This is a genomic window from Filimonas zeae, from assembly GCF_014641615.1.
GTDB lineage: Bacteria > Bacteroidota > Bacteroidia > Chitinophagales > Chitinophagaceae > Filimonas > Filimonas zeae.
The window spans coordinates 978,890-1,036,560 of sequence record NZ_BMIB01000001.1; the positions used below are offsets into that span (position 1 = coordinate 978,890).

Here is a 57,671-nt window from a genome sequence, read left to right on the forward strand (position 1 = left end):
TTGAAAAAGGGCCTAACAACAAGGTGTTTCTGAAAAGCATCTCTTACATGGAGATGAGTTCAGATTCTTCTAAAAACGGTATGTTCCGTTCTGTATTAAACAGCAACCTGCAACCTATTGCACAGGCATTTGATATTAAAGCGGTAAATAAAGATTCCGCTTCTGACAAAAGCGCCGTGGTAATAGATGTAACAGAATATATAGGCGGCGATAACGATATCCTGTTCTTTGATGCTTCTGTTAAAAAGGGCTTATCACTGGGCATGATGGCTTCTGACCGTTCTTATGTGGAAGACATTAAGGCCTATCCCATGAACGTGGAAATTAAAACCGTAAAAACCTATAACAAGCAGGCGGCTAACCCAATGATGGGTGGTGCTTCAGGCCCGGCTACGTATGAGCTGAACAGCTCTATGGTGCTGTTGCCTAAAGTGCCTATGAAGTCGCGCTACTTTGATAGCCGTGTAGGTTATTTTGCTACCGGTTATACCGATTTTGATGCAAACCCGCAGGGTGTAAAAAGGGTGAGCATGATTACCCGTTTCAGACTGGAGCCTAAAGCAGAAGATGTAGAAAAATACAAGCGTGGCGAACTGGTGGAACCTAAAGAGCCCATTGTATATTATATAGACCCTGCTACGCCTAAAAAGTGGGTGCCTTACCTGATTGCAGGTGTTAACGACTGGCAGGCTGCTTTTGAAAAAGCGGGTTTTAAAAATGCCATCGTTGCCAAAGAAGTGCCTGCAGGTGATTCTACTTTTGGTTTGGAAGATGCGCGTCACAACGTAATCATCTACAAACCTTCTGATATTCCTAATGCCAGCGGTCCGCACGTACACGACCCCCGCAGCGGTGAAATCATGGAAACACACGTAAACTGGTACCACAACGTAATGAGCCTGGTGCACAACTGGTATATGGTACAGGCGGCGGCTATTGATCCTAAAGCCCGTAAAATGCAGTTTGATGATGAACTGATGGGCCAGCTGATCCGCTTCGTGTCTTCTCACGAAATTGGTCACACTTTAGGTCTGCGCCACAACTTTGGTTCTTCTTCTACCGTTCCGGTAGAAAAGCTGCGCGACAAAGCGTTTGTAGAAGCCAACGGCCACACACCTTCTATTATGGACTATGCGCGTTTCAACTACGTGGCACAGCCCGAAGATAACATTACAGAAAAAGGCATCTTCCCCCGTATTGGCGATTACGATATGTGGGCTATTGAGTGGGGTTACAAATGGAAGCCTGAGTTTGCTACCGGTGCTGACGAAAAAGAATGGAGCAACAAATGGATTATCGAGCGTTTAAACGCCAACAAGCGTTTATGGTTTGGTACTGAAATGGACCAGAACGACCCCCGTTGCCAGAACGAAGACCTGGGCGATAATGCTATGAAGGCAAGCGCTTACGGTATTAAAAATCTGCAACGTATTATTCCGCAACTGGAGCAGTGGACAAAACAATCTGCTGAAGGTTATGATGATCTGAAAACAATGTACGGTGAAGTAACCGGACAGTTCAGCCGTTATATGGGCCACGTTGCCAAAAACATTGGCGGTATTTATACTACGCCTAAAAGCGTAGAGCAGGGTGGAGACGTATTTGAGTACGTGCCTAAAGCTACCCAGAAAGAAGCCATGCAGTTTTTACAGCAGCAGCTGTTTACCACGCCTGAGTGGCTGGTTAATAAAAGAATTGCAAGTGTAACCGGTACCAGCGGGCTCAGCTCTATTGCGTCTGTTCAAACCTATACACTGGCACGTATTATGAACACGGCTACGCTGAACAAACTGGTTCAGTTTGAAGCGGCCAGCCCTGCTACAGCGTACAGTGCTTCTGAAATGCTGAACGATCTGAAGAAAGGTATTTTCAGCGAGCTGCCTGCACGTAAAGCTATCAGCATCTATCGCAGAAACCTGCAGAAGATTTATGTGAATGTACTGGCTGATATGGTAGCTCCGGCTCCTGCAACAGCACCTCAATTGCCCATGCAGCGTCCTTCCTTTAACCTGACTCCCATTACAGATGGTTTGTCTGTTGCCAAAGCACAGGCTAAATCTTTACTGTCTGAGATAAAGGCGGCGGCACCTGCAGCAGCTGATGCGGCAACCCGTGCACACTTACAGGATCTGGCTGACCGTTTAACCACGGCGCTGGATAACAAAAAGTAAATCCACCGGATAATAACCGGAAATTGAATAAAAGGGAAAGCGGAATGCTTTCCCTTTTTTAATTTTAAGCATGCAAGTGCAACCAAAACAACGTATTCAGTCCATCGACGTACTGCGGGGAATAGTGATGATTATTATGGCATTAGACCATGTGCGTGACTTTTTCTCCAATGCCCGTTTCGATCCTACGGATCTTTCACAAACAACTATTCCTTATTTCTTTACCCGGTTTATTACCCATTACTGTGCGCCGGTATTTGTATTCCTGTCGGGCATCAGCGCTTTTCTGGGATTATCGAAAGGAAAGACCAAACGGCAGCAATCTGCGTTTTTGTTAACAAGGGGGCTGTGGCTTATTGTGGCCGAAGTACTATTGGTTAACCCCGGATTCAGCTTTAACTGGGAGTTTTATTTTGTGGTAGGGCAGGTAATATGGGCTATTGGCTGGAGTATGATTGTGCTGGCTTGCTTGATCTATGTTAAGCCCGTGTATGCGGGCCTGCTGGGTATTATTATGATTACAGGGCATAATGCACTGGATGGCATACACGCAGCGGACTGGGGCAGCGGTGGCTGGTTATGGAATATACTGCACGAAACAGGTGTATTTAAGCTGCCTGACGGCCGTAAAGTGCTTACGCTATACCCACTGGTGCCCTGGATAGGTGTTATGTCGCTCGGATACTGGAGCGGACAGTTGTATAAAATGGAGGCAGATACACGTGTGAAAATATTGAAATATGCCGGGGTAGGCGCGCTGATATTGTTTGTGGTGCTGCGTTTTATAAACCTGTATGGCGATCTGCATCCGCGGGAAGTGTATGTAGAAAACTGGAAGAATATTTTATCTTTTATTAATGTGACGAAATATCCGCCCTCGCTGGATTATTTACTGGTTACACTGGGCCCTGCATGCCTTGTTTTAGCTGCAATGGACGGGGTGCAGGTGGGAGAGCGGCATCCGGCGCTGGTTTTTGGGCGGGTTCCGTTTTTCTATTATCTGCTGCATTTGTATCTGGCGCATGGGCTGGCCGTGTTAACGGGGTTGCTATTGGGAATGAAAAGTGCGGACGAATGGACGGGCTACAGCCTGCCGGTGGTGTATGGGGTATGGGGGCTGGTGGTGGTATTGCTGTATTTTCCCTGCCGGTGGTATATGGGTGTTAAAGCACGGCGGCGCGATTGGTGGTTAAGTTATCTATAACATTTGTACATACAATAGTCACTATACTACAGGTTACCTGCTGTAAATTATACACCGATATAAATACCTTTGCTTTCCGGAAAATACCCGGAGTAGATAAAAACAAAAACAGACTCAAAAAACACAATTATGAAAAGAATCGCAGTAGTAGCAGCCGGTCTGCTTATGTCAGTTGCTTCCTTTGCTCAAACATGGTCAGTAGACAAAGGACATTCCAGATTAGGTTTTGGTATTACCCACATGGGCATTTCTCTGTTTGAAGGTAACTTCAAAAGCTATGATGCAACCATTACTTCTTCTAAAGAAGATTTTTCTGATGCAGTATTTGAAGTATCTGCTGATGTTGCCAGCATTAACACTGACAACGAAAGAAGAGACGGTCACGTAAAAAGCGCTGACATGCTGGATGCTGAGAAGTTTCCTAAACTGACTTTCAAAAGCACTTCTATTTCTAAAGTTGCTGATAAGAAATACAAAGTAGTTGGTGACCTTACTTTCCACGGTGTAACCAAGCCGGTAACCCTGGAAGTAGTGTACAACGCTACTATCACTAACCCACAGAGCAAAAAGCAGATTGCAGGTTTCCGCATCACCGGTTCTTTCAAGCGTTCTGATTTTGGCATAGCTCCAGGTTTCAATACCTCTATGCTGAGCGATGACGTTCAACTGCTGGCTAACGGCGAGTTTGCTAAAAACTAATTATCTCAGATGTTCTTTCAGGGTGTTTGCCCTGAAAGAACTTTTTGTTTCACTGTAAATAACATCGCATGAAAAAGATCGCTCTTACTGCAGTGGCTGCGCTGGCGCTGGTAGTTACTTTTGCTTTTACCCTGGTACAGGGCTGGAAGATATCTGATAAGTGTAACATTACTTTTTCCGGTACCGGTGTAAACGGTATTTTCAAAAAGTTCTCTGGTTCTATAGCGTTTGATGAAAAGAACCTGGTTCAATCTAAATTTGATGTAGCTATTGATGTGGCTTCTATCAATACCGGTAATGGTTTGATGAACAAACATGCAAAAGATACTGAGTGGTTTGATGCTGCTAAATATCCTGCCATCAAATACACTTCTGCTAAAATTGTAAAAAGCGGCGCTGGTTATACGGCTACCGGTACCCTGGAAGTAAAGGGTGTGAAGAAAGAAGTAAGCCTGCCTTTTACCTTTACAGCAGCTGGCAGCGGTGCTACTTTTGCCGGTACTTTTAATATTAACCGCAACGACTTTAAAGTAGGTAAGCCAGGTGGTGATGTGGCAGATGTTATTAAAGTAGAAGTAAGCATTCCTGTAACAAAGTAGTCTTTACAGTTACCCTCAATTGAAATATATGTTTAAGAAAGCATTGTTACTGGGCATTATTTCCGGCGCGCTGGCAGGCTTAGCTTCGGTAGTATATCAGAATAAGGTATATCTGGAGGCTACCGGCGTTGAGTTTGCTATTGTAAAACCGCTGAACATTTTTGCTGCCAGCATAGCCGGTGGTTTACTGGCCGCTATTGGTTTTACCTTGCTTACCCGCTTTTTAAAAGCAAAGGGTGAAATTGTGTTCAACCTGTTATTTGCTATACTGTCTTTTGCCAGTATTCTGTTGCCCGTGGGGTATAAGCTGCCGCTGGATGCAGAAGCGCCCGAACTGTTTTACGGTCTGGCTATTCCCATGCACTTTTTTCCGGCACTGGGCTGGTTTACGCTAAAGCCGCTTTTCTTTCCTTCAAAGCAGGCGTAAGTACATAGTATATATGCAGTTAAAGTTGACGGTTTACGCTGTGTAACCGGCCAACTTCAACTGCCTCTGTGGCTGCTTACTGTTTTCCCTTCTTTTCTTGCCACAGCCGTTTGCCGGCAACACCGGCCCATAAACCGCGGCATTTTACAGCCGGTTACTGCATTCAACTATTTCCCATAACTTGCGGGTGCTTTAGGGGTGTCCTGGCAGAGGACTGAGATCATACCCTTAGTACCTGATATGGTTGGTACCATCGTAGGGAAAAGCTATGATATATTGTGCTGCTCTGCCTGTATTTCCCCTCATTCATCACTGAGAACCTTCTGTATATTATGGTACAACCTAAGCAACTCTGGCACCGGGTACTTGCTGTGCGCAATGCCGGCCCTTTAGTGCATAACATTACCAACTATGTGGTAATGAACAATACTGCCAATGCATTGCTGGCGGTAGGTGCATCACCGGTTATGGCGCATGCACATGAAGAAATGAATGATATGGTAAGCATTGCCGGTGCGCTGGTTGTGAATATAGGTACGCTGGATGCGTATTGGGTAGAGAGTATGCAAAAGGCAATTCTACAGGCAAAGAACCTGCAAAAGCCCTGGGTGCTGGATCCGGTTGGTGCGGGCGCCAGTGCTTACCGTAATACCGTGCTGATACAATTGCTGCACACACATACCCCTTCTGTAATACGGGGCAATGCTTCTGAAATTATGTCGCTGGCACATACCAGTGCTGCTACCAAAGGTGTGGACAGTGTACATACCAGCGAGCAGGCTTTGCGCGCTGCTGCTGCGGTAAGCAATACGTTTGATTGTGTGGTATGTGTATCTGGCGAAACAGATTTTATTGTTTATAAAGACACTATTACAGGTGTAAGCAACGGCTCGCCACTGATGACGCGCGTAACCGGCCTGGGCTGTACTGCCTCCGCTATTACCGGTGCATTTTGTGCAGTGGCAGAGGGGCATTATACAGAAGCTACCATTGCTGCTATGGCGCTGATGGGTATTGCCGGTGAGCTGGCAGCAGAAAAAGCAGCAGGCCCCGGTACCTTACAGTTGCACTTTCTGGATGCCTTGTATAACATTACCGAAGAAGATTTTGTAGCGCGTATAAAGCTTTCTGCCCATGATGCCGTTTAGTTACAGACTGTATCTGGTAACGGATGAGCAGGCTTGTCTGGGGCGCGATTTGTTTTGGGTGGTAGAAGAAGCCATTAAAGGTGGGGTAGACGTGGTGCAGCTGCGGGAGAAGCAACTGGATACACCTGCTTTTATCCAAAAGGCAGAGCGGCTGAAGCAGTTGCTGGATAAATATCATGTTCCGTTAATTATTAATGATAATGTAGAAGTTGCTAAGGCTGTGCAGGCGTATGGTATTCATGTGGGCAACAGCGATCAGAGCCCGGTTACTGTACGCGCACAATTAGGGGCAGAGGCAGCTATTGGTTATTCAATAGAATATGAAACGCAGCTGTCTACAGCCAATGCTGCAGTAGCAGATTACCTGGCACTCAGCCCCATCTTTGCTACACCCACCAAAACAGATACGGTAACGGAGTGGGGGCTGGAAGGTATTGCCCATATACGCAAACAAACACAGAAGCCACTGGTGGCCATTGGCCATATAGCTGCTGATAACGCAGGTAGTATTATAAAAGCCGGTGCAGATTGTTTGGCGGTAGTATCAGCCATCTGCTCTGCTGAACATCCGGCATATGCAGCAGAAAAAATCAGAATTGAAATTGAAAGGGCTGCCGCAGGCAGCCTGTAATGCAATATTCCAATATTTATGAAACAATACAGGTATGCTGCTGTGCTAACCATTGCCGGCTCTGACAGTGGCGGAGGGGCCGGGATACAGGCGGATATAAAGACCATGTCGGCACTGGGCTGCTACGCTACCTCTGCCATTACTGCTATTACGGTACAGAATACATTAGGTGTTACCGGCATTCACTCCGTGCCTGCAGATATTGTACGCGGGCAGGTAGATGCGGTGATGACAGATATACAACCACAGGCTATTAAAATAGGCATGGTACATAGTGCAGCATTAGCGGTTACACTGGCAGATGCACTGGGTGCTTACCCGGAAGTGCCGGTGGTGCTGGACCCTGTAATGATATCTACCAGCGGGCATAAGCTGATAGAAGACGAAACCATCAACCTGCTGAAAGAACGGTTGTTTCCATTAGCAGCATTAATTACCCCCAACCTGGATGAAGCAGCGGTGCTTTGTGGCAGACCACTGCAATCGGTAGAAGATATGAAGCAGGCAGCAGACCTGCTGCTGCAAACCGGATGCAGTGCCGTACTAATCAAAGGCGGGCATTTGAAGGGAGAAAAGGTGTATGATGTATACAAAAGCTTTGAGGGGGAAGAACTGGTGCTGGAGAGCGACTGGATAGATAGCCGCAATGTACATGGCACGGGCTGCACCTTATCTTCTGCCATAGCATCGTACCTGGCGTTGGGCAATGGTTTACAGCAGTCGGTAATGCTGGCCAAAGCTTATATTACGGAAGCCATAGCAGCAGGCAGTAATGTAGTTACCGGCAAAGGCAGCGGCCCGCTGAATCATTTTTTTCAACCACAGCAATTACAGAAATATGCAATGGAGTAAACAGGCATGGGAGGCAATAGCGCCCATTTATCAACGTATACTGGAGCTGCCCTTTAATCAGGAACTGATGCAGGGTACTTTGTTAAAAGAACGTTTTGCTTTTTATATAGGGCAGGATGCGGTGTATCTGGATGCGTTTAGCAAAGTGCTGTCGCTGATTGCAGCCCGTGCGCAGCAAACGCAGCAGTCGCTGGATTTTATCCGTTTTGCAGAAGGGGCTATTGTGGTAGAGCAGGCATTGCATGCAGGCTTTTTTCAGCAGCTGCAACTGGCAGATAAACCGGTGGCTTCACCTTCCTGTTTGCTGTATACACAGTACCTGTACAGCACGGCTGCGTTACAACAGGTAGAAGTGGCTATGGCGGCAGTGCTGCCTTGTTTCTGGATATATAAAGCAGTAGGCGATTATATATATGCACATCAGGTAAAAGAGGGCAACCCTTATCAGGAATGGATTAACACCTATGCAGGTGAAGCCTTCGGTATTACCGTACAAAAAGCCATTGCTATATGTGATACGGTAGCGGCCAGCTGCACACCTGCCCAGCAGCAGCAAATGACCAATGCTTTTGTAATGGCTTCGCGCATGGAATGGATGTTCTGGAACAGCGCATGGCAGATGGAACAATGGCCTGTATAACAGGTGGGGTGTAAGATAGTCCATCTATATCCAAAATAATTTGAACAGAAGCGTGTAACAGGGGGCTGGTTTTTGCCATCACATTGTATTTTTGGCATATGCTTGATATGAAAAAAATGGTAGCTCCCCTGTTACTGGCCGCTCTTACGGCACAAGCACAACAGGCTCCGGTAAAATCTTCACCGGCTGGTATTACTGATGTTTACAGGCAGTTTCAGCAGCCCTCTGCACAGGCAGCACCCTGGGTGTTGTGGTACTGGATGCAGGCAGGTGTATCAAAAGCAGGTATTACAGCCGATTTGCAGGCCATGAAGGCAGCAGGCCTGGGTGGCGCTTACATTGTATGCGTAAAAGGAAAAACCAACCCTCCGTTGTACACACCGGCAGTGGAACAGTTAACACCGGAGTGGTGGGAGATGATTCGTTTTTCTTTAGCAGAAGCAGCCCGTTTACACCTGAAACTGGGCCTGCATGTGAGTGATGGCTTTGCTTTGGCAGGTGGCCCGTGGATTACCCCGGAAAATTCTATGCAAAAACTGGTATGGAGTGAGAAGATTGTCCATGGTGGTCAATTGTTTACAGATACCTTACCCACACCGGCACATTATAAAGATTATTATCGTGATGTGGCGGTGTATGCTTATCCGGCACCTGCTGATGCAGAAACCAACACACAAAACCAAACACCGGTAGTTACTACCAGTATACCTGGCGCAGATGCTTCTTATCTGCTTACGCCGGGCAATAACAAAAACTTCAGTTCGGGCGATAGCTGCTGGATTCAGTATGCTTTTGCAAAGCCCTTCACCTGCCGCAATATTACCGTTACCACCAATGGCACCAATTACCAGGCACACCGCCTGATAGTAGAGGTGAGCGATGATGGTATACATTTCCGGCGCATTACCCGTCTGGTACCACCAAGGCATGGCTGGCAGGATGTGGATGAATCTGTAACCAACGCCATACCGGCAGTTACTGCCCGTTATTTCCGTTTTGTGTATAGCAAAAAAGGCTCAGAACCGGGTGCGGAAGATCTGGATGCAGCTAAATGGAAGCCCTCACTTAAGCTGCGTGGTTTAACGCTTTCCGGCGCACCACGTATTCATCAGTACGAAGGCAAGAACGGTGCTATATGGCGCATTAGTGAGCGTACCACCGCACAGCAGCTTACTGCTAAAGATGCCATTCCTTTACAAAAAATAATATCCTTAGCCGGTAAGCTGGATGCACAGGGCCGCTTAAAATGGCAGGTGCCTGCCGGTAAATGGTGTATACTGCGCGTAGGCCATACCTCTACCGGGCATACCAATGCCACCGGTGGTGCAGGTATAGGGCTGGAATGTGATAAGTTTAGTGTAGCAGCGGTAAACACACAGTTCGATCATTGGTTTGGCGAAGCCTTCCGCCGCAACAGGGAGCTGGCGCAGCAGGTATTGAAAGTGTTTTATGTAGATAGCTGGGAGTGTGGCAGCCAGAACTGGTCTGGCATATTCCGCGATGAGTTCCGCCGCCGCAGGGGGTATGATATATTGCCCTGGTTGCCGGTAATGGCAGGTGTTCCGGTAGAAAGCGTACAGCGCACAGAAAAGGTGTTGTACGATGTACGCCAAACCATAGCAGAACTGGTGAAAGATGTGTTTTATAAAACACTGGCCGATCTGGCACATCGCCACGACTGTGCATTTACCGCAGAAAGTGTGGCACCTACCATGATGAGCGATGGCATGTTACATTACAGCCTGGTTGATATACCTATGAGCGAATTCTGGCTGAACAGCCCCACGCACGATAAACCCAACGATATGCTGGATGCCACATCGGCAGCACATATCTACGGTAAAAACATTGTACAGGCAGAAGCCTTTACCACACTGCGGATGAACTGGAACGAACATCCCGGCATGATGAAAACCACGCAGGACCGTAACTATGCCCTGGGCGTAAACCGCCTGGTATACCATGTGTTTACACACAACCCGTGGACAGACCGCAAGCCGGGTATGACACTGGACGGGGTGGGCATGTATTTTCAACGCGATCAAACCTGGTGGAAGCCGGGTAGTGCCTGGGTAGATTATGCCCGCCGTTGCCAGGCGTTGCTGCAACTGGGTAAGCCGGTTGCGGATATAGCAGTGTTTACCGGTGGTGAGTTACCGCGCAGAGCTATTTTACCTGATAAGCTGGTAAGCACACTGCCAGGTATATATGGCCCGGAGCGTGTGGCACAGGAAGCAAAACGCCTGGCCAATGCCGGTGAGCCTGTACGGGCTATACCCGATGGGGTTACCCACAGCGCCAACATGGCCGATCCCGACAAATGGGTGAACCCGCTGCGTGGGTATGCTTACGACTCGTTTAATGAAGATGCATTGCTGAACCTGGCTACTGTGCGTAACAAACGTATTGAGTTACCCGGTGGGGCAGTATATCCCTTACTGGTAATACCGGTTAAGAACAACCGCATGCCGGGCTCAGCTATCATACACCCCGCAGTGGCTAAGAAACTGGCTGCCTGGAAACGCCAGGGACTGCCCATTATTCAGAAGCCTTATGAACAAAGCACGTTTGATGCGCTGGGTGTAGCGCGTGATGTTGTGGTGAAGCATGCCGATGGTAAACATGCAGAAGGCATAGCCTGGACACACAGAACAGGCGATGATTTTGATATTTATTTTATAGGCAATCAGCTGGATACTACCCGTGTAATACAGCTGAGCGTAAGGGCAACCGGTAAAGTTCCTGAGCTCTGGAACCCGGTTACCGGTGATACCATGGTGGCGCGTACCTATAGCAGTGAAGGGGTATACACCACGCTACCGGTACAGCTGCAACCAAACGCCTCTGTGTTTGTGGTACTGCAACGCAAGGCTACACAAAAGCAAAGTAACAGCGGCCTTAACTGGGCTTTAACGGATACCTTACAATTTTTGCAGCCTCACTGGCGTGTTAGCTTTGATACGGCCGCAGGGGGCCCTGTAACGCCGGTTGAAACCAAACAGCTGCAAAGCTGGACGGCGTTTGCAGACGCTGGTGTAAAGTATTATTCGGGAACGGCCGCTTATACCACAGTGTTTACACATCAGGCTACAGGTACTCCGGGCAGAATAAAACTGTCGCTGGGTAAGGTGGCCGATATGGCTACGGTGGAGGTGAATGGCAAACCCTGTGGTACTGCCTGGACCGCCCCTTATGAGGTGGACATTACAGATGCAGTGGTAAGTGGTGAAAATAAACTGACCATACAGGTTACCAACACCTGGGGCAACCGTATTATAGGCGACCATGTACCGGGCGCAACACCCCGTACCTGGACAACCGCACCTTACCGCCTGGAAAATAAGCCGCTGCAACCAGCGGGATTACTGGGGCCGGTAGCACTGGTAGCAGAACGTTAGATAAGTTGTTTCGATTGACTGATTTCTGATTATGAAGTTGTGATTATGAAAAAGATATTTTACCTGTTCTTAGGACTCCTGGCCACCAGTGCGCAGGCGCAAACGGTATTGTTTGATAACGACTGGCGTTTTTACCGTGGTGATACTACTGCGGCAGCACAGGTTGCCTTTAACGATAAAAGCTGGCGCACGGTAGACCTGCCGCACGATTGGAGTATAGAAAACCTGCCCGGTACTGCTTCTCCGTTTTCTCCGGATGCTATCAGCGGTGTAAGCGGTGGTTTTACCACGGGCGGCACCGGCTGGTACCGCAAAAGCTTTCAGGTATCTGCCACAGAAGCACAAAAGCTGCATTACGTGCAGTTTGAAGGTGTTTATATGAATGCAGATGTGTGGCTGAATGGTGTACACCTGGGCTGCCATCCTTACGGGTATACTTCTTTCTGGCTGGCGCTGACGGGTGTAAAAGCTGGTACCAACGTAATTGCAGTACGTGTACAGAACGAGGGTAGAAACAGCCGCTGGTATAGCGGCTCGGGTATTTACCGCCATGTATGGTTGCGTACCGCAGAAGCGTTACATATTGCCCCCTGGGGTGTATCTGTAACCACCCCGCAGGTAAATGGCGCACAAGCTACGGTGGCCATAGAAACGGGTGTACTGAATCAGCAGGCCAAAGCGGTGCAGGCTACTGTGGTTACTACCCTGTACACGCCCGATAACCGCATAGCCGGCACGGTAAAACAAACGCAGCAGGTTGCAGGTAAGGGTAAAGGTGCTTTTAAGGGCCAGGTACTTGTTAAACAGCCACAATTATGGTCAACAGATCAGCCCGCTTTATATAAAGTTGTAACGGAAACTTTTGTAAATGGTAAACGTACTGATAAGTTGGTTACCAATGCAGGCATTCGTTCTATTGCGTTTAGTGCAGAGAAAGGGTTTGAGCTGAACGGCAAAACCGTAAAGCTACAGGGTGGCTGTGTACACCACGATAACGGTGCGCTGGGTGCCAAAGCTTACGACCATGCAGAGGAGCGGAGAGTAGCCCTGCTGAAAGCCAGTGGCTTCAATGCTATCCGCTGCTCGCACAATCCGCCATCACCTGCTTTTCTGGATGCCTGCGATCGTTTGGGGATGCTGGTGATTGATGAAGCCTTTGATATGTGGGCAGATAAAAAGAACAAACAGGATTATCACTTATACTTTAAAGACTGGTGGCAGCGTGATGTGGAAAGCATGCTGCATCGCGATCGCAACCACCCTTCCATTATTATGTGGAGCACCGGTAATGAAATTCCTAACCGCGATAAGCCCGAAGTGGTAATGGTAGCAAAAACGCTGGCAGACCATATCCGCAGCATTGATAATACCCGGCCGGTTACCTGTGGTGTTAATGGTATTGAAGAAAACAAAGACCCTTTTATTGCCACGCTGGATGTGGCAGGTTACAACTACGCTCCAGACAAGTACGGGTATGACCACAAGCGTTTACCGCAGCGTATTATGTATGGCACAGAGTCGTTTGCCAAAGAGTCTTTTGAATACTGGCGCGAAGTACAGAAGCATAGTTATGTAATTGGTGATTTTGTATGGACGGCATTTGACCATATTGGCGAAGCCAGCATTGGATGGCTGGGCTATCCGCAGAACAAAAACTTCTACCCCTGGAACCTGGCTTATTGTGGTGATATAGATATCTGCGGCTGGAAGCGTCCGCAATCGTACTATCGCGATGCCCTCTGGAAAACCAATCAGTTGTCGCTGTTTGTAGAATGCCCGGTACGTACCTTTCCGCAGATAAACCTGAAGCCGGAAGTGTGGGCCCGTTGGGACTGGAAAGATGTGCAGGACAGTTGGCAATGGCCTCAGTTTACCGATAGCATTATTACCGTAACAGCCTATAGCTCCTGCGAAGAAGTAGAACTGTTACTGAATGGCCGTTCTTTGGGCAGGCAATCAACCGATACCACACATCGCTTACAAGCCAGCTGGAAAGTGCCTTACAGGGCAGGCGAATTAAAAGCGGTGGGGTACAGTGGTGGCAAGGCTGTTGCAGAAAGCCGTTTACAAACGGCGGAAGCGGTTGCAGCAGTGAAGATAAAAGCAGACCGGGATACGTTGACAGCCAACAATCAGGACCTGAGTTATTTTACTATTGAACTTACTGATAAAAAAGGCGTACTGCATACGCAGGCAGATAATCTGCTGCACTTTACAGTGGAAGGCCCTGCTACCATAGCAGGAGTGGGTAATGCCAACCCATCCAGCATTGAAAGCTTTCAGGAGCCGCAACGCAAAGCGTGGAGAGGCAAGTGTCAGCTGATAGTAAAAGCCGGTAAGCAGAAGGGCATAGTGAAAGTGAAGGTAAGTGGGGAAGGGCTGCAGCCTGCGGAATACAGTATAGTTATCAGGTAGCGCGGCTAAAAAAGGAGTTGCCTTATTGGGGCAACTCCGGTGCAAAAGGTTTACGTGGCGTAGTGCTTATAGCCCGTAAAAACGCTTCAATACATTTCCGTTCTTCCAGGCTTAAGTTAAGCTTACGCAGTATGGGTGATGTGGTGGGCAGCGTACTGCTGTCAATAACCACATGCTTTTGAATAGGCGAGGGGTTACCCAGGTTGTAATACTCAATCACATCCATCAGCGTAGGAAAATTGCCATGGTGCATCCACGGGCCTGTTTGCGCAACCTCACGTATAGATGGGGTTCTGAATACACCCAGATCTTTTTTATCCTTTGTGGTTTCATATCTGCCCAGGTCCTGCATTTTAGCACCGTACAGGCTCTGGCCATCGTTGTGAAACTGATTGTCGGAGAACAACGGCGTGTTGTGGCAGTTAATACAACGGGCTTTGGTGCGGAACAGGTGCATACCCATTACTTCCTCATTACTTAATGCATTGGATTTGCCGGATACAAACTGATCGAACCGGCTGGAATGGCTTACCACACTTCTTTCAAAAGTGGCAATGGCCTGCTGAATATAATTCAGTGTAACAGAATCGCTGTTAAAGGCTTTCTTAAAATACTCCCGGTAGCCTTTTATACCCCGCACATTGCTTACCATAGCGGTAAGTGTTTGTGCCATCTCTTTTGGGTCTTGCACCGGAAATACAGATTGCTCTTCCAGGCTGCCTGCACGCCCATCCCAGAACAGGTGGGTGTAATATGCGGTGTTCAGCACCGTCATGGCATTACGGCGTCCGGTTTGCCGGTTATGGCCATAAGAAACTCTTCTTCCATCGCCCCAGCCCAGTTCCGGATCGTGGCAGGAAGCACACGATATCTGGCCGCTTTGCGAAAGGCGTGGATCATAAAACAGTAGTTTGCCTAATTGTTCTTTTTCTTTAGACCAGGGATTGTCTGCCGGATAAGGGGGCTTGCCCAGGGCACCTATATCCTGAAAGCCGGGCATTACGCTGCTATCCAGGTTAGGGCGGGGCCATTTAGCGGCATCGCCGCCGCTGTAAATAATTCGCAGAGAATCTATACTATAGCCGGGCCCCTCACTTCCTTCCATCAACCGGAAGGAAGTGAGTATACCAGCCAGGGCTATCACTATCATCAATAAAACCAACGCTTTCTTCATTCGTGCTTACAGAGTTAATTTGTCAACACTCATTTTGTATTTGTACTTGTTAACAGCAGCACCGTTGATTTTGGTATCGTCGAAATTCATTTCAATATCCATTGCTTTAGTATCAAGATCATAAGCGCCTGTACCGCTGATGCCAATCTGGAACACGGTGGAATCTCTGCGGGTTACGTTTACCTGTTGTGGAATAACTCTCACAGTACCTTTACGGGCACCTGCTGCATCAGGAATCAGCTCCAGTGCACGGGGTACACTAATTTTGGCGGTTCTGATATTGATTATGCCAACTTCAGCGCCGTAAATACGGTGCATGTTAAAGAAACCTACGCCACTTCCCTGTACATAGTTGTTTACAAAACCTATTACCGCTGCATCGTTTTCGTCTAATACAGCATAATGACCGGGAATTGAAGTCCATTTGGAAGTAGAGTCAGTATAATAATAAAAGTTAGGCGCATAATAAGCGGTAGACTGGAACCAGGTAGCGGCCGGAGAGAAAGGGCGTATTACCAGTGCCAGCTTTTGTGTATTGCCGGTGATTTGCATGCTTTCATCCAGCGATATATCAATATGGAAGTTGGTACGTGCCAGGCTGGGTAATGCTTTTACCGTTACTTTGGCCTGTACCGGATTTTCTGTAATTACAGCTGAAATGCTATAGTCTTTTCCGGCTACTGCACTGTCAGAAGACATTTTCAATTTAAAACGGTTCTGTAACTCCTGTCTGGTAACAGATGCATCAAAGTTGATAGTGAATACAGTAGAGTCCAACGCAGTATTCAGATTAATAGTATCCACCGTTTTACTGAAGCCTACGCCGGTAATAGGGGTAACAGGCGTATCTTTTTTGCTGCAGGATACTGCAGCCATTGCTGCCAGAACTACTGCGAAAGAGGTCATTTTTTTCATTTGTACCTGGGTTTTATTGAATAATTAATAGTTATCGTTTTGTATAAGTTGTGGGTTAACGTTTACAGATGCCTTAGGCAAGGGTAACAGCAAGCGGAAGTCTGTATATGCCACCCCGCATACCTGTGCAGTGCAATCTGTGCGGCTTACGCCTTTTTTATGGCGGGTAAGGTCAAATAACAGGTTGCCCTCAAAAGCCAGTTCTTTACGGCGTTCTGTTTGAATGGCTTCTTTCAATGCCGTGCCGGTAAGCGCCAGCGGTGTTGCGGCAACATCTGCGCGTTTGCGTATTACTTCAAGGTCTTCATTGGCTTGTTGTGTCATGTCCAGCTCGGCAGCTGCTTCAGCGCGTATCAGGTATACTTCCGAAAGGCGCATCAGTTTTATCGGGGTAGTAGCAGATGCATCTTTTTCGTATTTGCGGGTGAAATAAGTATTGCCCGAAGCATTAAACAAAGAGGCTCTTCCCCGTATGTCCGTGGCGCTGTATAAGGATAGCAAATCTTCCGTAGCCGCAAACTGCTGGTAGGTATTGCTCATAGAACCATAGTAGGCACCCAGGCTGGTGCCTGAATAAGCTGCTTCAATAGCAATTTCAAATACAGATTCTGTAGAAGGCGTTTTCAGCCCCCAGCTGTTTACATACGCTGCATTGGTAAGCAGTTGGTAGTTGTTGGTAGTAATTACTATGTTGGCATAATGCCACGCACGCTGCCAGTTGCCTTTGTACAGATATACTTTTGATAACAGTGCTGCTGCGGAATAATTATTCCAGTAGTTAGCAGCATATCCGCCGGTAAGTGCAGCGGTAGTATTGTTAAAAAGCTGTAGCGCGGTAAGCAGGTCTGTTTCAATGGCATCGTAAGTAGCATCTATGGTAGAGCGTACAGGTAATGGGTCGCTTACCAGTAAAGGTTGTGTGTTTACTACAATTCCCAGGTGTGATGAGTCGGCGGTGTGGTTATAAGGTCTTGCATACAATCTTACCAGATTAAAGTGCAGCAGGGCGCGCAGGCAACGGGCTTCTGCCAGTACCCTGTTTTTTTGTGCAGTAGTGGCATCTGTTAGCAATGCAGCATATTTAATAATGTTGTTTACATTATTAAGCGCACTATACAAAGAAAGGTAACTGCTGTTCATAGAGCAGTTATCTGCTACCTGTATGAAATTGTAAACATCTTCCAGTCGGGAGCGGCTGGAAACACCATATTTGATGTTGCCGCCTATCAGGTCGGGATACACCATTATATCGGGTTGAAAAGTCTCTAACAGGGAACTGTAAGCACCCGCCAGTGCGGTTTTTGTTCCGGAGAGATCTTTAAAAGTTTCCTCTATAGAAAGACTGTCATACGGCTCTTTGTCCAGCAATTTCTCACAGGAGGTGAAGCAAATAAGTATCAGTGAGGCGAGGAATAGTATCTTCTTGAATTGCATAGTGGTCATGTTTAAAATCCGGCAGTAATACCGATGGTGAATGCACTGGTTTCGGGGAACAGGAAACGCATTTCCGCTGCTCCGTTGCGGCCTTTGGGGCTTTTTTGCCGGTACCAGTAATACACGTTGGTGGCATTGGCATACACCTGCATCCTGTTCATGCCTATTTTATTGGCCCAGGCAGCAGGCAGACTGTAATCCAGTGCTATGTTGGATAGTTTGATATACGAAAGGTCCATCACGTTACGGCTGGAGTTGCGTACCATATTACGCGGGTAATACAGGCGTGGTACATTGGTAATATCACCCGGTTTCTGCCAGCGATCTATCAGGTTTACACTCTGGTTGCGGTGGTTAAGGTTGCGGCCATCACTCATCAGGTCTATAGAATACAGGCTGCTGGCTCCCCAATTGTAAATCAGGTTAAAAGAAAAGCCCAGCTGGCCTATCTGAAAAGTGTTTACCATACCGCCCTGAAATTTAGGTGTACGGTCGCCAAGCGCTGTTCCCGTTGCATCTGCCAGTGCATTAATGGTGCGGGAGTCTACAATTTTTCCGGTATTGTCGTAAAACTCTTCTTCCCCGGTTTGTGGGTTTACACCTGCCCACTGCCAGCCCCATATAGTGGTAGTGCTAAGGCCCTGTTTGGTAACCAGGCCGCTGCCTTCTGTAGAATACTGGCTGGTGTATCCGTTGTTAAAGCGTACTACTTTATTGCGGTTAAAGGAGTAGTTGAAAGCAGTGTTCCACTGAAAGTTTTTACGTTCTATATTGGTGGATTTGATGGTGAATTCAAACCCGCGGTTTTGCATGGTGCCTGAGTTTACCGAGATAGCGTTGAAGCCGGTTTCCTGCGGAACAGGTACGGAGGAAATCAGATCCTTAATTGTATTGTTATAATATTCACTGGTTATCTGTACGCGGTTAAATAGCGTTACGTCCAGGCCTATATTGGTTTTATAGTTCTTTTCCCAACCCAGGTCAGGGTTAGGGGCAGCAGTACCTCCGGGTGTAGAAGCGGTATTACCGTTATAAGTATCTCCACCAAAGGAATAAAGGCCACGTGCTGCATAGGTGCCTATACGTGAGTTACCGGTACTGCCATAGCTGGCGCGTACACGCAGAAACGTAACATAGGGCAATGCTGCGCGGAAAAAGTTTTCTTTAGATATAATCCAGCCTGCACCTATGGAACTGTTTACGGCCAGTTGCTTATCGCCACCAAATACAGAAGATTTATCGCCTCTGGCATTCATGTTCAGAAAGTACTTCTGCTGATAGTTGTAGCTCAGCTGAGAGTAATAGGAAACACTTGCACGGTCTTGTGTAGAGGAGAAGGTGGCTTTGGTGCCTGCGTAACTTAACGATCGAAGTCTGTCGAATGTAAAGTTGGTGCCTGAGCCACGCAGCAGATTGGTTTCTGCATCCTGCACTTCAGTGCCTGCCAGAAAATGGATGGAATGTTTACCTGCAAAGGTTTTATCGTACGATGCCTGCAGAAAACTGATCCAGCCCAGGTTTTTACGGTCGTAGATTTGTAAGGAGCCGCCTCTGGTGCGGCCGGTAGCGTTCTGGGCCGACAGGTATACGGTTTCTTTGTTTTCGTAGTAATCGCCACCTACACGGCCGGAAAGGGTGATGGCGGGACTTACCTGATAGTTGGCAAAGGCAGTAGCTGTTATAGCAGTGCTGTTATGAAAGTCATCGTTCTGCGCAATGATAGCCAATGGGTTGGGTACGTTCTGCCCCGGCATATCGGCAAAGCTGCCGTCTGCATTATAGGGTGATACGTTGGGGGGGAGTATAATCTGGTTGTATATCTGTAATGTGTTTTGTTTGGTAATAGTGGGGCTTATATCGAACCCCATTTTAAAACGGTCGCTTATTTTATGGTCTACCGACAGGCGGAAATAGATTTTCTTCATGTCGTTGCGCATAGCATTAGACTTCTGATCGCGGTAACCTGTTGATAAACGAAAGGTGGTATTGCCTGAACCGCCGGAGAGGTCCATATTAACATTCTGGAAAGAAGGCGTGCGGTTGGTAAGTGCAAACCAGTCTGTATTGATAGTGCTGCTGCCAGCCAGGCTGGTAGCGGTTGCAGGGCTCATGCCGTTATTAATATAAGTTTCACGCAGCACCTCATAGTATTGGGGCCCGTTGAGATATTTCATTTGATTGATAAAGCGGGAGAAACCGGATTGATAGTTCAGGTTCAGCCGGGTTTTACCGGCGGTACCGCCTTTGGTGGTAATAATAATAACCCCGTTAGCCGCATTGGCGCCATAAATGGCAGAAGCGGATGCGTCTTTTAATACAGCAATCGATTTAATATCCTGCGGGTTGATGTTAGACAGTGGGTTCAGGTAGCTTTCGCCGTTGAAGGCTGTGTTTTCATCACCGCGCTGCTGCTCGTATACAGGTACGCCATTAATTACATACAGTGGCTGTGAAGAGCTTGTGCGCCCTCCTCCTATATTAGTGAGCGAGCCTACGCCACGCACATTAATCTTTACCGGTGTATTCAGCGCTGTATTGGTTTCTACCTGTACGCCTGCTACCAGGCCTTCCAGCAGTTTATCCAGACTTTCAATAGGGCGGTTGGTTTGCAGTTGTTTACTGGTTACCTGGGCAATGCTTCCCACCACCTCTTCCCTGCGGCGCTCGCCGGTGTAGGCGCTGGTAACTACCAGTTCCTGCATACTTACCGGGTCGTTGTTCATGGTTACGTTTATCGCTTCATTAACACGTGCGCTAATGGTGCGGGGCTGCATACCTATAAAGGAAAACTGTAGTTTAAGGGTAGCGGATACATCTGATGTGCTTACCCTTACAGAGAAATTTCCTTTATCGTTGCTTTGTACAGTGCGGCCATCAGGCAATACCTGAATGCTTACACCGCCGAGTGGGTTGTTATCTGCATCGTATACAGTTCCTCTTACTATGGGCAGGGCGGCAGTGTTTGTGTTTTGTTTACGTACACTTATTACACTACCGGTTTGTAAAAACTCCACGCCTGCTACGGCGCTCAGCTTTTCCAGGGCAGCAGGCCAGGTGCCGCTGAACGATAATGTAACCTTCTGCTGCAATACGGGATCATTATCTGTATAGCTGAAGGAATAGCCGGTTTGCAGTTCCATACTGCTGAGTACCTGTTGCAGGGTATGGCCGGAAGCCTTTATCTGCACCGTTGTTTTTTTGCCTGCCTGTGCCTGCAGGGCGGTGGGGTAGGCACAGAGAATTACCAGCAGCAGCATATAAATGCGTCTGCCAACATAAGCTGTCAACTTCATTACCGTTGATTTTCTAAAATGATGGTATTGCCTTTTACCGTGTATTGTAAGCGGTTGATGTAGCAATAACTTTTAAGAATGGTTTCATAACGGGTGTTTACAAACCGGCCGGTATAACCTGCGGGCTGTTTGCCGCTTTTGTTTACCAGCGTTATATTCCAGGTTTTAAGCAACGTGGCAGCCACTTCTTCCAAAGAAGCGTTCTTCCATTTTATAATGCCTTCCTTCCACCCGGTTGCTACCTCGGTGTCGAAAGACTGTATTTGTAAAGGAGTGCCTTTGCCAACATATCGTGCTTGCTGTTGCGGCAGCAGTATGGTATCTCCGGCAGGTGTGTGCAGTCGTATGCGTCCATCTACCAGTGCAATGGCATGCGGCTGGCCGTTGGCGGGTGTTTGTACGTTAAAGCTGGTACCCAGTACGGCAATCTGCACTTCACCGGCAGTTACTACAAAGGCACGGCCTGCCTGGGGCGATACTTCAAAAAAAGCTTCACCATTCAGGCGAATGCGCATAGAATCACCTTTTTCCCAGCGGTGGTATTGCAGGGTAGTACCTGCATTCAGTATTACTTTAGAGCCATCATCCAGCAGTACCGTACTTCTTTTGCCTGCGGGGTTGGTATAGCTCTGCCACTCTAAAGGCTTTGGCTGTAAAACATAGTATACGGTAACAGCAGCTATAGCAGCGGCTACAGGTACGGCCAGCCAGGCCAGTACTGAGCGGCGTTTGCGTGGATGCTTTACCATAGCGGGTGTTTCAGCCGCAGGCAATTCAGCAATAACAGCCTGCCTGCGCTGCGCCATAAATTGCAGCATACGGTTTTGCTCTGCTTCCAGCTCTTCGGCAGGCAGGCGCAGGAATAACCTGTCCAGCAGTTGCTCGGCTATTATTACCTCATCCATTTTTTCAGGATGCAGGCGTATCCATTCTTCCCAGAACTGAATATCCTTATCGTGGCTGCGCAGGTAATACCGGTTAAATGATTCGTCTGCTGCAAAATCCTCCGCTCTGTATAACGAGTAGTCCATACGCTGTGTAAAGTCCGTTTATAGAGCAGTGCAGCAAACGCGGTGTTTTTACCGGATATTTTTCAATTATTTTTTTCAGGGCAGTGTAATACCCAGTAATAGTAACAGATTCAGGTATTTACGCAGCAATTGCAGCGATTCATATACCCTATTATATACCGTGCGGGGTTGCAGTTGCAGTTGGTGTGCAATCTGCTCATAACTCAAACCTTCATAGTATTTCATCTGAATAATCTGCAATTGTGCAGGTGTAAGCTTTTGCAGGTAATGGCGCAGACGGTTCCTGGTTTCCTCATCTGTTTCCAGGTTTACCAGCATGTCTTCGTATGAAAGCTCCATTTGCGGGCGGCTGCTATCTTCCCGTACAAAAGAATGGTGTTTTACCTCTATGGTAATTTCGCGGAGTAGTTTGCGTTTGAGGTACGTAAATAAATACGCACGTACATTTTCTACCTGGGGCAGACGGGCGTGCTGGTCCCATAATTCACAAAACATCTCATGAATGGTATCTTTCACCACCTGACTGTTGGCATGCACACGACTTCCAAAGCTGTATAGCACCTGATAGGATTGATTATACAGCTTCATAAACGCTTCTTCATTGCCATTTTGCAGTTCCTGCCACAGTTTCCCTTCCATTGCCTGATTTGAATAGTTCACGGATACGGAGGTTTTTCACAGATTAATATAGTGCAAAACTGGGATAAAATGGCCGGGCCGGGGTGGGAGATAGGGAAAAAAGGTTTACGAGATGAGGAAAAAGCTGCCGGAAACGATGCAAACAGGTGGTAAAATAGTCCATCATTCCAGTAAAAACACCCATTGCCTGCGCAGGGCAATATGCTATTTTTACCGGCTATGAACAGGTTACAGACGATGCTTGCAGGCACCCTGCTGGGGATGCTGCCGGTTACAGCAACGAACGCTCAGGATAACAGAACGGCCAAACAAGTACCTGCACAGGTAATGCAGCAGGTGTACGGGCAGGTAAAAACACCTTACAAATACGGGTTGGCATTGGTGCCGCAAAACAACGCACAGAAAATGGATTGCCCTACTGTGTTTAGAAAAGGAGATACCTGGTACATGACCTACGTTATTTTTGATGGCACGGGCTATGAAACCTGGCAAAGCAGCAGTGCCGATCTGCTGCACTGGAGCGCCGGTACCCGCATTATGTCTTTCTCTTCCGATACCACGCAATGGGATGCCATACATAAAGCCGGTTACCCTGCCTTGCAGGATTTTAAGTGGGATGGTACTTACGCTTTACAACCTTATAAAAAGAAATACTGGATCAGCTACTTTGCGGGTAACGTAAAAGGCTATGAAGCTGGTCCGCTGGCGCTGGGTATTGCGTATACACCCAAAAGCAAATTGGCGTCCGGTAAAGAATGGACACGCCTGAAAACGCCCATCTTTACCGCTACTGATACAGATGTACGCTGGTGGGAGAACCGCAAGCTGTTTAAGAGTACCATCATATGGGATACGGCTAAAACCACGGGTTATCCTTTTGTAATGTACTATAACGCCAACGGCGATTCAGCAGCCAACAATATCAAAACCCGCTGGTACGAGCGTATTGGTATGGCCGTAAGTAACGATATGGTACACTGGAAACGCTTTAATACAGAACCGGTGGTGCATCATGCTATGGGTATTACCGGCGACCCGGTAATTCGGAAGATAGATGATGTGTGGGTAATGTTTTACTTTGGCGCGTTCTGGAAAGGCCGTAAAGATGCGTTTAACCGCTTTGCCTGCTCATACGATCTGGTAAACTGGACGGACTGGGAAGGGCAGGACCTGATTAACTCCAGTGAGGATTATGACCGTAAATTTGCACATAAGTCGTATGTGGTTAAACACAACGGGGTGGTATATCATTTTTACTGCGCGGTAAACAACAAAGACCAGCGTGGTATTGCGGTAGCTACTTCCAAAGATTTAGGCAAGAGTACTTTGCAGTTTGTTCAATAAAAGTGTGTTCAATAAAGCAGCATGAAAAGAACCGCGCTCACAATGTTACTTGCAGGTGTCATATGTCTGGGCCGCGCACAGCAACCTAAGGGCGTATCTGTCTACGATGTGGTGTGGACCAGCCAGAGTGAAAATGCTTCTGCTTCTATGCCCTGTGGTGGTGGTGATATAGGGTTGAATGTATGGGTGGAGCAAACGGGTATGATACATTGTACCCTTTCCCGCAACGGTGCTTTTGACGAGAATAACATGTTGCTGAAGCAGGGCGAAGTTGTGTTCCAGCTTTCCGGTGCTCCTTTCAGTATATTAAATAAAAAGCCTTTCCGCCAGCAGCTGCGTCTGGAAACGGGGGATGTACTGATTGAAGGCAATGGGGTGTCGGTATTGTTGTGGGTGGATGTATACCGCCCGGTGGTGCATGTATCTGTACAAAGCGCCCGGCCTTTAACAGTAACGGCGGAGTATAAGAACTGGCGTTATAAGGATTATCTGATACAAGATAAAGAGCAAAGAGCGGCATCCTATAAGTTTACACAAAAGTTTCCTGTGTATACCCGTAAGGATGAAGCGGGCTTTGAAAACGGTGCCGTGGTATTTTACCACCGCAACCACAGCGACCGGGAAGATATATTTGATTATACCGTACGGATGGAACGGCTGTCTGCCATTAAAGACAGCTTGTGGAATCCGGTAAAAGACCGCACGTTTGGCGGGTATATGAAAGGGAAGGGATTTAAGCCTTTGCTTTCTCCGGATTCATCACTTAGTAAACATGCCAACCGCAACGCGTTGCGCTGGACGCTGCAAAGCAGCAAAGGCCGGCAGCATGAACTGGAAATAGGCCTGCATGTGGCGCAAACAGCTACGCTGGCGGCCTGGAAACAGGGTTTACAGCAGATTGCGGATGACGCCACTGCCCATTATAAATCTGCGCAGCAGCAAACCCGCAGCTGGTGGAAGCAGTTTTGGAACAGAAGCTATATTCATATCAACAGTGCAGACGATAGTGTAAAAGCCATAGCCCGCAATTATCAGCTTTTCCGTTACATGCTGGGCTGTAATGCTTATGGAGCTTATCCCAGCAAGTCTAATGGCGGGCTGTTTACGTTTGAGCCGGAATATGTAAATGCGCAATACCCTTTCAGTGCCGATTTCCGTTTATGGGGTGGTGGTGTTATGACGGCACAGAACCAGCGGCTGGTATACTTTCCCATGTTGAAGAGCGGCGATGCAGATATGATGAAGCCGCAGTTTGATTTTTACCTGAATGCGTTAAAGAACGCAGAACTGCGCACCCGGTACTACTGGCACCACAACGGAGCCAGCTTTACCGAACAGATGGAATATTTTGGATTACCCAATATAGCCGAGTATGGCATTAAGCGCCCCGAAGGTTATGATGCCGGTATGGAATACAATGCCTGGCTGGAATACCAGTGGGAAACCTGCTTTGAGTTTTGCCTGATGATACTGGATGCGGAGCGTTACGCAGGTATGGATATTACAGCCTATATTCCACTGATAGAAAGCTGCCTTACTTTTTATGATGAACACTATCAGTACCTGGCAAAAAAGCTGGGTGCCAGGGTGTGGAATGATAAGGGGCAATATGTATTTTATCCATCCTCAGCAGCGGAAACCTATAAAATGGCTTATAACTCCACTACAGTGGTGTCGGCCCTTACAGTTATCCTTACCAGGGTGGGCGAATTGCCGCAACAATACCTGGATACAGCACAACGCCGTAAATGGGCCACCATGCTTACCCGTATTCCGGAAGTGCCGGTAAAGGTGCAGGACGGGCGTGCTATGTTAGCCCCCGCAGAAGCCTGGGCGCGGGTGCAGAACTCAGAAGCGCCACAGCTGTACCCGGTATATCCGTGGGGATTGTATGGCGTGGGCAAACCGGGCCTGGATACTGCCATCAACACCTGGTTGTACGATCCGCAGGTGGTAAAATACCGCAGTCATGTGGGCTGGCGACAATACAACATCTTTGCGGCACGTTTGGGATTAACAGCAGAAGCTGCACACTATAACAAACTAAAGCTGGCAGATGGCCCGCACCGCTTCCCGGCTTTCTGGGGGCCGGGTTTTGACTGGACGCCCGATCATAACTGGGGCGGATCGGGTATGATAGGTTTGCAGGAAATGCTATTACAGGCAGATGGTAAAAAAATGTATCTGTTACCCGCCTGGCCTAAAGACTGGCCGGTGGAGTGCAAGCTGCACGCACCATATAATACCACCGTTGAATTGTCGGTTACAAACGGTAAAGTAACACGCTTACAGGTAACACCGGAAAGCAGAAGGCAGGATGTGATTATGGCTAACCAGTGGCTGCCTTCCGCTCCATAGTATTATTCTGATTTCAGGTTCTGAGAGGGATTGGCCATGGCTGCTCTGGCAGCCTGCAATCCGATGGTAAGCAAAGCCAGCAGCAAAGCAGCAATCCCTGTTAACACAAATATCCATCCGTTAATACTAATGCGGTAAGAGAACGATTGCAGCCAATGGTGCATGGCATACCAGCAAACCGGTACAGCAATTACAATGGCTATCAGTATCAGTAACAGAAAGTCTTTCGATAACAAGGCTATAATACTTTGTGCAGAGGCACCCAACACCTTGCGGATGCTGATTTCTTTGCTTCTTTTGGCAATACTGAAAGCGGTTAAACCCAGCAGGCCCAGACAGGTAATAAACAGCGTGAAGAAAGAGAAAAAGTTAATGATTTTACCAAACTGTAAATCGCTTTTGTATTGCTGGTTAAACATATCATCCAGAAAAAAGTATTCCAGTACATGATCTGGAAAAGCACTGTTCCAGGTGTTTTCAACCGCTGCCATGGTTTGGTGCAGGTTTTCTGCATTTACTTTTATAGAGATATAGTTGCACGGAGCATTGTGATACCAATGTATAACCGGTATCTGCGCCTGTTTCAACGATTGCTGGTGATAGTTTTTAATAACACCTGTAATGGTGCCGTTTTTAACGCAGCCTGAATTAATGTCCAGCTTTTGCCCTATAGCGTCGGCTGCATTGGCAAAGCCTAACACGCGGCAGGCTTCTTCATTCAATAGCAGTTGGTTGTGCTGGCTGCCAGCTCTGTAATTTTCACCGGCTACCAGCTGCATATTCATCAGGGGTACAAAGTTTTCATCTACCCCGTACAGGTAATAGTTAAACCCTGTGTTTTCTGTAGAGCCCTGCCTGTGTACATCGGTTTGGGTACAGAGGGAAGAGAGTTGCAGGCCCGGCAGCGAAACAGTCATAGCCACCTGCTCAACACCTTTAACTTGTAACAACTGGTTTTTAAACACTTTTCCTTTACCGGCAAGTACAGAGTCTGTTCCGGCCAGTTCCGGTCCGCGCATTACCAGTATCTTTTCTATGTTCATGCCCAGTTGCCGGTGTTTTACATAATACATCTGCTGGTATACAATTACGGCGGCAGACAGTACTATCAGTGCCACCGTAAACTGCCCAACTACCAGCACTTTGCGTAACGCGGCACCTTTTAACGAGCCGGTAAATTGCCGGGCAGTGGCAGCAGCCGTTTTAACGGCAGATAATACCAGTGCGGGGTAAACGCCCGATAAAATACAGTTTACTATAAATAGCAACAGCGTAGTAATCCAGAATGTAGGTGTGCGAAACAGTAAGGCTGCGGAAGGGTAGCCTACCAGCGATGCATAAAAAGGGCGCATTATGGCGGTAAATACAAGTGCCAGTACCATAGCCAGCAGGTTAATCAATAACGATTCTGCAAAAAACATACGGGTAAGGTTGAAACGGGAAGCGCCCAGTATTTTGCGTAAGCCTGCTTCCTGCTTTTTACCGGCAGCGTGTGCGGTGGTAAGGTTTATATAATTGGCAGCACCAATCAGTATTATCAGAAAAGCAACAATAAGTATGTAATTAATTACGGTGGCATCGCCGTTAATATCCGGTTCAAAGTTTTTATGAGAGTACAGGTGAATGTCTTTAACGGCCTGCGCTACTACATACTCATTCTGCAGCCGTGCTTTAGACAGCGCTTTCAGTTTTTCGTTAAACTCAGCCAGGTTCAGGTGTGGCTTCGTTAGTACATAGGTATAGTTGTTGTTGCCTCCCCAGGTATTCAGGTCCCAGCCCATCTTTGTAAGTTCGGCAATGGGTAGTAACAGGTCAAAACGCAGGTGCGTGTTGGCAGGAATATCGGCCATTACACCAGATATAACAGCAGGCTGGCCATTCAGGGCAAGGGTTTTGCCTATAATATCGGTACTGCCAAACATGGCTTTGGCCGTTCTGGCGCTGATAACTACCTGGCCCGGTGTGTTCAACGCCGTACGGGCATCGCCTTTCAGCAGCGGAAAATTGAATACGGTAAATACAGAAGGGTCGGCAGCATAGGTGGCAGAAGCGCGCAGGCTTTTATCCGGGCCTTTCATTTCATACGTGCCCATATCCTGCAAACGCACATAATCTACTACTTCCGGGTAATTGCTTTTGAGCATAGGCCCCAGAGGGGGGTAGGTTTCGCAGTCGGTGTTATATTTTTCATTGCCGCGGTACATATCCAGCGTAAGCCGGTAAATGTTATCCGCTTTCTCATGAAAGTGCTCATAACTACGTTCAAACTGTACGTAATTTACCAATAGCAAAAAGGCCAGGGTGGCGGCAGCCAATCCCAGCAAATTAATACCGGTATAAAACTTATTCTTCCATAAGCTGCGCCAGGCCGTCTTCAAAAAAACTGCGTTCATACTGCATTTTAGGTAAAAATGTTAAAAACGGTGCCAATAGAATAAGGGTTTGATAATGATAGCGTTGCACGTTGTGCAAAAAACGGCTGTGTACGCTTTCAGTACACCGTTTGTACGGAAACAAATAGCAGGTTTTATACACAGAACCCTGAATTCCAGGTGTAAAGAGCAGGCGGAAAATGGTAAAATAATCCATTAGAATGCAGGAATAGTGTATTGTATACCCATCGCATCTGTCTGACATTAGTAACCGGAAAACTTAACAATTGATTGCTGTATGATGGTAAGGAAATACTTCGAGGACTACGTGCCTGAGGAGGTTCGTCAAACGTACGGACGCACGATAACCGAAACTGATATTGTGATACATGCCGGACAAACCGGAGACTTTTTCCCGCATCATATGGACGCGGAATGGTGTAAAACCCAACCCTTTGGACAGCGCATGGCGCATGGCACACTTATATTCAGTATTGCCGTGGGCTTAACCGCCAATGAAATTAACGAGGTGGCTATGACCTATGGTTATGAGCACCTGCGTTTTATTAAGCCGGTGTTTATTGGTGATACCATTGTGGTAAAAGTGACCATTAAAGATATGAAGGACCACAAGAAGCCTGGCTTTGGCCTGGTAACCGAACTGGTGGAAGCTACCAACCAGCGTGGCGAAACCGTTATGGTGTGTGAACATATTTTACTGGCACAGAAGAAATAATCAAAATAATTGCAATGCCCAAAGTAGTACTAAAAGGAATAACATGGGGGCATAGCAGGGGAATAACGCCATTGCTAGCCGCTTCTCAGCGTTTTACGGAATTACATCCCGATGTGGAGATTGTATGGAAGAAAAGAACGCTGCAGGAATTCGCCGATCTGCCTATTGAAAACCTGATACGTCAGTACGATCTGCTGATTATAGACCATCCCTGGGTGGGCTTTGCCGCAGATGCCAAATGTGTGCTGCCGTTAGACAGATACCTGAGTAAAGAATATATGGCCGATCAGGCTGCCCACACCGTAGGGCAAAGCCACGAAAGCTATAACATAGATGGGCATCAGTGGGCGCTGGCTATAGATGCTGCTACGCCTGCCGCCAGTTACCGGGCCGATTTGCTGGAAAAGCATAACACGCCTGTACCTGCTACCTGGCAGGATGTGCTGGACCTGGCAAAAGAGGGCAAGGTAGCTGCACCGGCTATTCCTATTGATCTGCTGATGAATTTTTATATGTTTTGTCTGGCGCACGGCCGTGAGCCATTTACCAATACCCATGAGGTAATTGACAATGCTACCGGTATACTGGCGCTGGAAACCATGCGCGAGCTGTATTCGCTGCTGCCCAAAGAGCAGTTTAAGTTTAACCCTATTGCCGTGGCAGAGGCTATGAGCAAAACAGATAAATACTGGTATTGCCCGTTTGCCTATTGCTACTCTAATTACGCCCGCAAAGGCTATGCAGATAAGCTGCTTACCTATACCGATCTGGTATCGTTTGGTAAAACAGGTTTACTGCGCAGCACTATTGGCGGCACGGGGCTGGCCGTATCGCTTTACTCGCAGCATCCTAAAATAGCGGTGCAGTTTGCGGAGAAAGTGGTATCGCCCGGGTTTCAGTCTACTTTTTACACACAACATGGCGGGCAGCCGGGGCATGGGCTGGCCTGGGCCGATGAAGAGGCAAACCGCCTTACCAACAACTTTTTCCGTTCGGTATTACCTACTATGGAAAGGGGGTATATGCGCCCGCGGTATAATGGCTACTTGCATTTTCAGGATCATGCAGGTGATCCTATTCAGGCGTATCTTCAATATGGAGGCAATCCGGAAGTGGTATTGGAACAGATTAATGCCATTTACGCAAAAAGCCTTCAAAATAATAAATTATTCAAGCAATCAATATGAGTGTGTTGCCATTGAAAGGCCTTGTGGTGTTGGAATTTAGCCAGTACCTGTCGGGCCCGTCGGCCGGTTTACGTATGGCCGATCTGGGTGCGCGGGTAATTAAAATTGAGCGTCCGGGCAGTGGGGAAGCAGGCCGTAAATTGTCTATCAAAAACCTCTGGGCAGATGATGGCAGCAGTTTGTTGTTTCATACTATCAATCGTAATAAAGAAAGTTTTACCGCAGACCTCAAAAATGCAGAAGACCTGGATAAGGTAAAACAGCTGATACGCCAGGCCGATGTGCTTACGCACAACTTCCGGCCAGGGGTAATGGAAAAGGCCGGATTAGGGTATGCCGAAGTGCGGAAACTGAACCCGCGTATGGTATATGCCGAAATAAGCGGTTATGGCAAACGTGGGCCGTGGAAAAACCGTCCGGGGCAGGATTTGCTGCTGCAATCTATGAGTGGACTGGCTTATACCACCGGCGATGCGGGTAAGGGGCCTATCCCTTTCGGCTTATCTATTGGCGATAGTCTTTGTGGTGCACAACTGGTGCAGGGTATACTGGCGGCTTTAATACGCCGGCAGAAAACCGGGCAGGGTGCGTTGATAGAAATAAGTCTGTTAGAATCGCTGCTCGATTTTCAGTTTGAACTGCTGACTACCTACTTTGCCAGTGGCAAACAACCGCAGCGCAGTCAGGTAAACAACGGCCATTCGCTGTTAAGCGCTCCCTATGGTATTTATGCTACCTCCAAAGGGTATATAGCGGTGGCCATGAGCGATCTGCAACAGGTAGCCAAAGCCGTGCAGTGCGATGATTTACTAAAATACACACAGAACGATGCCTTTAGTAAGCGCGATGAAATAAAGCAATGCATAGCAGACCACCTGCTTACCAATACCGCCGCATACTGGCAGCAACAGCTGTTACAGGCGGGCCTGTGGGCTATGGAGGTGCAGAACTGGCAACAGCTGGTACAGCTGGAAGGCTACCGGCAGTTGCAGATGGAGCAACCGCTGCGCATGAAAGATGGTAGTGTACGAACTACTACGCGCTGCCCCATACGCATTAACGGGCAAAAGCTTTTTTCACCGGTACCGGCACCGGTGGCAGGAGAGCATAACAAAACCATCAGCCGTGAATTTCTCACCTCAATTATTGCCTGATGAAACCCTTACAGGATATTGTTATAGTAGACTTCAGCCAGTTCCTGTCCGGCCCTTCCGCCAGTTTGCGGCTGGCCGATATGGGTGCGCAGGTAATTAAAATAGAGAAACCCGGTACAGGAGATATCTGCCGTTACCTGTATGTATCTGATGTGGTGATAGAAGGGGAGAGTACCATCTTTCATACCATCAACCGCAACAAACAGAGCTATGCGGCAGACCTGAAATCGCCGGAAGACCAGGAGCGTATTAAACAGTTACTCACCAAAGCCGATGTGCTGCTGCACAACTTCCGGCCGGGGGTAATGGAACGCCTGGGGCTGGATTATGAAACCGTTAAGGCCATTAACCCGCAGCTGATATATGCTGAAATAAGCGGCTATGGCGAAGAGGGACCGTGGAAAGGCTGGCCGGGGCAGGATTTGCTGGTGCAGTCTTTATCGGGCATGACTTGGTTAAGCAACAACAGCACAGAAAACCCTACACCCATGGGCGTTTCTGTGGTAGATATATTAGCAGGTACCTATGTGGCACAGGGTATACTTGCAGCGCTATTCCAGCGCACCTGTAACGGGGAGGGTGCTCTGGTGCAGGTAAGTATGATGGAAGCTGCTATGGATTTTCAGTTTGAAGTGCTTACCTGCTTTTATAATGATGGCAATGAGCTGCCGGTGCGCAGCGAAACAGGGGGTGGCCATGCTTACCTGGGCGCCCCCTACGGAATTTATCAAACGGCAGATGGCTACCTGGCACTGGCAATGGGCAGTATACTGCAACTGGGTCAGCTGCTGCAATGCACGCCACTGGCTGCATTTACAGAACCAGCGGAATGGTTTACCCGCAGGGATGAAATTAAAGGCATACTGGCAAAGCACCTGGTTACACACTCCACCGCTTACTGGATGGCCATACTGGAACCGGCCGATATCTGGTGTGCAAGGGTAATGGATTACGATGCCATGACGCAGGAAGAAGGATACCGGGTACTGGATATGGAACTGGATGTAAAAACCAGTAACGGATTAACCATAAAAACCACGCGCTGCCCTATACGTATGGATGGGCAACTGTTTGCTTCTGCTGTGGGCGCACCGTTACTGGGCGAGCATAATGCGGTGATAGAAAAACAGTTCGGGCTGGTTTCATAAATTAGATTTTAGCCATATATTTAGGGCTTAACAACGATTGGCAACGCCGCTTGAAATTGATAGATACACATATCCACATCTGGGATTTTTCCAAAGCATCCTATGACTGGTTACAGCAGGCCGATCCGTTGCTGAACCGCAACTATGCTATTGAAGAGCTGGAGCCGCAGCTGGCAGAGGCGGGTGTAACAGGCGGTTTACTGGTGCAGGCTGCGTGGAACCTGGCAGATACAGAATGGATGCTGGAAGTAGCACGGCGCACACCCTGGATAAAAGGTGTGGTAGGCTGGTTGCCGCTGGCAGACCCTGTAGCCACAAAGGCATTGCTGGAAGAAAAATACCTTTCTGACCCTTATTTTAAAGGTGTACGCCATCTGATACATGATGAGGCCGACACCCGCTGGCTGTTGCAGGATCAGGTGATAGAGAGCCTGCAACTACTGGCCGCCCACCATATCCCGTATGACATAGTAGGCATTTTGCCGGAGCACATTGAAACAGCCATTGAAGTGGCTAAGCGGGTACCGGAGTTGCGTATGGTGTTTGACCATATGAACCAGCCGCCTGTTGCCACCAGAGAATGGTTTGGCCGCTGGGGTGCGCTGATGGAAGAAGCAGCTACCTGTAACCGGATGTATGTAAAAATATCCGGCCTGGGTACCACGGCCCGCAACCCGCAATGGCAGCCGGAAGATATTGCGCCTTATGTGTCGTTTGTATTACAGCACTTTGGGGCAGACCGGTGTTTTATGGGCGGCGACTGGCCGGTTTCGTTACTGGCAGGCAGTTACGCCTCTACCTGGGAAAAGTACAGGCAAACAGTAATGCTGGTTACCGATGCTACGGCAAGAGAAAAAATCTTTTCCCTGAATGCAGAACGATTTTATCATTTATAAGCCTCTTGCGTAAGAGAGGAAGGAGCGATTGTTATGAGCGTATTGGCCGGAATTATGTTGCACGCTACGGGGGCATCCTGTGCAGCACTTTGTTACACGCCCCAGAAAAATACTGTGCAATGGTCGTGGCAAACCTTCTGGCTGGCGCAGGCAGCTGTATGCTGGCTGTTACTGCCTGTATTAGGTACCGTGTTTACCATTCCCTCCGCAGATAAGGTACTGGCCGAAATTCCCACCGCCTTAATGTACCGCACCTTTTTACTGGGTGCAGTATATGGCATTGGCGGCACCGCCTTTGGTATTGCTATCCGTTATGTAGGTTTTTCACTTACCTATGCTATTTCCGTGGGTTTATCCTGTGTACTGGGTACGTTGCTGCCGCCTTTGTTTGCGGGGCAGCTGGGTGGTATATTACAACAGTCGGGTGCTATGTATATAGTAACAGGCATGGTGCTGGGTATTGCAGGGATAGCCTTATGTGGCGTAGCAGGCAGAAGTAAAGAAAAGTATCTGCAGCAGCAAAAGGGCAGCACACAGTTTTCGCTGGCCAAAGGTTTGCCGCTGTGTTTGCTGGCGGGCGTGTTATCGGCCGTATATGGTTTTGCTATTGCACAGGCCCAGCCTATGGCAGATATTGCTGCTAAGTATGGCGCGGGCGATATGCAGAGCAATATCATTTACCTGTTTGCCAACACCGGTGCGTTTGTAAGTACGGCGTTGTATTGCATTTTTCTGCATAACCGCCACCGCACCTGGGGCCAGTACCGCAGTGTGCCGGACAGGCTGGGCATGTATTATCTGATGGCGTTCATTACCGGTGTATTATGGTACAGTCAGTTCTTTTTTTACGGGCTGGGCCATGTGCGCATGGGTACGTACAAATTTTCCAGCTGGGCCATACATATGATTATGCTGGTATTGTTCAGTTCTCTGGCAGGAATTATGATGAAGGAATGGGCAGGTGCCAATGCACGTATGCGGCAGATACTCTCCGCCGCTATTGCGGTGCTGATTATAGCGGTGCTGGTGATTAGTTACGGCAACTATTTAGGAGAATAAGATTGTGTGGTTATAAAATGAACAGCAAATGCTTCCGATTTATGTGATAGGAGCCGGTGGCATTGTAAACGATGCGCATCTGCCGGCTTACAAACTGGCCGGTTACACCGTGGCAGGAATTGTAGACAGAGACAGAGAGAAAGCCGCCGCACTGGCCGGAAAGTTTGGTATACCCACGGTATATGATACCATTGAACAAATGGTAGCCGCTGCCCCGGCAAAGGCAGTGTACGATGTGGCGCTGCCTGCAACGGCACTGTTACCTGTGCTGGAACTGCTGCCGGATAAAGCAACGGTACTGCTGCAAAAACCCATGGGCAATAACCTGGAAGAAGCGAAGGATATACTGGCTGTTACCCGCCGCAAGCAAATGCTGGCAGGGGTAAATTTTCAGCTGCGTTATGCACCTTATATTAAAGCCGCCCGTGAAATGATTGCGGCGGGCAAAATTGGGTTGCTGTGTGATATTGAAGTGAACATTAACGTATATACCCCCTGGCATCTCTGGAGTTTTCTGTTTGAATCGCCCCGGGTAGAGATATTATACCACAGTATTCACTATGTAGATCTGGTGCGCTCTTTCTTTGGCAATCCTGTGGGCGTGTTTGCAAAAACGGTAAAGCACCCGTCTATGCCGCAACTGGCCTCTGTACGTAGTAATATTATTATGGACTATGGCAACTGGCTGCGGGCAAATATTATTACCAACCACAACCATAATTTCGGGCTGCATGGTCAGCATGCCTATGTAAAGTTTGAAGGCACCAAAGGTGTAATTAAAGCTACTCTGGGCAGCCTTATTAATTATCCCGAGGGCATACCCGATAAGTTTGAGTATGTTATTGCGGAAGAAGGTGAACCAGCCGTATGGAATACCCTGGATATACGCGGCAGCTGGTTTCCGCATGCCTTTATCGGTACCATGGAGCAGATGATGCTGGCAGCGCAGGGTATTATAGAAAAGCCGGATAACTCGGTGGAGGATGCGATACATACCATGGAGGCGGTAGAGCTGGCCTATCAGTAAAACCGCTGAAAATGATGCTGTTTGTAGTAGAAAACCGACACCATGCGTAGTAATCAAAAACAAAACCCAGGGTGTTTTACCCGTTAAAAAACCTACCGTTACCGTGAAAAATCACGCTTGTTATACGCTGGCGCTCAACGTTCTTTGCTGTGCAAACCAACCCTAAAACCTTCAGGAATAACATCAGTGAAGGCCCCGATGTTTTACATTTGGGCTTTCTTATTTTCAGAAACAACCCATGACCCGAAAGTGTTTTTTTATGTTACGCCTGATAGTTGTTGTTGCTATATTCCTTACTACTACGCTTCCGCTTTATAGTCAGCATGAAGACAAGTACAAAGAGGATAGCGCAAAGGTTTTTCACGTTAGCCTGCAAACATTTGCCTTTATTGCTTCCTGAAAAGAAATACCCGAGAATCTTATTATTAAACAAACAAATACCATGAAAAAAGTCCTTATTCCGGTGTTAGCACTTACACTGGCCGTTGCTTCCTGTTCTAAAAATGATACCGCTCCTGATAACGGAGGAAACAGCACAAAATTGTTGTCAAGAACTGAGGATACGAATGGCGATGTAGAGATTTTCAGTTATGATGCCAGCGGTAAATTTTTATCTATTGCAGATTCCAACAGCTACAGAATACAGGCAGATAGTGCTGTTTACAAAAATGGCATTCTGACCAATATTTACCGCCAGAGCTCCACGGGCATGCCGGGTATTACCCACAATTTTGTGTTTGATGCCAATAACCGCCTTGCTAAAATTGTATTTGTAAGCAGTGGCCAGATCTGGAAAATTGATTCTTTAGTGTACAACAGTGCAGGTACGCTTAGTAGCTTTTACAACTTACGCGCGGAACCAAACGGTACGTATACCATAGTTGCTTCTAACGAGATTACAGTAGATGCTAACGGAAATCTTGCTACAATGACTGTAAAAGAGCTGGGTGGCGCAGGTACATTGGTTCTGAAGCGGAAAGATGTGTATAGTTACGATAATCACCGTAACCCATATTCCCGTATTGCTTCGCCTGCTTTCTGGATTGTACGGGAAGACTATTATGCTGCCAGCACTAACAATATTACCCGTGTGGAAGAATATCATTATCCTAACGGAACACCGGTGTTAGATGAACTGGATACTAATAAGTATACTTACGATGCGGATGGTGATATTATTGCAGTTGAACATTATGAAGGTACTACTGATGCCGACCTGAAACTGGATTATAAAAGTGTACTTAAGTACATTGCCAAATAGTTATTCACTGTAAGAAAGAACAAAGGCCGTTTCATAAAAGAAGCGGCCTTTGTTTTTGTAAGGGGTAAGGATTGCTAGTTTTTGGTATATATCTGCGATACAAAATTGGCGTCGAAGTTGGCGAATGTTTTAAAACTGCTGACAGGCCATGTAAGCCGGGTGCGGCTAAGCCCATCATAGGCCGGATGCCAGAAGCCGGATTCGTACAAACGGTATTCGTTATTGGCGCTGCGGCTGATGTACCAGCTAACACGGTAAGTGTTAGGGTTGTTAGGTACACGGTAGCTGCCGCTGCCATCTGCTTTCAGTTCCAGTGTATAGGTGGTGGTGGGGTTATTGGGGTCAAAGCCCTGCACCGTCCAGGTGCCTACACATGCGTTTTTGTACAAGCTGGTGGAGTCTGTAATAGCAATCACTTTAGCAGTAATATCCTTTTCCGAAACAAATCCTTCTTTAGAAGCTTTGATATGGAAGCTGAAGCTTTCTTCTTTACCGGATAAAGATTTGAAGGTTACGTTTTCATTACTGCGGGTTACCAGCTGTACGTTGGGATTTGAGATATTGCTGATGGTAATATCGTTGGTGTTGAGTGTTACCTGTTCCAGACTGCCTTTGTAGGTAGGGGTGCTTCCGAATACCTGTGTAAGTAAATCCCATTGCAGCTGCAGGCTGCGCAGTGCGGAGATAAAGTTATTGGTGCTGCTGTTTACATCGCGGTCATTGTCCATAATAGAATGAAAGGAAGCATCCAGCTGCATATCCGTATTCAATCCGGTTTCAAATTCAGTTCTGATAACACTGAACAGGGCTTTGGTAAATATCCAGTTAGCACCGAGGAAGGCTTTTAACGAGTGCTTGAAGGTAAGTGCTGCGGGACGTATTTCGGTAATCAGCAGATAGCCTGCCATGCCTACGGCCAGCGTGGTGCTGATGGCAGATAGGCCAAAAGAGGCCGGAGCCAGATAGGCAGAAATGCCTGCCAGCGCCATCAGTTTCAGAAACTCTTTGCTGCTGTTTTTGAGGGCAATGGCAGAAGTGGCCAGATTGTCTGCCGTACAACTGTAGAATGATTTGAAATCTACCCGGGGGCATTCAGATTGCCGCAGGCTGGTTGGGCCGTCCAGGTTGGTATATACCTGCGACATAAACTGCCGGAACACGCCCTTATTGGCTTCGTAGAAGTAAGCGGTCTGCCGCTTCTGTTCGGCAGTGAGGGAGTTGTATAATTTCAGTACCTCCTGTTTGTATGCTTTAATATCGTTTACTTCGTCCTGCTGTTCCGTAGTGGTAACAGGTAGTTTGTTAATCTGTGCGTCCAGATTGGCTACCATATCGGTAATCAGTTTATTGGGGTCGGTTACCTGCGGTTTGGTTACCGTATAGGTAATACGGCCCAGCTCAAACTCCAGCACGTGTTTACCTTCAGCAACATCGGGTACCAGAAAGGAGAGTGTGGTATCGCCACTAAGCCGTATGTCTACCGGCTGGCCGCCAAAAGTACCTTTGTAGAGGCTGGTGAACCCACCCTTTACCACCAGGTTTGCTACCTGAAAGCTGAGTACACTGGCTGATTCTGGTTTTACGTTGGCTGTGTTGTCCCGAATAATTTGTTCCTGCTCATCTTCTTTTTTAGAACAGCTGTAGCTGAAACAGAGGGTAACAATGGTAAATGCAACAAATGCTGCTTTAGAAAGCCCGGTTAAATTTCTCATAACAAGTACGTGCAATTGTGCCGTAAAGAAAACGGAGGGTTTCTGCAATGCCTATACCTGGTTATGGTGATTTTTTAGCTTTTAGCGGCTGCTTCTTCGCGGATTTTTACGGTAATCTTATGCGGGGCATACTCATCGCCGCCAAAATAAGGATACAGGCGGTAACTATGGTGGTGGGCTCTGTTATCAGAGAAGCCGTACAGCTTGTTAATATCGGCCTGATTAGAGGTATTTTTAGTGCTATAAACCGCGGAAGAATCAAATAATACAGTAAAAGCAATTCCCTGCGTGGAAATAGCCTCAAAATGCTCCTGTTCGCAATATTGCGCACCTGGGGGGATGGTGTAGCTGGTATAACTTACTGTTGGGGTAGACGGCAGGGTTGGAATATTTTCCTGTGTTTGTGAGGATGCACTTGCTGCAAGGTCTGTTTCCTTCTGACAGGAAGTGATCCCCCAAAACAACAGGGCTATTGGTACGGCTGCGCACAAAATCTCTCTCCTCAAAATCATACAGCAAAGTTACACACCTTCCCGGGCGAATAAGTTTAATAGGGCTTAAGATAAATGGCGTGTGGGTTAAAATAGGCTGAAGAGGAAAGTAAGGGGCAACCGATGTATGGAGGAATGAAAACGGAATTGAATTACCGCAGAAAAGGCTGTCAACCTGGCATTTTTGCATCAAAAAAACCTGAGCGAAGGGGAAGCGAACCCGTGGCGAAGGAACACCGAAGGAAAAGCGATAGAAAATGCTACCGGCAAAATGGCAGAAATACGATTATTTATTAATGGTTGTGATAAAAGCCTGTTTCCGGAGTTGGAAATTGCTTGCTGACGCAAGGGGTTTGGATGGGCTGAAACCCTTGCAAAATAAGGATTTTAAGAAGGGAATATACTGCTGGTAAGCCCTGTAGAATGCGCTCCGTTTTTTAGCATACGATTTCTATTATTTAACATGTTAAATATGTTGTTTAGCACATTTTTAATTGCAAAAGGCCTCTGTTTTTCGTAAATTTATAGGGTCAGATGGGGGTTAACCAGGGCTACGCTGAAAGCCTTGTTTTGAGAGAGGCGTCCTCACACAGGCTTTACCTGGAAACAGCATCTGACGGGGGCATACAAACACCATTTTTCACATTCAAAAAGAAAGGAATGTGGTTCGCACAAGGTGTTGAGCCACTAAACATGATCCGCCGGTTAAAGGAGTAACCGGAACGGCATGGATAGTTCTTTGACATATGGGAAAGGCAAACAACGGGTGTAAGCATCTATTATACATCACCTGAGCCGGCTGGCAACCGGCTCAGGTATTTTTACCCGTCCTGCCGCATGCTTCTGTACGTAGTGGGCGGAACGCCTATGATTTTGCGGAAGCGGCGACTAAAGTAATACGGATCATCAAAGCCCATGCTTAACGCAATGTCTTTGATAGAACGTGTAGTAAGCGCCAGTTGCTGGCTGGCTTTCTGCATCTTCATCTGTATAAAGTAGTCGATAGGCGCATAGCCCGTTTTCTGTTTAAACAAACCGGAAAAGCGGGAGGGCGAATAGTTGTAATGCTGGCACAGTTCATTCAGTGTAATGTTCTCACTGATGTGTTCCTGCATAAATACAATAGCGCTGTCTATGCAGTCCTTACTATCATGCGGTATCTGCGTGGTGTGTTTGGCATTGTATACAAACAGGGTAATAAAATGAGACAAACACATATTGGCAAACATCAGGTTATCGGTACTGTAACCTAGTTCCAGTGTTTTATAAATGCGGGTAAATAACGTAAAAATTTCTTCGTTGCTTTTAATGTACGTAGGCTTCATACATTCGCGGGTAGCGTGCATGGCGTTAAACTCGGGCAGGTATTCGCCACCAAAGTGTATCCAGTAAATGGTCCACGGATTATCATCATCACTGCCATAGGCATGTTCAACATTCTGCGGCAGTATAAAAAACTCATTGGCGCTTACCTTGTATTGTTTATCGCCCAGTTTATACCAGCCGTTGCCATCTACACAATAAAAGAGGAAGTTTTCGGGTAATCCTTTTTTGCGATAGGTATAATGTCCATTGGCGCGGGGGTAATAGCCCAGTCCGCATATATGCAGCTGTTGCAGCCACTTGTTATTATGTACTCTTGATTTTAAAACAGGGCGGGGTATCTCAATACGCTGGCGTCCCTGGCCATACCATATATTTTTATGCGATCTACCCTTTTTATTCTCTTCCATATAGCAGGTTATATCCCCGGAGTGATTGCTCCGCAATCGTTATCACTATTATTTTAACATTCAGAGGGCGCACAGATAATTATTTCAATGTACTTTGAGCCATCCTAATCGCGGATTAAAACTAAGGAAAACCAGTGATGAATAGAATTGTTCTTGCCGTAGTAAGCATTTTTTTCGCCGGACTGAATTTTGCACAACCGGTACGCGTGCATCAATTAACATGCGATCATTTCAGCAATCCTACCGGTATTCAAACCCTGCGGCCTGTGCTGGGCTGGCAACTGGTTTCAGACGAAAGGAATATCCTGCAGCAGTCGTACGAAATACGGGTGGCAGACAGCAAAGCCGCGCTGACTGCCGGCGGTAAAATGCTCTGGAGTAGTAAAGTGGCTTCCGGTGCATCTGTAAATCAGTTATATAAAGGAAAACCACTACAATCTGCCCATACTTATTACTGGCAGGTGCGTGTGTGGGATAACAAAGGCCGCGTATCGCCCTGGAGTGAGGTGGCACAGTTTACTACCGCACTAACCCAACCGGCAGACTGGAGCGGTGCGCGCTGGATAGGGTATGAGGAGCTGGAAGATACCATGCGGGTGGTACCCGGTGTGCATTCCCCCGACAAAAAGAAGATACCTGCGGGCCGTGTGGTAAAGCGGGCGGTGGTACCCCTGTTTAGAAAGGAGTTTACAGCGGATAAGAAGATTGTGCAGGCCCTGGCGTTTGTAAGCGGACTTGGGCAGTATGAAATGACGGTGAACGGCAAAAAAGCCGGAGAGGGATTTTTAACACCTGGATGGACTTACTATGATAAGCGTGTGCTGTACAATACCTATGATATAACGCCACTGCTGCAACAGGGCCGTAATGCGCTGGGGCTGATAGTAGGCAACGGTTTCTATTATATAAACCGGGAAAGATATTTTAAACTGCTTACCGCGTTTGGTTTGCCTAAAGCTATTTGTAAAGTACTGGTGCGCTATGCAGATGGTACGGAGGACGTAATTGTAAGCGGTAACGACTGGAAAACTACCCCGTCACCGGTAACTTATACCAGCATTTACAGCGGGGAAGAGTATGATGCCCGCCTGGAACAACAGGGCTGGGATAAGCCCGGCTTTAACGATGCAGGCTGGAAACCCTCTTTACTGGTAAAAGCCCTACAGGGCAAGCTGGAAGCAGAGGGGGATTACCCGGTAGCGGTAACAGATGTATTACCTGTGCGCACGGTATTAACCCCTAAGCCTGGCATACGGGTGTACGACTTTGCGCAGAATGCATCCGGTGTGATACAACTGAAAGTAAAGGGGAAAAAAGGGCAGTCGGTTAAGTTGACGCCTGCCGAGCTGTTGATGGACGATTCTACTGCCAACCAGCGCGCTACCGGTAAGCCTTATTATTTCACTTACACCTTAAAGGGCGATGGGGAAGAAACCTGGAGCCCGCGTTTTACTTATTATGGCTTCCGCTACGTACAGGTAGAAACAGCACCCGATACGGTAAATGGCGGCACAGAACTGCCGGAGGTAGTGGCGGTTAACATGCTGCATACCCGTAACAGCGCTCCTGCATCGGGCAGTTTTTATTGCAGTAACCCGTTGTTTAACCGTATTGATACGCTGATACAGTGGGCTATCCGCAGCAACCTGCAGAGTGTGGCCACCGATTGCCCGCACCGTGAAAAGCTGAGCTGGCTGGAGCAGGATTATCTGATGGGCGGTTCTATTCAGCACAATTTCAATGTATACCATTTATATAAGAAGCTGGTGCACGATATGATGGATGCACAAACCACAGAGGGCTTTGTGCCGGATATTACCCCGGAGTATGTGTTTTTTGACGATCATGGTTTTGGTTTCCGCGATTCGCCAGAGTGGGGTAGTGCCTGTGTGGCCGTGCCGTGGCTTACCTATAAATGGTACGGCGATACTGCCTTGCTGCGTACGGCGTACCCGATGATGAAAAAGTATGTTGCCTACCTGAAAAGCCGGTCTGACAAGCATATACTGGACTACGGCCTGGGCGACTGGTTTGATATAGGCCCTCAACGCCCCGGTGTGGCGCAGTTAACGCCTAAGGCTTTAACTGCCACTGCTATTTATTATTATGATAATGTGCTGTTGCAACAGATGGCTGCTTTACTGGGTAATAAAAGCGATGCGGCCTTGTACGCTGCGCAGGCAAAAGACATCAGTCTGGCGTTTAACAAGCGCTTTTTTAACACGCAAACAAAGGTGTACGCCACCGGTAGCCAAACCGCTATGGCTATGCCCCTGTGTGTAGGGCTGGTGAATGAGACTGACCGTAAAGCGGTGTTTGCTAATCTGGTAGATTCTATAAAAGCCGGCGAACTGAAGCTAACCGCTGGTGATATCGGCTTCCATTTTCTGGTACAGGCTTTACAGGATGGTGGTGCGTCTCAGTTATTGTATGACATGAACAACCGCGATGATGTGCCGGGTTACGGCTACCAGCTGAAAAAAGGCGCTACGGCGCTTACAGAAAGCTGGCAGGCACTGAAAGAGGTAAGTAATAACCACCTGATGCTGGGGCATCTGATGGAGTGGCTGTACGCAGGGCTGGCGGGTATTAACCAGGCAGATGCTTCCAGTGGCTATCGCAGATTGGCTATCCGCCCGCAGGTGGTGAAGGGGATAGATCATGTAAAAGCCACTTACGCCGCTGTATACGGGGAGGTGGCCAGTGAATGGCGGAACACGGAAGAGGGGTTCACCCTTCAGGTTACGATACCTGCCAATACCACCGCTGATATATACCTGCCCGGGGCTAACGGGGCAGCTGTTTTACAAAACGGCAACCGCGTACAGGCTAAAAAAGCAGGTGATGCCTACATCATTTCCACTGGTTCCGGTACGCATACTTTTACCCTGCCGGCAGTTAAAAAGAGATAATTCCGGTGGATACCTGTACAAAATCGGTACCCGGGTAATAGTAAAATGTTCCATCATTATAGAGAAATCTGACATTGTTGACCGTTGCATGCAGTGATAATTTTAACTTCGTTTAGAAGAAATTATCATTGTATGCAACGATTGCCAAAGTCCATTATTCTGTTATTACTTTCTATCTCTGCCAGTTCCTTTTCTTTATTTGCACGTGTAGACATTGATACGGCATATGCCCGTGTAGCCAATGAGCGTGCGGCTAAAATTGTAAGCTCCCTGCATCTGGAAGATGCGGGTAAATCTACTGACGCACAAACGGCGATAGCCGACCAGTATATGGCGCTGAATGATATTCAGTTTCGCCGCGATTCTGCCGTTAAAGAGGCCAAAGCCACTATTGAAGATAAAGGTGCGCAGGAGTTACGTATTAAAACCATCACTTCCGAAGCCGCAGAACAAACGGAACAGCAGCATAAAGCGTATATAACAAGGTTGACCGCCCTGCTGACCGCAGAGCAGGTAGATAAAGTGAAGAATGGCATGACCTACAACGTGTTGCCCAACACGTATAACGCTTATCTGGATATGTTGCCGCAGCTGACAGAAGACCAGAAAAAACAGATTATGATCTGGTTAACAGAGGCCCGCGAGCGTGCTATGGATGCAGAAACCTCTAAAAAGAAACATGAAGTGTTTGGTAAGTACAAGGGGCGTATTAATAACTATTTATCTGCTGCGGGAATTGATATGAAAAAGGAAGGCGAGGCGTGGCAGAAAAGAATAAAGGCCAGAGCGGAGCAATAGTAATATTGTCCAGCAGTATAACGAAATCTGACATTGTTTGCCCCTGAGGGTACCTCTAATTTTAGCCCATATTTACGGTTGCCTAAACATAAAAAAGCTTATGAATCGAATCATGCTTGCCCTGGGTGCCATGCTGTTATCAGCAGCACCGGTTCTTACCCATGCGCAGGATAATCCTGCCTCAAGTTCCCGAACTAACGCATCTAAAACAGTAAAAGGCCGTATTACAGACGACAAAGGGGCTCCTTTGGAACAGGCTGTAGTGCAGGCCAAAGGTACCGGCCGCAAAACGCTTACCCGCGCCGACGGTTCCTTCTCACTGGAAGTGCCTGATACCTCCAGTGTATTAATGGTAAGCCATGTAAACATGGCCTATCAGGAATATCGTTTTACAGGTACCGACCTCAACTTACAAATGAAGCCCCTGAACGCGGCGCTGGATGATGTAATTGTGGTGGGTTATGGTACTAAAAAGAAAAGCGATGTGCTGGGCTCCGTATCTACCGTAACTGCCAGAGACATTGAAGATTTACCGGTTGCCAACCTGAGTACTGCCTTAAAAAACAGAGCACCAGGTGTGGGGGTAAGTCAAAGCTCGGGTCGTCCGGGGGCTACCACCAGCATTACTATCCGCCAGGCAACCAGCTTTGCGGGTGTAGTGGCACAGCCGCTGTTTGTAATTGACGGGTTGGTGGAGATGAACAAAGATGATCCATCTGGTAGCGTTGCGTTCCAGAACCTGGATGCCTCTCAGATTGAAACCATTACTTTTCTGAAAGACGCGGCAGCAACTATTTATGGTTCCCGCGGCGCCAACGGTGTTGTACTGGTTACTACCAAAAGAGGTAAGCCGGGCAAACCTAAAATTAACTATACGGGTTCATACGGTATTTCTGAAGCATCTAAAATGCCGGAAATGCTGAACGCTTACGACCATGCTGTATTGCTGAATCAGCTGGTACTGGGCAAAAGGCCTTTTAACGTACCCGCTACTGAGTTGTATACGCAAAAGGAACTGGATTATCTGAGTACATTAAGCGATCAGAGCTGGCTGGATCAGACCTGGACCAATGCACACCTGAGCAGACATACTGTTAACATCAGCGGTGGTACCGATCGTATTACCTTTTTTGCGGGTGCCAACTATTATAAAGAAAATGGTAACCTGCGCGATCTGTTTGTTACCAAGTACGGTTTACGTTTTGGTATGAATGCCAAAATAACTAATAACCTTACTGCCGATGTATCTATCAGTACAGATAATACTGATTTAAACAGACCAGCGCCTAAAGGCACTACGGCCACAGAACAGAGCGATCAGATGAACGCTACTGTGAGCAGCCTTATGTACACGCCGCGCTGGATTCCTATGTATATTGATGGCAGACCGGTTTTTTCCAATCCGCCTAACTGGCATCCGTTTGAGCTGCAAAACTCTAAATCCTACGCGCGTTCCAAATCGCAGGGTTTAACCATTAATGCTGCTTTAAACTATAAAGTGCCTCAGATAGAGGGTTTAAGCTTCCGTGTACAATACGGCAGAAACACCCGTAATAATTTTGGTAAAGAATACTATCCTTCATACGACCTGTATGAGTTTGTACGTGAAGGCGTGCATACCAACCAGGGTACTATTGCTACTACCAACGTTATGTTTACTAACACGCTGCAGCGCGTGGTTAACATCAGAAACAGCAACAGCATTTCTGAAGCTTACGATGCCTCTTCTAACTGGCAGCTGAATGAAGCAGTAAGCTATGCCCGCGTGTTTGGCGATCATAACATTTCTGTAATGCTGGCAGCAGAGCAAAACCAGACTTTTGGCGATGCTTATAAAGCTTCCCGCGAAATTCAGGTTATTCCGGGTGTAGACCAGTTATGGGCTTTCAGCCAGGATAAAAACAATATGGATAACAGCGGCCAGAGCACCTATAGTGGTCGTGTAAGTTATCTTGGACGTTTAAACTATTCCCTGAAGAATAAGTACTTGCTGGAAGCTGCTTTCCGCCGCGATGCTTCTCCAAACTTCCATCCCGATCGTCAGTGGGGTTTCTTCCCCTCTGTAGCGTTAGGCTGGAAAATATCGGAAGAAAGTTTCTTCAGCCGCAACGTACGTTTTATCAACGATCTGAAACTGCGTTTCAATGTGGGCTTAACAGGTAATGATGCGGTAGGTACTTTCTTATGGAAGAACAGATATACCTCTACTACCGGTATGCTGTTTGGTACCAGCCCTGCTATGACCAATGGCTTAAACCCCAACGTAGTACCTAATATTTATATTACCTGGGAAAAAGCGCTGTACAAAGACATTGGTTTAGACGGTACTTTCTTCAACAGGAAGTTTAACTTCTCACTCGACTTTTACCACAGGCATAACTACGATATGCTGGAGTCGCCTACCGCTACTATGCCTAACAGCTTTGGTAGTAACATAGGACAGGTAAACTACGGTCAGATGAATGCCTGGGGTATTGAAGGATCTCTGGGTTATAATGGTAACATTACCAAAGACCTCAGCTATTTTGTAAATATGAACGTTTCGTGGACGGATAACAAAGTGTTACGCCGCTATTATAACGCAGGTACTGATACAGGCTGGAAAAATCCGATTGGTGTAAGAACCGACAGAGGTGTGGAAGGTTATGTGGCTACCGGCATTGTGCGTACACAGGCAGATGTGGATGCTATTCTCAGCAAAACACCAGGTTATACTATTAATGGTGATACCATTCGTGTAGGTATGCTGAACTATCAGGATCTGAACGGTGATGGTAAAATAACCGAACTGGACAGAACCCGTATTGCAGGCCGTTCAGAAGCTATTCTGGGTGGAGGCTTTAACCTGGGTATGGCTTATAAAGGTATTAAGCTGAGCATGAACATTTCGGTAAGTGTGGGTGGTAAGGCCATGTGGAAGAAAGCAGATGTTGCGCCGCCCACCAAAGATGCTACTGCTTTAAATATCTGGAAAGATTCCTGGACTGCTTCTAACCCTAATGCTGCTTACCCGGTAATTTATTCTCCCTGGGCTAACGAAGCTTCTACCTTCTGGATGCGCAATGGTACTATGATGCGGGTAAACAACATGACGCTGAGCTATAGCCTGCCTGCTGCTATTTCAAACAGGTACAAGATTCCGGAATTCAGAGTATACGTGTCAGGTACCAACCTGTGGAATATTATTAATCCCACACCGTATAAAGATCAGGCTACTAACCTGATTGCGGATTATCCGATTCTGAGAAGCTGGACTTTTGGTCTGAGTGCTACTTTATAATATAACGATGCTTAAAAGAAGAGTCATGAAAAAACTGATTATATATTCTGCCATCATACTTGCGGGCGCCAGTTCCTGCACCAAAGACATACTGGAAAAAACGGATTTTAATGGTATAGATGAGCGGGTGTGGAATAACGAAGGAACAGCTAATTTATACCTGAACAGATCGTACGATCTGATAATGCCTATATGGCCGCATATGCGTGGTAACACCTCGCTGCCTACGGGTATACACTTTATTTCTGATGACTTAAACAACGGCGATACCAAGCCGCTGTTTGGGACACTCACTATTGATCAGGTATCTGATTTTTATGGCAGTGGTAACCCCAACAATGCGTACTCTTATGTACGCCGGGTAAATACCATGCTGGAAGAGATTGATGGCGGCACCCTGCCAGCCAATGTGAGAGATGGTATAAAAGCACAGGGTTATTTTTTACGCGCCTGGGTATATTTTAACTTATGGAAGGTGTATGGCGGTGTGCCTTATATTACGCATCCGCAGGATTGGTTATCTGAGAACGTACTGGTACCCCGTAACAAAAGCTCGGAGTGTGTGGATTCTATGCTGAATGATCTGGCTAAGTGTTCTATACTTCCTGCCACCTGGGGTAGTGCTGATGCAGGCCGTATTACCAGTGTAGCTGCGCAGGCCGTTGCCGGTAGAATACTGTTGTACTGGGCCAGCCCGCTTTTTAACCCTAACGGTATTCAGGAGCGCTGGGAGCGTGCTTACAAAGCTAACCGTGCTGCATACGATTCTCTGAGATTAAAAGGGTATGAACTGTATACCAGCTACGCCAACGTGTTAACGGAAAAGGGTGCAGCTAATAAAGAACCGATTCTTATCCGTTCTTACAATGGAACTACCACTACCAGCAATACTTCCAATACCTGGGAAAGTGTAACCAGACCTTATTCAGAAACAGCAGGTAGCGGCGGAGCCTCTAACCAGCCTACCTGGAACCTGGTGCGTTCTTATCCCATGAAGAATGGTAAAATGGTAGATGAAGCTGGTTCGGGTTACGATTCAGTGTATTACTGGAAAGACCGCGATCCACGTTTTGATGCTTCTATTGCTTATAACGGTGCTGTTTGGGCGTTAAGTGGTAAAGCAGGTCGTAAGCAGTGGAACTATACGGGTGTTGCGGAAGATAAAACCCGCCCTTCTGCCACCGGCTTTTACAGCCGCAAAGCTATTCCGCTGGGCACACTGCCTGCCAACGTAACGCAGGGTGCAGGTAACTGGGTAGAGCTGCGCCTGGCAGAAGTAATGCTGAACCTGGCGGAGTGTGCCAATGCTACCGGAAGAATTTCAGAAGCGTATGATATGCTTACCGCTATCCGCAAACGTGCAGGTATTACGGCAGGTTCTGATAACCTGTATGGTTTGAAAGCCAATATGAGCAGAACGGAAATGGACAATGCTATTATGAATGAGCGTAGAATTGAACTGGCTTTTGAAGGTAAGCGTAACGATGATCTGAGAAGAACGCGTCGTTTTCACCTGCTGAACGGCTCATTCCGCCAGCGACTGACTATTACGCCTAAATCGCCTGCTACGGCAGCTACGCTGGAAGCGAAAGATGCCAATGGTGTAATGTTCCGCGATAAACTGAACATAGACGGAGAGGATTATAAAACGTATTTCACCGCTAAAGTAGAAAACCTGAGCAGTGAACAGACGATTAACTTTCTGCAGAACTACTATTTCTACGCACTGCCTACTACCAATATTGCTAAAAACCCCAGTATGTTACAAACCAAGGGTTGGGCAGACGGCACTTTTGATCCTACAGAATAATTATATAAATCAAGCGCACAGGAACAGCATAAACAGAGTGTATCATGATCAGAAAAACCTTAGGTGTTACGTTAGTTTCCGCAGCGGCCTTGCTGCAAACAGCAAAGGCCCAGTACCCATCTATTCCACCGGATGTTAAAAAGTGGGCTGATTCTTTATCGGCTGCCGCAGAACGGCATTCCGATTCGGCATGGGCCATTGCTTACCCCATTATACAGCAGGAAGCCAGACAAGGCAAGCCTTTTATTCCGTGGGCGGGGCGCCCGGTAGATCTGCCACAGGCAGAGATTCCGGCTTTTCCGGGAGCGGAAGGTGGCGGTAAGTACAGCTTTGGCGGACGTGGCGGTAAGGTGCTGGTGGTAACCAACCTGAATGATGATGGACCGGGTAGTTTACGCTGGGCGTGTGAGCAGGGCGGTGCCAGAACCATTGTGTTTAATGTATCGGGTATTATCCGTTTGAATACACAGCTGATTATACGCGCACCTTATATTACCATTGCGGGGCAGACTGCACCGGGTGATGGTGTGTGTGTGGCGGGTGAAACGGTATGGATTAATACACACGATGTGGTGATACGTTATATGCGTTTCCGCAGAGGGGAAACCAATGTTGGGCGCAGGGATGATGCTATTGGCGGTAACCCCGTTGGTAACATTATGATAGACCACGTATCTGCCAGCTGGGGTTTGGATGAGAATATGAGTATGTACCGTCACATGTACAACGATAGCACCGGCAAGCCGGAAGAGAAGCGTGGTACGGTGAACATTACTATTCAGAACTCCATTTTCGCGGAAGCGCTGGATACCTGGAACCACGCCTTTGGTTCTACTCTGGGCGGTGAAAACTGTTCTTTTATGCGTAACCTGTGGGCAAACAATGCAGGCCGTAACCCGTCTATCGGCTGGAACGGTATCTTCAACTTTGCCAACAACGTGATATTTAACTGGGTACACCGTTCTATAGATGGTGGTGATTATACCGCTATGTATAACATCATTAACAACTACTTCAAACCAGGTCCCGCTACGCCTACCGATAACAATGTGGGGCACCGGATACTAAAGCCGGAATCTGGCCGCAGCAAACTGAAGTACCATGTGTATGGCCGTACCTATGTGCATGGCAATGTTATGGAAGGCTACGATGCTATTACCAGAGACAACTGGGCAGGTGGCGTACAGGTAGAAGAGCAGGGCAACACAGATGGTTATACCGAGGCTATGAAGTGGAACAAGCCACTACCTATGCCGGAGATGACCATTATACCTACACTGGATGCAAAGGCTTATGTACTGGCTAATGCCGGTGCTACTTTACCCAGAAGGGATGCAGTGGATACCCGTATTGTAAAGCAGGTGGCTACCGGTAAAATTGAACCTATTGATGGCGTTAAACTGCCGGAAACACAGTTTAAGCACCGCAGAATGCCTATTGACTCTTATAAGATAGGTATTATTACGGATCCTGCACAGGTGGGTGGTTATCCGGAGTATAAAGGCACGCCTTATAAAGACAGTGATAATGATGGTATACCTGATGCCTGGGAAGTGAAGAACGGGCTGAACCCTAACGATGCTTCTGATTCAGCCAGGCCGAGCAGGAAGAACAAAGGATATACAAACATCGAAGATTATTTAAACAGTGTGGTAGCTGTAGCAAATGTTACACCTGCTAAGGAAGTAAAAAATAAAAAGTAAAAATTCAAAAATGAAAACACTGGCTTTTCTTTTGACTTTTGAATTTTACCTTTTGACTTGAATAAGAGTTTCATGAAATGTTTTTCTATATCGTTCTGTTTGTTGGCGCTACAGATAGCCATGATGCAAGGTTCTGTACAGGCGCAAAACAAAAAGCCGGTTAAGCCTCTGCCACCCGTATCCTTAACGGGTGGCAGGCTTGTTTATACGCCTGACCAGCAGGGGAATCGTATTCCCGATTTTTCGTACAGCGGGTACAAGGCAGGGGAGTCTGCTATACCTGATGCGCCGGTGCGTGTGGTGGTGCCCGTTGTAAAAGGCGATGCTACGCGTCGTATACAGGCTGCATTGGATTATGTGGCTACACTGCCTGCAAACCAGCAGGGCATAAGAGGTGCTGTATTGTTACAGCCCGGTGAGTATGTGGTAGAAGGTGCTTTGCGTATTAACACCTCTGGTGTGGTACTGCGTGGTAGTGGTTCCGGCGAAAAAGGAACGGTGCTGATAGGCGCTGGTTACAGCAGAGAAACATTGATAACTATAGCAGGTATAAATGACCGTAAGGTGCAGCAGCAGGTAGCAGTTACCGATGCATATGTGCCGGTAAATGCTATGACATTGCATGTAGCAAATGGTGGCGCTTTTAAAGCGGGTGATGCTGTGGTAGTGCAACGGCCTTGTACCGCAGCGTGGATACAACAACTGGGTACCGATCATTTTGGTGGCGGTATTACATCACTGGGATGGAAGCCCGGCCAGCGTAATCTGGAGTGGAGCAGAACGGTTGTAAAAGTAAATGGCAATGAACTGGTGCTGGATGCACCGGTAACAACAGCACTGGATACTGCTTATGGCGGTGCTACCGTAGCGGTATATAACTGGCCCGGGCGTATTAGTGAGTCAGGTGTGGAAAACCTGCGTTGCCGCTCGGTATACGATGTGGCTAACGTAAAGGATGAAGACCACCGCTGGATGGCGATAGTAATGGAGCATGTAACAGATGCCTGGGCAAGGCAGCTGGTATTTGAGCACTTTGCAGGTTCGGCAGTTGCGATACAGGAAACAGGAAGCCGCATTACCGTAGAGGATGCAGTATCGTTACAGCCTGTATCGGAAATTGGCGGGCAGCGCCGGTATACTTTTTTTACCAGCGGCCAGCAGTGTTTGTTTCAGCGTTTGTATGCGGAGTATGGTTATCATGATTTTGCAGTGGGTTTCTGCGCCGCAGGCCCCAACGCGTTTGTACAATGCGAATCGTATTTGCCTTATAGCTTTAGTGGTGGTGTAGACAGCTGGGCATCGGGCGTGTTGTTTGATATTGTAAATGTGGATGGCAATGCCCTTAGCTTTATGAACCGTGGACAGGATGGCAACGGCGCCGGATGGGCTGCGGCTAACAGCGTGTTCTGGCAGTGCAGTGCTGCACGGGTAGATTGTTATCAGCCGCCGGGTGCACAAAACTGGGCATTTGGTACCTGGGCGCAGTTTGCCGGAAATGGCTACTGGGATAACAGCAATGAAGCCATTCACCCACGTAGTTTGTACTACGCGCAATTACAGGACAGGCTTGGTAAAGAAGTGAACGCACGTGCGTTTCTGATGCCGGTGGAAACAGAAGCTTCCAGCAGTCCTTCCGTGGAAGTGGCGTTGCAGTTAACTGCACAGGCCGCAAATCCAAAAAAAACATTAACAGCCTATATTGGCGAAGCCGCACAACGGCAGCCGGTTACCGTAAATACCAATGGTGTTAAAACCATTGACCAGATAGGTATTCCTGCGGTAGTGAAGCCTGCACAGGCAGGTGTTATGCAGGTAACCAATGGCTGGTTGGTACGTGGTAACGCTGTGCTGGCCGGTGTTTTCCGCGAGATTCCCTGGTGGAATGGTAGCGTACGTAACTACTGGTTGCCACAGTCCTCACCGCATATTACCCGTTTTGTTCCCGGCCGAACCGGTAAGGGGCTGACAGATAATCTGGAAGCGATGACAGATACCATGAAAGCCAAAGGCTGGATTGCACTGGATCATCATTATGGGTTATGGTATGATCGCCGCCGGGATGACCATGAGCGCATCCGCCGCATGGATGGCGAAGTATGGCCTCCGTTTTATGAGCTGCCTTTTGCACGCAGTGGCAAGGGAACGGCATGGGATGGTTTAAGTAAGTACGATCTTACGAAATATAATAAATTCTACTGGTTAAGGTTACAGCAGTATGCTGATCTGGCTGATCAGAAAGGGCTGGTGCTGTTACATGAAAACTATTTCCAGCATAACATTATTGAAGCAGGTGCGCATTATGCCGATTTTCCATGGCGTGGGGCAAACAACATCAATAACAGCGGTTTTCCGGAGCCGGTGCCTTATGCAGGTGATAAGCGCATATTTATGGCGCAACAGTTTTACGACATTACTAATCCTACCCGCCGTGCTTTACATCGTGCGTACATACGCCAATGCCTCAACAACTTTAAAAGCAACAACGGCGTAATACAGCTGATTAGCGAAGAGTTTACCGGGCCGCTGCATTTTGTGCAGTTCTGGATAGATGTGATTCAGGAATGGGAGAAGGAAACCGGTAAAAAAGTAATTGTTGGTTTAAGTACTACCAAAGACGTACAGGATGCCATACTGGCCGATGCCAAACGCAGCAAGGTGGTAAATCTGATTGATATACGTTACTGGCATTACCAGGCAGATGGATCTGCATATGCGCCCGAAGGTGGCAAAAGTCTGGCTCCGCGTCAGTGGGCAAGATTACTGAAACCTAAAAAGACTTCGTTTGAACAGGTATACCGCATGGTGAGTGAATACCGCAAACGTTACCCCGGTAAGGCGGTGATGTATTCCGGTGATAGCTACGATGCTTTCGGCTGGGCAGCGTTTATGGCAGGTGGCTCTTTATGTAATATACCAAAGGCTGGTGAGGCGTTTCTGGCAGCAGCAGCAACCACGCAGCCTGGTGATACACTGGCAACGGCAATAGGTTGCTACTGGCTGGTAAACCCCGGTAAAAACTACATTGTATACAGTACCGGTGAAGCAGGGAGTATTCCGGTAAACCTGGAAGGGGCCGCAGGTAGTTATACCGTGCGCTGGATAGATACACGCACCGGAGCGGTTACCGGCAGGGAAGAAACGGTAAACGGTGGCAGCAGGGTGAATCTGCAGGTGCCGGTACAGGGTGCGGTAATTGCCTGGGTAAGCAGAAAGTAAAGGAACTGATTATTGAACTATAGAAAAGCGGAGCGATGAAACAGCTATTTCGAATTGGATTGAGTTTATGTATGGGCGGTTTGTTTACTGCAAAAGCGCAGGAATTGCCTTTGCTGAAAGTAGATGCCGGAAAACGTTACCTGGTTACGGAAAAAGGAGATCCTTTTTTCTGGCTGGGCGATACGGGCTGGCTGTTGTTTTCTAAAATGACACGCGAAGAAGCCGTACAGTATCTGGACAACCGCAAGGCGAAAGGATTTAATGTATTGCAGGTGATGGTGCTGCATACGGTAAAAGCGGCAAACGTGTATGGCGATTCTGCCCTGGTGGGTAAGAACGTAGCGCGCCCGTTGCTGAAAAAAACTCATGATTACTGGAAGCATGTGGATTATATAGTGGACCAGGCAGCACAGCGTGGTTTATACATAGCTATGGTGCCTATATGGGGCAGCGATGTAAAGGGGGGACTGGTTACCAGCAAACAGGCTAAAGTATATGCTACTTTCCTGGCCAACAGATATAAAAACCGTTCTAATATTATCTGGATGAATGGCGGTGATATTAAGGGCAGTGATTCTATTCAGGTATGGAATACCATTGGAAATACATTATACCAACTGGATAAACGTCATCTGATTACTTTCCACCCCCGTGGCAGATACAGTTCTTCGGCCTGGTTTCATAACCAGCGCTGGTTAAGCTTTAATACATTTCAATCTGGCCACCGCAACTATGTGCAGGATACGTCTAAGGGAGAATGGCATTATGGGGAAGATAACTGGAAGTATGTAGAGCGTGATTTTAAATTAAAACCTGCCAAACCTTCTTTTGATGCAGAACCTTCTTATGAAGGCATTCCGCATGGCCTGCACGATACACTGGCTAAACGCTGGAATCAGCATGATGTACGCCGTTACGGTTATTGGTCGGTATTTGCCGGTGGTTGTGGTTATACCTATGGCGATAACGCGGTAATGCAGATGCGCAAGGCCGATGAAAAAGAAACCGGTGCTTACGGTGCGCATGATTACTGGTTTGATGCGGTAAACGATCCGGGGGCGGGGCAGATGCAGTACCTGAAACAACTGATGCTGTCGAAGCCTTATCTGGAAAGAGTGCCTGATCAGTCGCTGATTGCACCGGGCACACAGGGGGAGAAGTATGACTATCTGGTTGCCACCCGTGGTACAAGCTATGCGTTCATTTATACCTATACCGGCCGCAATATCAATGTAGTTCCCGGTAAAATCAGCGGTAGTCATATCAATGCTTCCTGGTTTAACCCACGTACCGGTGAAACCACTGCTATTAAAACGTACAGCAACACTGCGGTACAAGCGTTTAACCCGCCGGGTGAGGTGGAAGAGGGTAATGACTGGGTACTGGTGCTGGAAAGCGCACCAATTGTTTCACTTTAGAATGGATGACTTTGAGTAGCATTAAATATATCGTATTCTGTTTGCTGTTCGCCTCCTGTTCGGGGAAGGCGTATCTGTACACCTCCTTTCATGAACCGGCTACAGCGGGTTTGCGGATGCTGTACAGTAAAGATGCTTATCACTGGACAGACCTGGACACGACCTTGCTGCACCCGGCAGTGGGAGAGCAGAAGGTAATGCGCGACCCCTCTATGGTGCAGGGGCCGGATGGTACTTTTCATCTGGTATGGACCAGCAGCTGGCGCGGCGATAAAGGATTTGGGTATGCCAGCAGCAAAGACCTGATACACTGGAGTGAGCAGCGTTTTATCTCTGTAATGGAACACGAAAAAGAAACGGTGAACGTATGGGCACCGGAACTGTTTTATGATGCAGACAGTGCGCGTTATATCATCATCTGGGCTTCTACTATTCCCAACCGTTTCCCCAAAGGGCAGGAGGAAGAAAAGAACAACCATCGTATGTATTATACGGTAACCAATGATTTTAAAACGTTCACACCTGGTAGGCTGTTTCTCGATGCCGGCTTTAGTGTAATTGATGCGGTGATAGTTAAACAACAGGCTGATAAATACGTGCTGGTATTAAAAGACAATACCCGCCCCAACCGGAATATTAAGGTTGCCTACAGCAATAAAGCCTTAGGCCCTTATACCAACGTAACGCCGCCGTTTACCGGATTGCTTACCGAAGGGCCGGCAGTGGTGAATGCAGGAAAAGAGTGGCTGATTTATTACGATGCCTATGGTAAAAAGAACTTTGGATGTGCGGCTACCAAAGACTTTGTGCATTTTGAAGATGCCTCTGCCAGAGTATCTGTACCGGAGGGCCATAAGCACGGAACGATATGTGAAATAAAGCGTAAAACATTGAAGCGGTTACTACGTGATTTGCAGAAATGATAGAACTTGAGCAGTATTAAACCACCCGATATGAAAGAGCAGACACGCAGAAATTTTTTAAGACTTTTCTCCCTTGGCACCGCAGCTACGGCAGTAAACATGCCTGCTATTGTATCAGCTGCTTATGCTAAGGAGAAGAAGGGAAAGAAGATTCGCATACAGAAAGAGGATATTATTCTTTTTCAGGGTGATTCTATTACCGATGCAGGCCGTAAGAAGGATGATAAAGATATGAATAGTGCGGTAGCGCTGGGCAGAGGGTATGCCTGCAATGCTACTTCGCAGATGCTGCTACAATTTGCAGATAAACATATTGCTGTATACAACAGAGGCATCAGCGGTAACAAGGTATATCAGCTGGCAGAACGCTGGGAGGCGGATTGCCTGGCGCTGAAGCCCAATGTGCTGAGCATGCTGGTGGGTGTAAATGATTACTGGCATACGCTGGTGAATAACTATAAAG

At 47.6% G+C, this 57,671-nt stretch carries 41 protein-coding genes and 1 riboswitch (2 of these 42 running past the window's edge); of the genes, 31 read left to right on the top strand and 10 right to left on the bottom strand.

The genetic code is table 11. The features are described 5' to 3' along the window. The 11 genes from IEY13_RS04095 to IEY13_RS04145 all read left to right on the top strand — a co-directional run. Positions 1–2,171: the 3' portion of a zinc-dependent metalloprotease gene (locus IEY13_RS04095; protein ID WP_229687717.1), read on the top strand. Its footprint begins 388 nt before the window's first position; 2,171 of the gene's 2,559 nt are visible here — the last part of the coding sequence; its start codon lies beyond the left edge, outside the window; it ends in the stop codon at positions 2,169–2,171. Positions 2,172–2,241: 70 nt separating this feature from the next. Next, positions 2,242–3,375, top strand: coding sequence for an acetyltransferase domain-containing protein (locus IEY13_RS04100; protein WP_188950675.1), 1,134 nt, complete (start codon positions 2,242–2,244; stop codon positions 3,373–3,375). Between the two features lie 129 nt (positions 3,376–3,504). Beyond that, entirely contained in the window at positions 3,505–4,074 is a 570-nt protein-coding gene (locus tag IEY13_RS04105; RefSeq protein WP_188950676.1) for a YceI family protein, read from the top strand. A 68-nt stretch (positions 4,075–4,142) separates the two neighbouring features. Continuing rightward, positions 4,143–4,673 carry a YceI family protein gene (locus IEY13_RS04110; RefSeq protein ID WP_188950677.1) on the top strand — a complete coding sequence of 177 codons (531 nt, stop codon included), beginning with the start codon at positions 4,143–4,145 and terminating at the stop codon, positions 4,671–4,673. 28 nt (positions 4,674–4,701) lie between these two features. After that, entirely contained in the window at positions 4,702–5,100 is a 399-nt protein-coding gene (locus IEY13_RS04115; RefSeq protein WP_188950678.1) for a hypothetical protein, read from the top strand. Between the two features lie 184 nt (positions 5,101–5,284). Then, positions 5,285–5,379, top strand: a riboswitch (TPP riboswitch). Between the two features lie 53 nt (positions 5,380–5,432). Continuing rightward, a complete protein-coding gene (thiM, locus tag IEY13_RS04120) occupies positions 5,433–6,248 on the top strand; it encodes a hydroxyethylthiazole kinase (protein WP_188950679.1) in 816 nt (271 codons plus the stop codon). After that, positions 6,235–6,879 (top strand): thiamine phosphate synthase, encoded by a 645-nt coding sequence (gene thiE, locus IEY13_RS04125; RefSeq protein WP_188950680.1) that lies wholly within the window; start codon positions 6,235–6,237, stop codon positions 6,877–6,879. Before thiM ends, thiE begins: the two co-directional genes overlap by 14 nt. A gap of 18 nt (positions 6,880–6,897) precedes the next feature. After that, the gene (gene thiD, locus IEY13_RS04130; RefSeq protein WP_188950681.1) at positions 6,898–7,731 is read left to right on the top strand and encodes a bifunctional hydroxymethylpyrimidine kinase/phosphomethylpyrimidine kinase; all 834 of its coding nucleotides are present in this window, start codon (positions 6,898–6,900) and stop codon (positions 7,729–7,731) included. Continuing rightward, positions 7,718–8,371, top strand: a complete 654-nt coding sequence (gene tenA / locus IEY13_RS04135) for a thiaminase II (RefSeq protein ID WP_188950682.1) — start codon at positions 7,718–7,720, stop codon at positions 8,369–8,371. Before thiD ends, tenA begins: the two co-directional genes overlap by 14 nt. A gap of 107 nt (positions 8,372–8,478) precedes the next feature. Further along, on the top strand, positions 8,479–11,769 hold the full coding sequence (locus tag IEY13_RS04140) for a glycosyl hydrolase (protein WP_229687718.1): 3,291 nt from the start codon (positions 8,479–8,481) through the stop codon (positions 11,767–11,769). A gap of 45 nt (positions 11,770–11,814) precedes the next feature. Beyond that, the gene (locus IEY13_RS04145; RefSeq protein ID WP_188950683.1) at positions 11,815–14,184 is read left to right on the top strand and encodes a glycoside hydrolase family 2 TIM barrel-domain containing protein; all 2,370 of its coding nucleotides are present in this window, start codon (positions 11,815–11,817) and stop codon (positions 14,182–14,184) included. A gap of 22 nt (positions 14,185–14,206) precedes the next feature. On the opposite strand, the gene IEY13_RS04150 is transcribed toward IEY13_RS04145, so the two are convergent. The 6 genes from IEY13_RS04150 to IEY13_RS04175 form a co-directional block, all read right to left on the bottom strand. Further along, positions 14,207–15,358 (bottom strand): cytochrome-c peroxidase, encoded by a 1,152-nt coding sequence (locus IEY13_RS04150; RefSeq protein WP_188950684.1) that lies wholly within the window; start codon positions 15,356–15,358, stop codon positions 14,207–14,209. Positions 15,359–15,364: 6 nt separating this feature from the next. Then, on the bottom strand, positions 15,365–16,273 hold the full coding sequence (locus IEY13_RS04155; RefSeq protein ID WP_188950685.1) for a hypothetical protein: 909 nt from the start codon (positions 16,271–16,273) through the stop codon (positions 15,365–15,367). 24 nt (positions 16,274–16,297) lie between these two features. Next, positions 16,298–17,707: a RagB/SusD family nutrient uptake outer membrane protein gene (locus IEY13_RS04160; protein WP_188950686.1), complete on the bottom strand. Its 1,410-nt coding sequence runs from the start codon at positions 17,705–17,707 to the stop codon at positions 16,298–16,300. Positions 17,708–17,718: 11 nt separating this feature from the next. Further along, complete coding sequence (locus IEY13_RS04165) at positions 17,719–21,000, bottom strand: SusC/RagA family TonB-linked outer membrane protein (RefSeq protein WP_188950687.1); 3,282 nt, start codon at positions 20,998–21,000, stop codon at positions 17,719–17,721. Continuing rightward, complete coding sequence (locus IEY13_RS04170) at positions 21,000–22,031, bottom strand: FecR family protein (RefSeq protein ID WP_188950688.1); 1,032 nt, start codon at positions 22,029–22,031, stop codon at positions 21,000–21,002. The genes IEY13_RS04165 and IEY13_RS04170 overlap by 1 nt, the downstream gene beginning before the upstream one ends. A 75-nt stretch (positions 22,032–22,106) precedes the next feature. Continuing rightward, a complete protein-coding gene (locus IEY13_RS04175; protein ID WP_188950689.1) occupies positions 22,107–22,691 on the bottom strand; it encodes an RNA polymerase sigma factor in 585 nt (194 codons plus the stop codon). Positions 22,692–22,889: 198 nt separating this feature from the next. Between IEY13_RS04175 and IEY13_RS04180 the strand changes: the two genes are divergently transcribed. Then, on the top strand, positions 22,890–24,014 hold the full coding sequence (locus IEY13_RS04180) for a glycoside hydrolase family protein (RefSeq protein WP_229687719.1): 1,125 nt from the start codon (positions 22,890–22,892) through the stop codon (positions 24,012–24,014). Positions 24,015–24,035: 21 nt separating this feature from the next. Continuing rightward, entirely contained in the window at positions 24,036–26,372 is a 2,337-nt protein-coding gene (locus IEY13_RS04185; RefSeq protein WP_229687720.1) for a DUF5703 domain-containing protein, read from the top strand. A 2-nt stretch (positions 26,373–26,374) separates the two neighbouring features. Here the strand turns inward: IEY13_RS04185 and IEY13_RS04190 are convergent, their stop codons facing one another. Then, positions 26,375–28,765 carry an ABC transporter permease gene (locus IEY13_RS04190; RefSeq protein WP_188950690.1) on the bottom strand — a complete coding sequence of 797 codons (2,391 nt, stop codon included), beginning with the start codon at positions 28,763–28,765 and terminating at the stop codon, positions 26,375–26,377. Positions 28,766–29,042: 277 nt separating this feature from the next. On the opposite strand from IEY13_RS04190, the gene IEY13_RS04195 reads away from it, so the two are divergent. The 9 genes from IEY13_RS04195 to IEY13_RS04235 all read left to right on the top strand — a co-directional run bounded on the left by IEY13_RS04195 (position 29,043) and on the right by IEY13_RS04235 (position 37,212). Then, on the top strand, positions 29,043–29,480 hold the full coding sequence (locus tag IEY13_RS04195) for a MaoC family dehydratase (RefSeq protein ID WP_188950691.1): 438 nt from the start codon (positions 29,043–29,045) through the stop codon (positions 29,478–29,480). Positions 29,481–29,494: 14 nt separating this feature from the next. Continuing rightward, positions 29,495–30,667, top strand: coding sequence for an ABC transporter substrate-binding protein (locus IEY13_RS04200; protein ID WP_188950692.1), 1,173 nt, complete (start codon positions 29,495–29,497; stop codon positions 30,665–30,667). After that, positions 30,664–31,821: a CaiB/BaiF CoA transferase family protein gene (locus IEY13_RS04205; RefSeq protein ID WP_188950693.1), complete on the top strand. Its 1,158-nt coding sequence runs from the start codon at positions 30,664–30,666 to the stop codon at positions 31,819–31,821. Before IEY13_RS04200 ends, IEY13_RS04205 begins: the two co-directional genes overlap by 4 nt. After that, the gene (locus tag IEY13_RS04210) at positions 31,821–32,969 is read left to right on the top strand and encodes a CaiB/BaiF CoA transferase family protein (RefSeq protein WP_188950694.1); all 1,149 of its coding nucleotides are present in this window, start codon (positions 31,821–31,823) and stop codon (positions 32,967–32,969) included. Before IEY13_RS04205 ends, IEY13_RS04210 begins: the two co-directional genes overlap by 1 nt. 50 nt (positions 32,970–33,019) lie before the next feature. Further along, positions 33,020–33,865, top strand: a complete 846-nt coding sequence (locus tag IEY13_RS04215) for an amidohydrolase family protein (protein WP_188950695.1) — start codon at positions 33,020–33,022, stop codon at positions 33,863–33,865. Between the two features lie 33 nt (positions 33,866–33,898). After that, positions 33,899–34,924 (top strand): L-rhamnose/proton symporter RhaT, encoded by a 1,026-nt coding sequence (locus tag IEY13_RS04220; protein ID WP_188950696.1) that lies wholly within the window; start codon positions 33,899–33,901, stop codon positions 34,922–34,924. A gap of 28 nt (positions 34,925–34,952) precedes the next feature. Beyond that, positions 34,953–35,951, top strand: coding sequence for a Gfo/Idh/MocA family protein (locus tag IEY13_RS04225; RefSeq protein ID WP_188950697.1), 999 nt, complete (start codon positions 34,953–34,955; stop codon positions 35,949–35,951). A gap of 259 nt (positions 35,952–36,210) precedes the next feature. Next, positions 36,211–36,351 (top strand): hypothetical protein, encoded by a 141-nt coding sequence (locus tag IEY13_RS04230; protein WP_188950698.1) that lies wholly within the window; start codon positions 36,211–36,213, stop codon positions 36,349–36,351. A gap of 42 nt (positions 36,352–36,393) precedes the next feature. Beyond that, a complete protein-coding gene (locus IEY13_RS04235; RefSeq protein WP_188950699.1) occupies positions 36,394–37,212 on the top strand; it encodes a hypothetical protein in 819 nt (272 codons plus the stop codon). Between the two features lie 74 nt (positions 37,213–37,286). On the opposite strand, the gene IEY13_RS04240 is transcribed toward IEY13_RS04235, so the two are convergent. From IEY13_RS04240 to IEY13_RS04250, 3 genes are all read right to left on the bottom strand, one after another. After that, positions 37,287–38,924: a hypothetical protein gene (locus IEY13_RS04240; RefSeq protein WP_188950700.1), complete on the bottom strand. Its 1,638-nt coding sequence runs from the start codon at positions 38,922–38,924 to the stop codon at positions 37,287–37,289. A 74-nt stretch (positions 38,925–38,998) separates the two neighbouring features. Further along, positions 38,999–39,436, bottom strand: a complete 438-nt coding sequence (locus IEY13_RS04245) for a hypothetical protein (protein WP_188950701.1) — start codon at positions 39,434–39,436, stop codon at positions 38,999–39,001. Positions 39,437–40,236: 800 nt separating this feature from the next. Next, positions 40,237–41,148, bottom strand: a complete 912-nt coding sequence (locus tag IEY13_RS04250) for an AraC family transcriptional regulator (protein WP_188950702.1) — start codon at positions 41,146–41,148, stop codon at positions 40,237–40,239. Positions 41,149–41,285: 137 nt separating this feature from the next. Between IEY13_RS04250 and IEY13_RS04255 the strand changes: the two genes are divergently transcribed. The 9 genes from IEY13_RS04255 to IEY13_RS04295 all read left to right on the top strand — a co-directional run. Beyond that, positions 41,286–44,060: a family 78 glycoside hydrolase catalytic domain gene (locus tag IEY13_RS04255; protein ID WP_229687721.1), complete on the top strand. Its 2,775-nt coding sequence runs from the start codon at positions 41,286–41,288 to the stop codon at positions 44,058–44,060. Between the two features lie 132 nt (positions 44,061–44,192). After that, positions 44,193–44,858 (top strand): DUF3826 domain-containing protein, encoded by a 666-nt coding sequence (locus tag IEY13_RS04260; protein WP_188950704.1) that lies wholly within the window; start codon positions 44,193–44,195, stop codon positions 44,856–44,858. A 100-nt stretch (positions 44,859–44,958) separates the two neighbouring features. Next, positions 44,959–48,138: a SusC/RagA family TonB-linked outer membrane protein gene (locus IEY13_RS04265; RefSeq protein ID WP_188950705.1), complete on the top strand. Its 3,180-nt coding sequence runs from the start codon at positions 44,959–44,961 to the stop codon at positions 48,136–48,138. 25 nt (positions 48,139–48,163) lie between these two features. Further along, a complete protein-coding gene (locus IEY13_RS04270) occupies positions 48,164–49,948 on the top strand; it encodes a RagB/SusD family nutrient uptake outer membrane protein (protein ID WP_188950706.1) in 1,785 nt (594 codons plus the stop codon). Between the two features lie 44 nt (positions 49,949–49,992). Further along, a complete protein-coding gene (locus tag IEY13_RS04275; RefSeq protein WP_188950707.1) occupies positions 49,993–51,651 on the top strand; it encodes a polysaccharide lyase in 1,659 nt (552 codons plus the stop codon). Between the two features lie 72 nt (positions 51,652–51,723). Beyond that, positions 51,724–54,867 (top strand): DUF6298 domain-containing protein, encoded by a 3,144-nt coding sequence (locus IEY13_RS04280; protein ID WP_188950708.1) that lies wholly within the window; start codon positions 51,724–51,726, stop codon positions 54,865–54,867. 35 nt (positions 54,868–54,902) lie between these two features. Continuing rightward, positions 54,903–56,285 (top strand): glycoside hydrolase family 140 protein, encoded by a 1,383-nt coding sequence (locus IEY13_RS04285; RefSeq protein ID WP_188950709.1) that lies wholly within the window; start codon positions 54,903–54,905, stop codon positions 56,283–56,285. Between the two features lie 11 nt (positions 56,286–56,296). Further along, a complete protein-coding gene (locus IEY13_RS04290; RefSeq protein ID WP_229687722.1) occupies positions 56,297–57,208 on the top strand; it encodes a glycoside hydrolase family 43 protein in 912 nt (303 codons plus the stop codon). 30 nt (positions 57,209–57,238) lie between these two features. After that, on the top strand, positions 57,239–57,671 hold the 5' portion of the coding sequence (locus IEY13_RS04295; protein ID WP_188950711.1) for an SGNH/GDSL hydrolase family protein. It continues 329 nt past the right edge of the window; 433 of the gene's 762 nt are visible here — the first part of the coding sequence; it begins with the start codon at positions 57,239–57,241; the stop codon falls past the right edge of the window.

Bases quoted from the DNA above. Each gene is read 5' to 3' on its own strand.
- thiM (WP_188950679.1), top strand. From the start codon at position 5,433: ATGGTACAACCTAAGCAACTCTGGCACCGGGTACTTGCTGTGCGCAAT.
- IEY13_RS04260 (WP_188950704.1), top strand. From the start codon at position 44,193: ATGCAACGATTGCCAAAGTCCATTATTCTGTTATTACTTTCTATCTCT.
- IEY13_RS04220 (WP_188950696.1), top strand. From the start codon at position 33,899: ATGAGCGTATTGGCCGGAATTATGTTGCACGCTACGGGGGCATCCTGT.
- IEY13_RS04100 (WP_188950675.1), top strand. From the start codon at position 2,242: ATGCAAGTGCAACCAAAACAACGTATTCAGTCCATCGACGTACTGCGG.
- IEY13_RS04145 (WP_188950683.1), top strand. From the start codon at position 11,815: ATGAAAAAGATATTTTACCTGTTCTTAGGACTCCTGGCCACCAGTGCG.
- thiE (WP_188950680.1), top strand. From the start codon at position 6,235: ATGATGCCGTTTAGTTACAGACTGTATCTGGTAACGGATGAGCAGGCT.
- IEY13_RS04165 (WP_188950687.1), bottom strand. From the start codon at position 21,000: ATGAAGTTGACAGCTTATGTTGGCAGACGCATTTATATGCTGCTGCTG.
- IEY13_RS04140 (WP_229687718.1), top strand. From the start codon at position 8,479: ATGAAAAAAATGGTAGCTCCCCTGTTACTGGCCGCTCTTACGGCACAA.
- IEY13_RS04185 (WP_229687720.1), top strand. From the start codon at position 24,036: ATGAAAAGAACCGCGCTCACAATGTTACTTGCAGGTGTCATATGTCTG.
- IEY13_RS04160 (WP_188950686.1), bottom strand. From the start codon at position 17,707: ATGCAATTCAAGAAGATACTATTCCTCGCCTCACTGATACTTATTTGC.
- IEY13_RS04105 (WP_188950676.1), top strand. From the start codon at position 3,505: ATGAAAAGAATCGCAGTAGTAGCAGCCGGTCTGCTTATGTCAGTTGCT.
- IEY13_RS04195 (WP_188950691.1), top strand. From the start codon at position 29,043: ATGATGGTAAGGAAATACTTCGAGGACTACGTGCCTGAGGAGGTTCGT.
- IEY13_RS04270 (WP_188950706.1), top strand. From the start codon at position 48,164: ATGAAAAAACTGATTATATATTCTGCCATCATACTTGCGGGCGCCAGT.
- IEY13_RS04255 (WP_229687721.1), top strand. From the start codon at position 41,286: ATGAATAGAATTGTTCTTGCCGTAGTAAGCATTTTTTTCGCCGGACTG.
- IEY13_RS04230 (WP_188950698.1), top strand. From the start codon at position 36,211: ATGTTACGCCTGATAGTTGTTGTTGCTATATTCCTTACTACTACGCTT.
- IEY13_RS04205 (WP_188950693.1), top strand. From the start codon at position 30,664: ATGAGTGTGTTGCCATTGAAAGGCCTTGTGGTGTTGGAATTTAGCCAG.
- IEY13_RS04240 (WP_188950700.1), bottom strand. From the start codon at position 38,924: ATGAGAAATTTAACCGGGCTTTCTAAAGCAGCATTTGTTGCATTTACC.
- IEY13_RS04275 (WP_188950707.1), top strand. From the start codon at position 49,993: ATGATCAGAAAAACCTTAGGTGTTACGTTAGTTTCCGCAGCGGCCTTG.
- IEY13_RS04265 (WP_188950705.1), top strand. From the start codon at position 44,959: ATGAATCGAATCATGCTTGCCCTGGGTGCCATGCTGTTATCAGCAGCA.
- IEY13_RS04150 (WP_188950684.1), bottom strand. From the start codon at position 15,358: ATGAAGAAAGCGTTGGTTTTATTGATGATAGTGATAGCCCTGGCTGGT.
- IEY13_RS04285 (WP_188950709.1), top strand. From the start codon at position 54,903: ATGAAACAGCTATTTCGAATTGGATTGAGTTTATGTATGGGCGGTTTG.
- IEY13_RS04225 (WP_188950697.1), top strand. From the start codon at position 34,953: ATGCTTCCGATTTATGTGATAGGAGCCGGTGGCATTGTAAACGATGCG.
- IEY13_RS04235 (WP_188950699.1), top strand. From the start codon at position 36,394: ATGAAAAAAGTCCTTATTCCGGTGTTAGCACTTACACTGGCCGTTGCT.
- IEY13_RS04210 (WP_188950694.1), top strand. From the start codon at position 31,821: ATGAAACCCTTACAGGATATTGTTATAGTAGACTTCAGCCAGTTCCTG.
- IEY13_RS04180 (WP_229687719.1), top strand. From the start codon at position 22,890: ATGAACAGGTTACAGACGATGCTTGCAGGCACCCTGCTGGGGATGCTG.
- IEY13_RS04110 (WP_188950677.1), top strand. From the start codon at position 4,143: ATGAAAAAGATCGCTCTTACTGCAGTGGCTGCGCTGGCGCTGGTAGTT.
- IEY13_RS04170 (WP_188950688.1), bottom strand. From the start codon at position 22,031: ATGGACTACTCGTTATACAGAGCGGAGGATTTTGCAGCAGACGAATCA.
- IEY13_RS04250 (WP_188950702.1), bottom strand. From the start codon at position 41,148: ATGGAAGAGAATAAAAAGGGTAGATCGCATAAAAATATATGGTATGGC.
- IEY13_RS04190 (WP_188950690.1), bottom strand. From the start codon at position 28,765: ATGAACGCAGTTTTTTTGAAGACGGCCTGGCGCAGCTTATGGAAGAAT.
- tenA (WP_188950682.1), top strand. From the start codon at position 7,718: ATGCAATGGAGTAAACAGGCATGGGAGGCAATAGCGCCCATTTATCAA.
- IEY13_RS04115 (WP_188950678.1), top strand. From the start codon at position 4,702: ATGTTTAAGAAAGCATTGTTACTGGGCATTATTTCCGGCGCGCTGGCA.
- IEY13_RS04200 (WP_188950692.1), top strand. From the start codon at position 29,495: ATGCCCAAAGTAGTACTAAAAGGAATAACATGGGGGCATAGCAGGGGA.
- thiD (WP_188950681.1), top strand. From the start codon at position 6,898: ATGAAACAATACAGGTATGCTGCTGTGCTAACCATTGCCGGCTCTGAC.
- IEY13_RS04155 (WP_188950685.1), bottom strand. From the start codon at position 16,273: ATGAAAAAAATGACCTCTTTCGCAGTAGTTCTGGCAGCAATGGCTGCA.
- IEY13_RS04245 (WP_188950701.1), bottom strand. From the start codon at position 39,436: ATGATTTTGAGGAGAGAGATTTTGTGCGCAGCCGTACCAATAGCCCTG.
- IEY13_RS04280 (WP_188950708.1), top strand. From the start codon at position 51,724: ATGAAATGTTTTTCTATATCGTTCTGTTTGTTGGCGCTACAGATAGCC.